General features: G+C 71.4%; 34 protein-coding genes and 1 pseudogene. 7 read left to right on the forward strand and 28 right to left on the reverse strand.

The features are described from left to right. The 4 genes and pseudogenes from ODJ79_RS43045 to ODJ79_RS43060 all read right to left on the reverse strand — a co-directional run. Positions 1-194: pseudogene (locus ODJ79_RS43045) on the reverse strand (hypothetical protein); the annotation flags it as partial. Further along, positions 191-1,171, reverse strand: coding sequence for a DNA polymerase III subunit delta (gene holA, locus ODJ79_RS43050; protein WP_263029510.1), 981 nt, complete (start codon positions 1,169-1,171; stop codon positions 191-193). The pseudogene ODJ79_RS43045 and the gene holA, both read right to left, overlap by 4 nt. A gap of 217 nt (positions 1,172-1,388) precedes the next feature. Beyond that, positions 1,389-3,701, reverse strand: a complete 2,313-nt coding sequence (locus ODJ79_RS43055; RefSeq protein ID WP_263029511.1) for a ComEC/Rec2 family competence protein — start codon at positions 3,699-3,701, stop codon at positions 1,389-1,391. Next, positions 3,698-4,549 (reverse strand): helix-hairpin-helix domain-containing protein, encoded by an 852-nt coding sequence (locus ODJ79_RS43060; RefSeq protein ID WP_411267434.1) that lies wholly within the window; start codon positions 4,547-4,549, stop codon positions 3,698-3,700. Before ODJ79_RS43060 ends, ODJ79_RS43055 begins: the two co-directional genes overlap by 4 nt. Before the next feature lie 699 nt (positions 4,550-5,248). Between ODJ79_RS43060 and ODJ79_RS43065 the strand changes: the two genes are divergently transcribed. Together ODJ79_RS43065 and ODJ79_RS43070 are read left to right on the forward strand one after the other, a co-directional pair. Beyond that, entirely contained in the window at positions 5,249-6,043 is a 795-nt protein-coding gene (locus ODJ79_RS43065; RefSeq protein ID WP_263029512.1) for a putative protein N(5)-glutamine methyltransferase, read from the forward strand. A 20-nt stretch (positions 6,044-6,063) separates the two neighbouring features. After that, positions 6,064-7,416, forward strand: coding sequence for a hypothetical protein (locus tag ODJ79_RS43070; protein ID WP_263029513.1), 1,353 nt, complete (start codon positions 6,064-6,066; stop codon positions 7,414-7,416). 262 nt (positions 7,417-7,678) lie between these two features. On the opposite strand, the gene ODJ79_RS43075 is transcribed toward ODJ79_RS43070, so the two are convergent. The 7 genes from ODJ79_RS43075 to pepN all read right to left on the reverse strand — a co-directional run bounded on the left by ODJ79_RS43075 (position 7,679) and on the right by pepN (position 14,897). Next, positions 7,679-8,527 carry a DegV family protein gene (locus tag ODJ79_RS43075; protein ID WP_263029514.1) on the reverse strand — a complete coding sequence of 283 codons (849 nt, stop codon included), beginning with the start codon at positions 8,525-8,527 and terminating at the stop codon, positions 7,679-7,681. A 48-nt stretch (positions 8,528-8,575) separates the two neighbouring features. Continuing rightward, positions 8,576-8,968: a hypothetical protein gene (locus tag ODJ79_RS43080; protein WP_263029515.1), complete on the reverse strand. Its 393-nt coding sequence runs from the start codon at positions 8,966-8,968 to the stop codon at positions 8,576-8,578. A gap of 87 nt (positions 8,969-9,055) precedes the next feature. Continuing rightward, positions 9,056-9,685, reverse strand: coding sequence for a histidine phosphatase family protein (locus ODJ79_RS43085; RefSeq protein WP_263029516.1), 630 nt, complete (start codon positions 9,683-9,685; stop codon positions 9,056-9,058). Between the two features lie 22 nt (positions 9,686-9,707). Beyond that, positions 9,708-10,097: a ribosome silencing factor gene (gene rsfS / locus ODJ79_RS43090; protein ID WP_263029517.1), complete on the reverse strand. Its 390-nt coding sequence runs from the start codon at positions 10,095-10,097 to the stop codon at positions 9,708-9,710. A gap of 39 nt (positions 10,098-10,136) precedes the next feature. Then, a complete protein-coding gene (nadD, locus tag ODJ79_RS43095; RefSeq protein ID WP_263029518.1) occupies positions 10,137-10,736 on the reverse strand; it encodes a nicotinate-nucleotide adenylyltransferase in 600 nt (199 codons plus the stop codon). 73 nt (positions 10,737-10,809) lie between these two features. After that, entirely contained in the window at positions 10,810-12,315 is a 1,506-nt protein-coding gene (locus tag ODJ79_RS43100) for an ATP-binding protein (RefSeq protein ID WP_263029519.1), read from the reverse strand. Positions 12,316-12,422: 107 nt separating this feature from the next. Next, positions 12,423-14,897 carry an aminopeptidase N gene (pepN, locus tag ODJ79_RS43105; protein WP_263029520.1) on the reverse strand — a complete coding sequence of 825 codons (2,475 nt, stop codon included), beginning with the start codon at positions 14,895-14,897 and terminating at the stop codon, positions 12,423-12,425. 217 nt (positions 14,898-15,114) lie between these two features. On the opposite strand from pepN, the gene trpS reads away from it, so the two are divergent. Next, entirely contained in the window at positions 15,115-16,083 is a 969-nt protein-coding gene (gene trpS / locus ODJ79_RS43110) for a tryptophan--tRNA ligase (protein ID WP_263029521.1), read from the forward strand. Positions 16,084-16,087: 4 nt separating this feature from the next. Here the strand turns inward: trpS and ODJ79_RS43115 are convergent, their stop codons facing one another. From ODJ79_RS43115 to ODJ79_RS43165, 11 genes are all read right to left on the reverse strand, one after another. Beyond that, the gene (locus ODJ79_RS43115; RefSeq protein ID WP_263029522.1) at positions 16,088-16,609 is read right to left on the reverse strand and encodes a GNAT family N-acetyltransferase; all 522 of its coding nucleotides are present in this window, start codon (positions 16,607-16,609) and stop codon (positions 16,088-16,090) included. Between the two features lie 57 nt (positions 16,610-16,666). Next, positions 16,667-18,178, reverse strand: a complete 1,512-nt coding sequence (gene obgE, locus ODJ79_RS43120; RefSeq protein WP_263029523.1) for a GTPase ObgE — start codon at positions 18,176-18,178, stop codon at positions 16,667-16,669. 73 nt (positions 18,179-18,251) lie between these two features. Continuing rightward, on the reverse strand, positions 18,252-18,509 hold the full coding sequence (gene rpmA / locus ODJ79_RS43125; RefSeq protein ID WP_263029524.1) for a 50S ribosomal protein L27: 258 nt from the start codon (positions 18,507-18,509) through the stop codon (positions 18,252-18,254). Positions 18,510-18,523: 14 nt separating this feature from the next. Beyond that, a complete protein-coding gene (gene rplU, locus ODJ79_RS43130) occupies positions 18,524-18,838 on the reverse strand; it encodes a 50S ribosomal protein L21 (RefSeq protein WP_263029525.1) in 315 nt (104 codons plus the stop codon). A 220-nt stretch (positions 18,839-19,058) separates the two neighbouring features. Continuing rightward, on the reverse strand, positions 19,059-19,556 hold the full coding sequence (locus tag ODJ79_RS43135; RefSeq protein WP_263029526.1) for a hypothetical protein: 498 nt from the start codon (positions 19,554-19,556) through the stop codon (positions 19,059-19,061). Positions 19,557-19,666: 110 nt separating this feature from the next. Beyond that, entirely contained in the window at positions 19,667-22,717 is a 3,051-nt protein-coding gene (locus ODJ79_RS43140) for an Rne/Rng family ribonuclease (protein ID WP_263029527.1), read from the reverse strand. Between the two features lie 134 nt (positions 22,718-22,851). Beyond that, positions 22,852-23,601, reverse strand: coding sequence for a TIGR03936 family radical SAM-associated protein (locus ODJ79_RS43145; protein WP_263029528.1), 750 nt, complete (start codon positions 23,599-23,601; stop codon positions 22,852-22,854). A 30-nt stretch (positions 23,602-23,631) separates the two neighbouring features. Continuing rightward, the gene (locus tag ODJ79_RS43150) at positions 23,632-25,575 is read right to left on the reverse strand and encodes a TIGR03960 family B12-binding radical SAM protein (protein WP_263029529.1); all 1,944 of its coding nucleotides are present in this window, start codon (positions 25,573-25,575) and stop codon (positions 23,632-23,634) included. Between the two features lie 20 nt (positions 25,576-25,595). Continuing rightward, positions 25,596-25,940 (reverse strand): STAS domain-containing protein, encoded by a 345-nt coding sequence (locus ODJ79_RS43155; RefSeq protein WP_263029530.1) that lies wholly within the window; start codon positions 25,938-25,940, stop codon positions 25,596-25,598. Next, the gene (locus tag ODJ79_RS43160; RefSeq protein WP_263029531.1) at positions 25,937-28,432 is read right to left on the reverse strand and encodes a SpoIIE family protein phosphatase; all 2,496 of its coding nucleotides are present in this window, start codon (positions 28,430-28,432) and stop codon (positions 25,937-25,939) included. Before ODJ79_RS43160 ends, ODJ79_RS43155 begins: the two co-directional genes overlap by 4 nt. Positions 28,433-28,440: 8 nt before the next feature. Beyond that, entirely contained in the window at positions 28,441-29,238 is a 798-nt protein-coding gene (locus ODJ79_RS43165) for an alpha/beta fold hydrolase (protein ID WP_263029532.1), read from the reverse strand. Between the two features lie 148 nt (positions 29,239-29,386). Here ODJ79_RS43165 and ODJ79_RS43170 point away from each other — a divergent pair, with 148 nt between their 5' ends. Beyond that, on the forward strand, positions 29,387-30,613 hold the full coding sequence (locus ODJ79_RS43170) for a hypothetical protein (protein ID WP_263029533.1): 1,227 nt from the start codon (positions 29,387-29,389) through the stop codon (positions 30,611-30,613). 27 nt (positions 30,614-30,640) lie between these two features. Here ODJ79_RS43170 and ODJ79_RS43175 read toward each other — a convergent pair whose 3' ends face one another. The 3 genes from ODJ79_RS43175 to ODJ79_RS43185 form a co-directional block, all read right to left on the reverse strand. Beyond that, positions 30,641-31,318 carry a lysophospholipid acyltransferase family protein gene (locus ODJ79_RS43175; protein ID WP_263029534.1) on the reverse strand — a complete coding sequence of 226 codons (678 nt, stop codon included), beginning with the start codon at positions 31,316-31,318 and terminating at the stop codon, positions 30,641-30,643. Between the two features lie 152 nt (positions 31,319-31,470). Next, complete coding sequence (ileS, locus tag ODJ79_RS43180) at positions 31,471-34,596, reverse strand: isoleucine--tRNA ligase (RefSeq protein WP_263029535.1); 3,126 nt, start codon at positions 34,594-34,596, stop codon at positions 31,471-31,473. 381 nt (positions 34,597-34,977) lie between these two features. Continuing rightward, positions 34,978-37,854, reverse strand: a complete 2,877-nt coding sequence (locus ODJ79_RS43185) for a VOC family protein (RefSeq protein WP_263029536.1) — start codon at positions 37,852-37,854, stop codon at positions 34,978-34,980. Between the two features lie 147 nt (positions 37,855-38,001). Between ODJ79_RS43185 and ndk the strand changes: the two genes are divergently transcribed. Beyond that, positions 38,002-38,418, forward strand: a complete 417-nt coding sequence (ndk, locus tag ODJ79_RS43190; protein WP_411267433.1) for a nucleoside-diphosphate kinase — start codon at positions 38,002-38,004, stop codon at positions 38,416-38,418. Between the two features lie 56 nt (positions 38,419-38,474). After that, complete coding sequence (locus ODJ79_RS43195; protein ID WP_263029537.1) at positions 38,475-40,007, forward strand: alkaline phosphatase D family protein; 1,533 nt, start codon at positions 38,475-38,477, stop codon at positions 40,005-40,007. Positions 40,008-40,136: 129 nt separating this feature from the next. Here ODJ79_RS43195 and ODJ79_RS43200 read toward each other — a convergent pair whose 3' ends face one another. Genes ODJ79_RS43200 through ODJ79_RS43210 form a run of 3 tightly spaced genes read right to left on the reverse strand, consistent with a single transcriptional unit; the run spans position 40,137 to position 44,478 of the window. Continuing rightward, positions 40,137-40,541 carry a DUF4233 domain-containing protein gene (locus ODJ79_RS43200; protein WP_263029538.1) on the reverse strand — a complete coding sequence of 135 codons (405 nt, stop codon included), beginning with the start codon at positions 40,539-40,541 and terminating at the stop codon, positions 40,137-40,139. Continuing rightward, entirely contained in the window at positions 40,538-41,851 is a 1,314-nt protein-coding gene (locus ODJ79_RS43205; RefSeq protein ID WP_263029539.1) for a bifunctional folylpolyglutamate synthase/dihydrofolate synthase, read from the reverse strand. Before ODJ79_RS43205 ends, ODJ79_RS43200 begins: the two co-directional genes overlap by 4 nt. Next, positions 41,848-44,478, reverse strand: coding sequence for a valine--tRNA ligase (locus ODJ79_RS43210; protein ID WP_263029540.1), 2,631 nt, complete (start codon positions 44,476-44,478; stop codon positions 41,848-41,850). The genes ODJ79_RS43205 and ODJ79_RS43210 overlap by 4 nt, the downstream gene beginning before the upstream one ends. Positions 44,479-44,556: 78 nt before the next feature. On the opposite strand from ODJ79_RS43210, the gene ODJ79_RS43215 reads away from it, so the two are divergent. Then, positions 44,557-45,225: a hypothetical protein gene (locus ODJ79_RS43215; RefSeq protein ID WP_263029541.1), complete on the forward strand. Its 669-nt coding sequence runs from the start codon at positions 44,557-44,559 to the stop codon at positions 45,223-45,225. Positions 45,226-45,287 lie beyond the last annotated feature (62 nt).

Raw genomic sequence — 45,287 nt, forward strand, 5'->3', positions numbered from 1 at the left:
ATCAGGGCCACCGTCGCCGGCAGCACGAGAACGCCCCACCAGCTCACCAACTCGGCCAGCGCGAGCAGCGCGCCCAGCACCACCGTGCCCTCAAGGAACAGGAAGCAGAGGAAGCCGCTCGGCGCGACATGGCGCAGCCGGAGCATCCGGGCATACAGCGGCGGGCGTGCCTCGCCGCGGCGGGGGCGGCTCATCGCGCCCCTCCCCGGCGAGCCGCGACCACCGCGAAGACGGCCTGCTCGAGCGCATACCCACGATCCTCGGCACCACCTTTGACCGCGGCATTGCAGTCGGCGGCGGCGCGCATCGCGTCGACCAGGCCCTCGGGGGTCCAGCCGCGGCTGCGCTCCTGGGCACGCTGAATCTTCCAGGCCGGCATGCCGAGCGTGCTGGCCAGTTGGTAAGGGTTGCCGCGACCGGCCGCGGCGACCCTCGCCACCGTGCGCACGCCGTCGGCGATGGCGTCGGCGATCGGCACCGGGTCGACCCCGACGTGCAGCGCCCAGCGCAGCGCCTCGAGCGCGCCGGGCACATCTCCGATCATCGCGGCGTCGGCCACCGTGAAGCCGCTCACCTCGGCGCGGCCCTTGTAGTAGCGCGCCACCACCCCTTCGGTGATCTTGCCGTCGGTGTCGGCGAGCAGTTGCGAGCACGCCGCCGCGATCTCCCGCAGGTCGTTGCCGACCGACGCGAGCAGGGCGGACGCGGCCGCCTCGTCGCACCGGCCCCCGTTGCGGCGGAACTCGTCGCGGACGAACGCGATCCGCTCCCGATCGCCCTTGAGCTTCGCCGCGGGCACCACGGTGGCCCCGGCCGCGCGCAGGCCGTCGGCGAGCGCCTTGCCCTTGGCGCCGCCGAGATGTGTGACGATCAGCGTCACCTCGGGGTCGGGACTCTTCGCATACGCCAGCAGGGCGGCGATCAGATCTTTCCGCGCGTCCTGCCCGCTGCGGATCACCAGGACCCGCCGGCCGCCGAACAGCGACGGGCTCAGCATCTCGGCGACCTCGCCGGCCGAGATCGCGCCGCCCTCGTACTCCCGGACGTCCGCGTCGGGCTCGGCGGCGCGCGCCGTATCCACCGCTGCCGTGACCGCGCGGGCGGCAAGCAACTCCTCGTCGCCGAGGATGAGCAGCAGCGGATCGGGAGGTGCGGTGTTCACGCCCAACATCGTCGCACGGGGGTCCGACGTTTCCGCGAGGCTCACTCCTACGCGCAGATTGCCGATCGCCGAATGCGAAAGCCGACATATCGGCGTCCCGCCATGCGTCTGACCCTGTACGGTCGCTCGATCAGGCTGAATGTCCACAGCGCGCCACGACTTGGTCACCATAGTCATCGGCCATCACCTATCCTCCCCGCATCGACCATCCGGGCGTGTCGACCGACTACCTGGCCGGCGGCGAGCCCCGGGCCACCACGGCGAGGCCGCGCCCCGTGGCGACCGCGGCAAGATCTCCCGATTCATCCGTACGCAGCACCCGCGCCCCGCCCCGCGCCAGCCGCGCGAGCAGCGACGCGTTCGGATGGCCGTAGACGTTGTCCTTGCCGACCGACACCAGCGCCACGGCCGGATCGATCGCGTCGAGGAACTCCGGCGCCTGGTAGCTCGATCCGTGGTGCGCGACCTTCAATACGTCGGCCCGCAGCGCGCCCGCCCCGAGGTGTCGCAGCAGTTCGTCCTGCTCCTCGGTCTCCGCGTCGCCGGGCAGCAGCAACGTCTCGCCCTTGACCTCGGCCCGCAGCACCAGGGAGTTGTTGTTCGGGTCGGAGTTGGTGCCGTGCAGCGGCTCGTACGGTCCGATCACGGTCAGCCGCAGGCCGCCGACCGCGTACGCCCAGCCTGGCCCGACCACGTGCAGCGGGAGCCGCCCGGCCGCGGCCACCACGGACGCCCGGCCCGCGGGCGGATCGGGCCAGCCGGGGCCGACGACGGCCAGCACCTGACGCCCGCGGAACACCCCGGCCACCCCGCCGACGTGGTCGACGTGGAAGTGGCTGACCACGAACAGCACGATCTGACGCACTCCGAGCCGGCGCAGGCAGTGGTCGACCGGGTCGGGCTCGGGTCCGGCATCGACCACTACCGCACGCGCCGGACCGGCGGGCAGCACGATCGCGTCGCCCTGGCCGACCGCGCACGCGACGATCACCCAGTTGCCCGGTGGCCAGCCGGAGGCGACCACCCGTACCGGCAGCGCACCCAGCATCCCGGCCAGGGCCGTCACCAGCACCAGCCGCCGCACGATCGCCCGGAGGGCCGCCACCAGCAGCGCCACCGTGATCGCCGCGAGCAGCAGCGCGCCCCACACCCCGGCCGGCCAGGGCAGCGCCCCGGACGGCACCCGGGCGCCGTAGGTCGCGACCAGCACCAGCCACCTCGCCGGCCAATGCGCCAGCCAGGCCGCAAACTCGGCCCCGCCGGGCCACACCGGCGAGAGCACGGCCGCGGCGACCCCGAGCAGGGTGGCGGGGGCGATCGCGGGGACGACCACGAGATTGGCCGGGACGGCCACGAGACTGACCGTGCCGGACAGGCCGGCGATGACCGGGCCGCACGCCACCTGCGCGGCCGCGGGAACGGCCAGCGCCTCGGCCGCGCCCGCCGGCCAGCCGCGTCGCCGCAGCGCGTCCCGCCATGGCGGCGCCAGCAGCAGCAGACCCGCCGTGGCCAGCGTCGACAGCGCGAACCCGGGATCGGCGGCCAGTTCCGGGTCGTACAGGATGAGGACCGCGACCGCGGCACCCAGGGCAGGCAACGCGGCCCTGGGCCGCCCGGAGGCGAGGCCGATCAGGCCGATCGCGCCCATGGCGGCCGCACGCACCACGCTCGGCGACGGCCTGGCCAGGATTACGAAACCCACCAGCACGACCGCACAGACCGCGGCGCGCGTCACCGGCCCGGCGCGGGTCCGTTGCATCGCGAAGAGCACGACGCCCAGCAGGATGGCGACGTTGGCGCCGCTGACGGCCATCAGATGCGTCATCCCGGTCGTCCGGAAATCGTCGCCCAGGGCCGGATCAAGGCGGCTGGTATCGCCCACGACAAGACCGGGCAGCAGCCCGCCGACATCGTCGGGGAGCGGCTCGCAGGCGCGCTGCAAGCCGGACCGCAGCACCCCCGCCGCGCGTTGCACCCACGGTGGCTGCCCGATCAGCCGGGGAGGCTCCTTGCTGGAAAGGACGGCCGCGCGCAGGTCACCGCCGCGCGGCGGGATCAGCTTGCCGCGGGCGGTCAGGCGCTGACCGGGCAGCAGGCCGCGCCAGCCCGGACCGCTACCGAGCACCAGCGCACGCGCCGACAACCGCAGCGGCGGCCCGTCCTCGGCGACGACCTCGCTCAGATCGACCGCGACCAGGTACGTCGGAGGCAGGCCCGGCGACCCGTGCACGGCACGCGGGTCGTCGCGGACCACGGCTTCCACCCGTACCGGATCTCCGGCCCGCATCAGCGCGATCAGCGGCCCGGATTCGCGGGTCGTGACCCGCGCGCCGGTCATGCCGGCGCCACAGCCCGCGCCGAGCAGGGCCGCCACCGCGATCCAGCGGGCCGGATGCGGCGGCAGGACCGCAACTGCCAGCGCCGCCCCGCCGAGGGCAGCCGCGCCGAGCAGGAGGCCGGAGCGGGCGGAGAGAAAGAGCGCCGCGAGCGAAGACAGCCAGACCGCTACCGCAAACCCCGCAAGCCGAAGATCCGTCATACCGTCACCAGGTCTTTCAGCTGCTCGTAGCGGGCGTCGCCGATGCCGTCGACCTTGCGCAGGTCGCTGACCGCCCGGAAGCCGCCCTGGGCGGTGCGCGCATCGAGGATCCGCTGGGCGAGCACCGGGCCGACGCCGGGCAGGGTGTCCAGGTCAGCGAGGGTGGCGGTGTTCAAATTGACCAGACCGCCCGGACGTACGGCAGCACCGGTCGCCGCCGGACCGGCGGGCATCGCCGCGCCCGGGGACGGGGTGACGCCGACCATGATGAGCTCGCCATCGACCACCTTGCGGGCCAGGTTGAGCATCGCCACGTCGACGCCGGGCTCGGGGCCGCCGGCCGCGTCCAGCGCGTCGGCCACGCGGGCGCCGGGCGGCAGCCGTACTAGGCCTGGCTTGCGGACCTTGCCGCCCACCGCGACCACCAGTTCGGTGGCGGCGGCGCTGGCGTCCACGGGGCCGGACGGCTCCATAACCGCGCCGGTCGCGCCGAACGACGGCGGCGCGACGGTCTCCACCTGCGGCCGGGCGTGCCAGGCCAGATAGGCGGCGATCGCGAGCACGGCGACGGCCACCGCGGCCAGCGCCTTGACGCCGCGCCGACCGGGGTCGAACGCGCCGAGTCCGAGGCGACGGCCGGCCTCGGGCACGCCGCCGCCGAACGCTCCCGCGCTGCTCAACGCGGGTTCTGGCTCGTCGAGATCGGGGTCGGGCGCAGCCGGCCAGGGCACGGCATCGTCCGGATCCTCCGGCAGGACCCACGCGGGCGGTGGCAGCGGACGGCGCGAAGGGTCGGCGGGGCGCACGGTCGGCGTCCGGGAGGAGCCGAACGGCTCGGCGTCGTGCATGAGATCTCCGAGGTCGGGCGGTGGATCGGGTGGGCTCTCGGCGGGTGGCATATCGGCGTGCGGGCGCTCGGCGTGCAGGCGCTCGGCGTGCAGGCGCTCGGCGTGCGGGCGCTCGGCGTGCGGGCGCTCGGCGTGCGAGCTCCCGGCGGGCGGGCTCTTGGGCAGCGCTGCCGTCGCGAGCGACGCCGGCGGCGAGGCCCACGGCGTTCCCGGCCGGTAGCCACAGGTCGCGTCCGATTCGGACACTTCCGGCACGTCGATCACGGGAGTAGCCGCCTCCGGCGCCGTACCCGGGTCGAAGTCGTCCGGCGCCATACCCGGGTTGAAGTCGTCCGGCGCCATACTCGGGTCGAAGTCGTCCGGCAGCGGATCCAGGTCGACGTCGTCCGGCCACGTGGAGATGACGTCCGACCAGTCCAGCGGCTCGCCTGCCTCGGCGAGATCGGTGAGCGCCGTCGTGTAGCGGGACGAGGGAAGCGGACCGCCGTAGAGGATGCGTCGCGGGGCCGCGGTGGCGGCCCGGTCGCGTACGTCATCGATCGTCGCGGCCAGGACCGACCGCAGCCTTGCCGCTACGACGTCGTCCTCACGCACGCCAGGCACGGTAGGGAATTCGCCGGGCGCCACGCTCGACCAATTTGGAGCCCTGTGGATTGTGGATAACTGCCACGGCCCACTGTTTTGTGCTAAGGACTGCGTGTGGAAACGGCGATTACCGCGGCTGCGATGGTCGAGTCGATCACGCGGCTGCGCGCTGCGGGCTGCGTATTCGCCGAGGATGAGGCCGAGGTGCTGCGCGCCGCGGCGACCGACGAGACCGCCCTGCGGGCGATGGTCGAGCGACGCGCGCTGGGCGAACCGCTCGAGCAGGTCGTCGGCTACGCCGACTTCTGCGGGGTCCGGGTCCGGCTGCTGCCGGGCGTCTTTGTTCCTCGCGTACGCAGTGAGCTTCTCGTCCGGATGGCGAGTGCGGCTGCCTCCGCGGGGTCGGTCGTGGTCGACCTGTGCTGCGGGTCGGGCGCCCTAGGGCTGGCGGTGCGCGCGCAACGGCCCGGGATCGAGCTGCACGCCGCCGACGTCGACCCGGTGGCGGTGGCCTGCGCCCGGGACAACCTGGGCGACAACGTCTACCAGGGCGACCTCTTCGACGCGTTGCCCACGGGTCTGCGCGGCCGGATCGACGTGCTGCTGGCCAATGTGCCCTATGTCGCGACGCGGCACATCGCGCTACTGCCCGCCGAGGCCCGCGATCACGAGCCACCCACCGCGCTGGACGGCGGCGACGACGGTCTCGACGTCTTCCGGGCGGTGGCCTGCCGGGCCGGCGAGTGGCTCGCGCCCCGCGGAATCGTGCTCTCCGAGATCACCGGGGCGCAGGTCGAGACGGCCCTGGCCGTGGCCGAGGACGCCGGGCTCGCGGTTGACCTGGGCTACGACGATGATCTTGAGGCCCGGGTCGTACGGGGGCAGAAAACTGTCGGTCCGGTGCGCTAGGGTCGGCGGCCTCAGGGGAGATGAGGCATCGGGTGGGCCTGCTGGAGAGGATTGCCCGAGCGCGACTCGGCGGTCAGGTGATCCGCCGGCTGCGCCGAGCAGGGTTCACCGATGCACGATACGACGCACGCGGTTTCCGGGTCCGCTTCACCGCGGACGGTGACGAGACATCGACGATCCTGGAGCTCGCCCCGCTGCTGGCGATGCGGGGCAGGCGACGGAGAGGCCAGGTGGATCGGTTCGTCGCCGGCCTGGTGACGGCGCCGGAACTGCCGCAGGGTTGGGCGGAGGTGCGGCCGCTGCTGCGCCCGGTGTTGCGGGGAGGCACGCCGGGGTCGCCGCTGCGGCGTCCAGTTCTGCCATTCCTGTACGAGTACGTGGTGGTAGATCAGCCGGAGACGATGACCTACGTCGGGCCGGATCAGCCGGCCGTCTGGGGGGTGAGCGCGGAGGAGGTATTCGCAGCGGCCCGGGCGAACCTGTCCGGAGCGGTGCTGCAGGGGGTAGCGACCGAGCCGGTGGTGGTGCGGTTCGTCGACGACGGGGACGCCTACTGGACGTCACACTTGCTGCTCGAGCGTTGGCTCGAGGGGTTGGCGGGACAGGTGGGCGGTGTGCCGGTGGCGTTCGCGCCGGAGCGCGGCACGTTGCTGGTCACGGCGGACGCGAGCGAGCACCTCCCAGGGCTCTTCGCCCAGGCGGAGGAGATCTACGCGGCCTCCGCACGGCCAATCACGCCGATGGCATATCGGTCCGACGAGCGCGGTTGCACGGTGCCCTACACGGTGGCGCCCGACCATCCGCTGCACCAGGCGGTGCGGCGGGCCGAGCGGGTGCTGGCCGTCCACGAGTACAGCCGCCAGGCCGCCCAACCGCCCGAGCACGCCGACCAACGCCGCGGGCCGCTCAGACCGAGCAAACCCGCTGCGCCCGGTGGGCCAGGTAAGCCAGGCGGGTCGAGCTGGCCTGGCGGGTCCGGTGAGCCCGGCGAGACCGGTGAGCCCGGCGGCACCGGCGGGACCGGTGCGCCCGGCGGGACCGATGAGCCCGGCGGGACCGATGAGCCCGGCGAGACCGATGAGCCCGGCGGGACCAGCGGGACCGATGGGTTGACGGACGGCGTGGCAATGGCGGAGCTCAGGCTCGTGGGCTCGGCGGCGGAGGGCTGGCGCACGCGGGCGGTCTGGGGTCGCGACGAGGCGGCGCTTCTGCCGGAGGCTGACGAGGTGCAGCTCGGCGATGATGTCCGCCCGTGGAGCGACGTGCTGACGCACCTGACCGTGGTGCCTGGCTACGAGCCCACGCGCTGGGCAGCCGTCGGCTGGCCGGGGCGGCTAGGACCAGTGGCGGGGTGCGGGAACTCGTCGCACTGACCCGCGGCGTGAACCGGTGCGGGCACTCGTCGCGCTGACCCGCGGCGTGGGTCGGTGCGGCACTCGTCGCGCTGACCTGCGGTGTGGGGCGGCCACTGGGCGGCCGAGTTCGCCGGCGGCCCGGGCCACCCGGATGGCGAGCCGGTGTCGTCGTTCGGGTGCGGTGGCGAAGTGCTGTGGCGATATGACTGGCGGGGGCCGAGTGAATAGCGGCACTTAGGGCGCGCACGACCCGAGGCGGTCGGGACGGGACGGGTGGGGTCTAGGAGCGGCGGTGGACGACGACGCCGGCCAAACCTGGGCCTACGTGGGCGGCTACTACCGCGCCTATCTCGGTGATGTAGCAGTCTCGGAGACGGTCGGGCAGGCGTGCGGCGATCGCGTCGGCCAGGGCTGTTGCTCGGTCGGGGGTCTGCAAGTGGTGGACCGCGATGTCCACGTCACGGTCGCCGGCTGCTTCTACCGCCAGGTCTACCAGCTTGGCCAAGGCCCGGCCGGCGGTGCGGACCTTGTCGCGGACCACTATCGCGCCGTCGACCACGTGGAGGATGGGCTTCACCGCCAAGGCCGTGCCCAGCAGGGCCTGGGCGGCGCCTATTCGGCCGCCCCGGCGTAGGAACTCCAAGGTGTCCACGTAGAAGAACGTGTTGACCCGGGACGCGTTGTCGGCTGCTGCCTCGCGTACGGAAGCCAGGTCTTTGCCCTTGTTTGCCGCGCTCGCGGCGGCCAGCGCGGCGAAGCCCAGGCCCATGCCGGTGGTCTTGCTGTCGACGACCTGGACGCGGTCGCCCAGGTCGGCCGCGGCCAGGCAGGCGGCCTCGTAGGTGCCGGACAGCTTGGCCGACAGGTGCACGGACACGATTCCGTCCGCGCCGGCCGCCAGTAGCTTGCCGTAGGCGTCGGCGAACTGGGACGGCGCGGGGCGAGACGTGCTGACCGCGAATCGGCGGGCGCTCAGCGCGCGGGCCACCTCGGCCGGCCCGACCTGTTCGCCCTCCACGCCCTCGGTGCCGTTGATCACCACGGTCAGGGGGACGACGGTCAGGTCATACGAGCCGGCCAGTTCGGCCGGCAGGTACGCGGTGGAGTCGGTGACAACCGCGACGGGCATGCGAGGCACGTTAACCGATACTTGGCCCTGGACGGTGGCAAGGCGCGATCAAGCGGGGCTGACTGCCGCGACGATGAACGGCGTGCCCTGCTGGCAGGTGGTCATCATGCCGGGCTCGGAGTGACCGGTGACCGTCACCTTCTTGCCCACGGGCGCCTCCGTCTTCAGCGACGGGTCTTCGAAAAACAGCACGTGGGAGCCGGCGTCGTCCTTGATCAGCCGGCAATTGGGCTCGACACCGGCCTCGACCGTGCCGGTCAGCGACTCGGTGGCGGCGCTGTCCGAGGGTTTCGGCGACGCGGCCGACGTCGCTGACGGGCCGGCTGACGTCGCTGCCGTCGCTGACGAGCCGGAATCGGCGGACGGCGAGGCATTGTTGCCGGCGCACCCGGCCAGGCAGGTCAGAAGCGTCAGCGCGACGGCGAATCGACGAGTCAGCATGATCCTTGGACGCTACCCGATGGCAGGGCGGTTCCGAAGATCGGCGGGCGGACCGGGGGCCGGTTCCAAAGACCGGCGATCGGATCCTCAGACCGGCGGGGGGACCGGCCGGTCGGCGAACGGCCCCACGTTGTACGCCGCCACCTGCCACCCACGCTCCCGGTCGTGGGTCAGCTCGACCCAATGACAGTTCTGCAGGGCCCGCAGCGTGCGCAACTGCTCGAGCGGCCAGCCGAGCAGGTGCCCGATGCCCTGCCGGGCCGCCGCGCCGTGCGTGCTCACCACGACCGTGCCGCCGGGCGGCGAGAGCTCGGCCGCCGCGTGCAGCGCCTCGGAGACGCGCCGGCCCAGGTCGGCCAGGGTCTCGACCTCGCCGCCGACCTCCTGGCCGTGCTGCCACCGGTCGTACTGGTCGGGGTGCAGGTCGGCCACCTCGGCCATGGTCAGACCCTGCCAGCTGCCGAAGTACCGCTCGCGCAGCCGCTTGTCGTAGCCGATCTTCAGCCCGGTGAGCGCGGCCAGCGCCGCCGCCGTGTCGGCCGCGCGGTGCAGATCGCTGGAGACGATCACGTCGGGCCGCATCTTGACCAGTAGCTCGGCCGCGTCGACGGCCTGCTGGCGGCCGACCGCGTTCAGCGGCACGTCGGTCTGCCCCTGGACGCGATGAGTGGCGTTCCAGTCGGTGTTCCCATGACGCCACACGATCAACCGGCTCACGGGACAAGCCTAGAGAATCGGCTCACGACGCGTCCGCGTCGACCATGTCCCGGTCGACGAACGGAATCGTCGGACAGTCTTTCCACAGCTTGTCGAGGGCGTAGAACTCGCGCTCCTCGGCGTGCTGGATGTGGACGACGATGTCGACGTAGTCGAGAAGCACCCAGCGACCCTGCCGCTCGCCCTCACGGCGCACGGGTTTCGCCTTTTCCGGCAGGTTGACCAGGGCTTCCTCGATGGCGTCGACGATGGCGATGACCTGCCGCTCGTTGGAGGCGGAGGCGATCACGAAGGCGTCGGTGATGTAGAGCTGCTCGGCGACGTCGATGACGACGATGTCCTGCGCCTTCTTGTCGGCGGCGGCCTGCGCGGCCGTCATCGCCAATTCAAGCGCGCGTTCGCTGACGGGCAAGAGCGTCCCCTCGTTCGGTGTCCTGGAGCTACAAGCGTCTCACACCGGTGTGACATTTCCCGAGCCCCGATAGAGCCCGCGCTTGTTGATGTACTGAACGACACCATCGGGCACCAGGTACCAGACCGGTTGGCCGGCGGCCACCCGGTCGCGGCAGGCGGACGAGGAGATCGCCATGGCCGGCACCTCGACCAGGGTCACCGTGTCGGCCGGCAGGTGGTCGTCGGTGAGGTCGAAGCCGGGCCGGGTGACGCCCACGAAATGCGCCATGGTCAGCATCTCGAGGGCATCCCGCCAGCTCAGGATGCGGGCCAGGGCGTCCGCGCCGGTGATGAAGTACAGCTCGGCGCCGACCCCGAAGATCGCGCGCATGTCCCGCAGCGTGTCGACGGTGTAGGTCGGCCCGTCCCGGTCGATGTCCGCCCGGCTGACGTGGAAACGCGGGTTCGAGGCCGTCGCGATGACGGTCATCAGGTAGCGGTCCTCGGCCGGGGAGACCCGGCCCTTCTCGTACGGCTGACCGGTCGGCACGAAGACGACCTCGTCGAGCTCGAAGCGGGCCTGCACCTCGCTGGCCGCCACCAGGTGCCCGTGGTGGATCGGATCGAAGGTGCCACCCATGATCCCGATCCGGCGCATCAATGAAATATATGCCCCTTCCGGATCAAGAACAGGCAGGGACCGATCAAGAACGGGCACGCCAGAAAAAGGGTCAGTCGTCCAATCGCCGGCGTACGGCGGCGAGCAGGTCCCCGGCCGTGAAGGGCTTCTCCAGCAGCGCCACCCCCGGGTCGAGCGTGCCCTGCGAGTGCAGCACCGGCTGGGCGTACCCGGACATGTAGAGCACCCGGGTGTCCGGCCGCATGCCGGTGAGCCGCTCGGCCAGCTCCTTGCCCAGCATCCCGGGCATCACGACGTCGGTCACCAGAAGGTCGATCGCGCCCTCGGTCCGGGCGGCCAGCTCCAGCGCGGTGACGCCGCACTCGGCCGAGAGCACGTGATAGCCGGCCCGGGAGAGGATCCGCCCGGCCACCTCCCGCAGCGCCGCCTCGTCCTCGACGACCAGCAACGTCTCCCCATGCCCCCCGGCGGGCGACATATCGGAGGCGGATGCGACATCGGAGGTGTTGGTGGACGAGGCGACGGGCAGCAGCACGTTGACGGTCGTGCCCACCCCCACCGTGGAGGTGAGCGACACTTCCCCGCCGGCCTGCGTCACGATCCCGTACACCGTGGCCAGGCCCAAACCCGTACCACCGCTGCCCTTCGTGGTGAAAAACGGCTCGAAGGCACGATCCAGCACGTCGGAGGACATCCCGGTCCCCGAGTCGCTGACCCGAAGGCGCACCTGGTCCCCGTGCCGCCCGGTGTCGATCACCAGATCACCGCCGCCCGGCATCGCGTCCCGGGCGTTCGACACCAGGTTCACCAGCATCTGCTCGATCTGCGCCGGATCGCACACGACGGCCGGCAGTTCGGGCTCCGCCCGGATGAGCAGGTTGATGTACTCGCCCAGCGACTGCCGCAGCATCTCCTCCACCGAATAGATCACGGCATTGAGATCGACCACCTGCGGCCGCACGACCTCCCGCCGGGCGAAGGAGAGCAGTTGATGGGTGAGATCGGTCCCCCGCTGACCGGCGCGGACGATCTGCTTGGCGTCCGCCGCGACCGCCTTGAGGTCGGGCGTCGGTGACTCGGCCTCCTCGATGACGAAGTTCGCATAGTTGACGATCACGCCGAGCATGTTGTTGAAGTCGTGCGCGATCCCGCCGGCCAGCTGACCGAGGCTCTCCAGCCGCTGGCTGCGGTGCTGGTGCGCCTCGGCCCGGAGCCGTGCCTTCTCCTGCTCGGCCCATTCGCGTTCGCTGAGGTCACGGATCACGCAGACGGCGAGCCGCCCCTGCGGTGTGTCCACGAGCGCGACCGACGACTCGACCGGGATCTCGTTCCCGTCCCGCCGGATCGTCGTGAGCACCGCCCCGAGCGGCCCGGGCCGGCCCTCTTCGATGCGGCGCCGGCGTTCCTCCGGCATGTTCCGGGCATCCTCGGTGACCAGGGCATTGACGCTCGTGCCGAGCAGCTCGTCCCGATCGGCGCCGAACAGCTGCTCGGCCCGGTCGTTGACCAGCACGATCCGGCCGTCCCCCGCGACCACCAGGATCGCGTCCGGGGCAGCCTGCAGCAGCCCGCCGGCAAGCTCCTCGGACCACTCCACGCACCCCCACCCCCTTGGGGCGAGGGTATCCGCTGAAAACGTCAGTCTCAGTTCCTTCGCAAAGCTCAGAAACTGGACAGCAAAGCCCAGGACCGAGCGGCGAAGGCTCAGAACCGCGCGGCGAGCGCCTTGCGCATGTCGTCGTCGATGTCCTGCACGACCCGGTGCAGGAGCGGATCGAGATCGTCGCGGGCCAGCAGCTCGGCGGCGAGCCGCCGGGTCTCCGGGTCCACCACCACTTCCGGGTACGCGAGACCGGCCGTGCGCTCGGCGCTCATCCCGCGGCGGACCCGCATCATCTCCGGCATGTCGGCGAAGTAGCGGGGCACGTACGGCGCCAGCAGGTCTAGCTGCTCGGGGTGCCAGAAGCCGGACGCGGTCATCTCGACCAGCCGGTTGGACAGCTTCACGTCCTCGATGATCGCGCTCCAGGCCGCGGCCTTCGACGAGGCGTCCGGCACCGCGGCCCGGCACCGCGCGGCCCACTGCTCGCCGGTGGCGCTGCGATCCCGCTCGAACTCGGCGTCGATCTCGGCGCGGCCGGCGGCGCCGAGCACCACCAGGCGGTAGAGGATCAGCCAGCGCAGATCGGCATCGACCGCCAGGCCATCCGGTACGCCGGAGCCGGCCAGCCAGCCGCGCAGCCGCGCCACGTCGACGGTCGCGCCGATGAAGCCCCGCGCCGCCGCGAGCTGCCGGGACCCGCCCGGCTCGGAGGCGGCCAGGAGCCGGTCGGCGGCCTGCGCCACCAGCTCGAGCGCGGCCGGCCGGGTCTCCGGGGTGGAGTACCGGTCGACCAGGCTGCGGGTGGCCCGCAGCACGTCCTCGACGATCACCACCTCGCTCTCCACCGGCAGCGCCGCGAGCACCAGCGTGACCAGTTCGGCGACCGCGCGCTCGCCGTCCACCACCGCGTCCAGGGTGGCGGCCCAGAGCACCGCCCGGGCCAGGGAATCGCCGATCAGGGGCAGCATGTTGGGTACCGCCGCGTTCGACGCCTCGTCCAGCCGGATCTTCGCGTAGGTGAGATCCCCGTCGTTCAGAAGCACCAGATCGGCCTTGCCGGAGATCTCGGGGATGTCGGTGGAAGGCGCCGCGGCCACCTCGACCTCGACGAACGAGCGCCGGGAGACCGTACCGCCGGCGCCGTTGTCGTACAGCCCGATCCCGATCTTGTGCGGTCGCAGGGTCGGATGGGCGGCGGGCGCGGTCTGCAGAATCGATACCGACCCGTCCGCGCCGATCGCGGTGCGCAGCGTGTTGACCTGCGGCTGCCGCAACCACACCTCGGCCCAGGCCGACAGATCACGACCGCTGGCCTTGGCCAGCCGCGCGAGCAGGTCGGCGAGCGTCGCATTCCCGTACGCGTGGGCCGCGAAGTGTGCGTTGAGTCCGGCCCGGAACGCCTCGTCCCCCACCCACGCGACCAGCTGCTTGAGGGTCGCTGCCCCCTTCGCGTACGAGATCCCGTCGAAGTTGAGCAGTGCCTCGTCGGTGTCCGCCACCGAGACGGGCGCGACCGGATGGGTCGACGGGTGCTGGTCGGCCCGCAGCCCCCAGGCCTTGCGCTGCATCGCAAACGTCGTCCAGGTGCCCTTGAACCGGGTCGCCTCGGCCGCCACCCGGGTGCCCAGGTACTCGGCGAACGACTCGTTGAGCCACAGGTCGTCCCACCACGCCATGGTCACCAGGTCGCCGAACCACATGTGCGCCATCTCGTGCGCGATCACGTTGGCCCGGCTCTCGCGCTGGCTCTCGGTCACCGCGGAGCGGTAGATCATCTCGTCCCGGAAGATCACCAGGCCCGGGTACTCCATCGCGCCGAAGTTGAACTCGGGCGCGAACGCCTGCTGGTAGTGCCCGAAGGGGTACCGGATGTCGAACATCTCGTGGTACCGGTCCAGGCACTGCTTGGTGATCGTGAAGATCTCCTCGGCCTGCGCGTCGAGGTGCTCGCCGAGCGCCGCCCGCACATACAGCGCCAGCGGGATGCCGTCGTGCGTATCGGTCACGGCGTGGAACGGCCCGGCGAACAATGTGGCCAAATAGGTGGAAATACGCTTTGTCGGCGCGAATTCCCACACATTGGCCGAGTGCGCGACCAACTGGCCGTTCGCGGCCACCGTCCACGACTCGGGCGCGGTGACCGACACCTTGAACGACGCCTTCAGGTCGGGCTGATCGAAGGCCGGCAGCACCCGCCCCGCGTTGTTGATGAACAGGTGCTGGTAGAGGTAGACGTTTCCGTCCGCCGGGTCGACGTACTTGTGCAGCCCTTCGCCGGTGTTCGAGTACCGCATCGTCGCGGTGACCGCGAGCTCGTTGGACGACGCCAGATCGGAGAGATGCAGCCGCCCGGCGGCAACGGCCGACGGCGGCAGCGGGACCCCGTTCAGCGTCATCGACTCGACCGCGACCGGCTCGAACTCCAGGAACGTGGCGGCGCCCGGCCGGGCGTCGAACCGCACCACGGCCCGCGAGCCGAAGGTGTCCCCCTCGCCGGTCACATCGAGGTGTACCTCGTACTCATGGACGTCGACGGTGGCGGCGCGGTCAGCGGCCTCGGCGCGGGTGAGCGGCATGACGACCATCATGCCTGTTTGGTGCGTCCGGACGCCGCCGCCCCGCGGTACTATGCCCCTGTGCGCACCCTGAACCTCAACTGGTGGCTGCCCTGACCGGGCGGCTCACCCACTCGCGCATGACCTCATCCGCGGCCGCCCCTCCGGGCGGCCGTTCTCGCATGTCACGGCCGTGATCCGGCGGGGTGCCCCCACCCCGTACCGGAAGGAACCGGCCATGACCAAGCGACTCACCGGCTTTCAGCCCACCGGCAACCTGCACCTCGGCAACCTGCTCGGCGCCATCCGCCCGCTGGTCGTGGGGCAGGAGCGCGCCACCGAGACGATCGCGATGATCGTCGACCTGCACGCGATGACCATGGAACATGATCCACGGACGCTCCGGGCCTGCACGCTGGAGGTGGCCACGCTGCTGCTGGCCGCCGGCGTCGATCCGAAACGCACCGCGCTGATCGCCCAGTCCCAGATCCCCGAGCACACCGAACTGCACTACCTGCTGGAATGCACGGCCGCGCACGGCGAGGCGGCCCGGATGATCCAGTTCAAGGAGAAGTCCGCCGCGGGTGGGCCGGTGCGGCTGAGCCTGCTCACCTATCCGGTGCTGATGGCGGCCGACATCCTGCTCTACGACGCCCAAGAGGTGCCGGTCGGCGACGATCAAAATCAACACCTCGAGCTCACCCGTACGCTCGCACTCAGGTTCAATGCCCGTTACGGCGAGACCTTCGTGGTGCCGGAGGGGGTCCGTCCCGAGTCGGCCGCGCGGATCATGGATCTCGCCGAGCCCACCCGCAAGATGAGCAAGAGCACGGCCGGCGAGGCGGGGCGGATCGGACTGCTCGACCCGCCCGAGACGATCCGCAAGAAGATCTCACGGGCGGTCACCGACACGGCCGGCGTCGTCCGGCACGATCCGGAGCACCAGCCGGGCATCAGCAACCTGCTGGCCATCCTGGCCGAGTGCACCGGCGAGCGGCCGGGCATCTACCCCAACTACGGCGCCCTCAAGCGCGACGTCACGGAGGCGGTGGACGCGCTGCTCGCGCCGATCCGCAAAGGCCACGCCGAGCTGTCCGAGGACCCCGGCTACGTCCGCGAGGTCCTGGCGGAGGGCAAGACCCGGGTGCGGCCTGCGGCGCTTGCCACCGTACGCCGAGCGCGTGCCGCACTGGGCCTGCTCGATTAGGGCACTACTGGACTAACGGCGCCTGAGCGACTGCACCGGAATGCAGCGAACTGAATGCAGGGCCAGGAGGGCAGGCTAAAGGCGGCTCAGTGAGGCGCTTCTCGAAGCAGACGCTGAAGGGATTGCCCACGTAGGGACCGTAGGCGGGGATCTCGCGATAGCCCGACGACTGGTAGAGCGCAATCGCCGCGGGCAGGTAGTCACCGGCCTCCAGCCGGATGACCGGCCGGCCCGCGGCGAGCGCCTCCTCCTCGATCGCGACGATCAGCTGGCGGGCGATGCCACGGCCACGGAACGCGGGGCGCACGTACATGCGCTTGAGCTCGGCGACCTCGTGCCCCAACGCCTGCCAGGCACCGCACGCCACCGCGCGCCCGTTGATCACCGCGACCAGATACGCAGCGTCATCACGGGGCACGAAGACGGCCCTGCTCGTCCCTTTGTCGAAATCCCGTATCTCCCGCAGCTGGGCCGTGACCAGGGCGGCAAGTTCCGGGTCCAGGGCGGGACGGGATTCGATCAGCACACCGGTGACACTAAGCGAGCACAGTTTCCGGATGGTTGCGCGAAGCTAGACGACGTCCTATTCGCCGGTGTCGTCCTCATCATCGTCGTCCTCGTCGGTGACCAGCACCGGCCGCTGGGAGTTCGCGACGCTGGTGACGGTGCCGTCGGCGGCCATGTGCAGCAGCTCGTCGTCGGAGCGCACCCGGCGCGCCTTGCGGGCGGCGAGCCGCTGGGCCGCGGACGGCCGGTGGTCGTCCTCCTCGAGGCGGGCGTCGGTGCCGCGCGGGCCGGCCACGTACTCCCCGATGTTGGGCTGCCAGTCGAACTCGCGCTCGGCGATCCGCACCGGGTCGCCGGGCTGCGCGCCCTTCTTAGCCAGCGCGGCCTCGACGCCGAGCCGCTCGAGCCGGTCGGCAAGGTAGCCCACCGCCTCGTCGTTGTCGAAGTTCGTCTGCCGGATCCAGCGCTCGACCTTGGTGCCGCGCACCACGAAGACGCCGTCCTCGTCCTGCTCGACGGTGAAGCCGCTCTCGTCGACCGCGCGCGGGCGCACCACGACCCGGGTGGGCTCGGCGGGCGGCGTGGCCAGGCGATGCTCCTCGACGACCGCGGCCAACGCGTACACGAGCTCCTTGAGGCCCTCGCGGGTGACCGCGCTGACCTCGAAGACCCGGTAGCCGCGCGCCTCCAGGTCGGGGCGGACCATCTCGGCGAGGTCCCGGCCGTCCGGGATGTCGATCTTGTTGAGCACCACGAGCCGGGGGCGGTCCTCGAGGCCGCCGTACGCGTCCAGCTCGGCCTCGATCGCGTCCAGGTCGGCCAGCGGGTCCCGCTCGATCTCCGGCGCGGCCGCGTCCAGCACGTGCACCAGCACCGAGGTGCGCTCGATGTGCCGCAGGAACTGCATGCCCAGGCCCTTGCCGGTGGCGGCGCCCGGGATCAGGCCCGGCACGTCGGCCACGGTGAAGGTCTGCTCGCCGGCCTGCACGACGCCCAGGTTGGGCACCAGCGTGGTGAACGGGTAGTCGGCGATCTTCGGCTTGGCCGCGGACATCACCGAGATCAGCGACGACTTGCCGGCCGACGGGAAGCCGACCAGGCCCACGTCGGCCACGCTCTTCAGCTCGAGGACCACCTCGAGCCGGTCGCCGGGCTCGCCGAGCTCGGCGAAGCCGGGCACCTTGCGCCGGGTGTTGGCCAGCGACGCGTTGCCCCGCCCGCCGCGGCCGCCACGGGCCACCTCGAAGCTGGTGCCGGCGCCGATCAGGTCGGCCAGCACCTCGCCGTCGACGGTCTGCACGACCGTGCCGTCGGGCACCTCGAGCACCAGGTCCTTGCCGTTGGCGCCGTCCCGGTTGGCGCCCGCGCCACCGCCGCCGTTGGGTGCCTTGATGTGCGGGTGAAAGTGGAAGTCGAGCAGCGTGTGCTGTTGCGGGTCGACGACCAGCGTGACGCTGCCGCCGTGCCCGCCGTTGCCGCCGTCGGGACCGCCGAGTGGCTTGAACTTCTCCCGGCGCACCGAGACACAGCCGTGCCCGCCGTCACCCGCCTGCAGGTGCAGCACGACCCGGTCGACGAACGTGGTCACTGCTCAACTCTCCTCGAACAAAAACAAAGCGGGCCGCGGACCCCGAGGGTCCGTGGCCCGCTTGTTAAGAAACTTACTCCGCGACCGGGACGATGCTCACGGTCTTGCGGCCGCGGCTCGTACCGAACTGCACGTTGCCGGTGGCCAGCGCGAACAGCGTGTCGTCGCCGCCACGGCCGACGAGGTCGCCCGGGTGGAACTTCGTGCCCCGCTGACGGATCAGGATCTCGCCGGCGTTGACCAGCTGGCCGCCGAACCGCTTGACGCCGAGCCGCTGGGCGGCGGAGTCACGGCCGTTGCGCGAGCTGGACGCACCCTTTTTGTGAGCCATGAGTGATCCGCCCCTTACTTCCCGCTCTTGATGCCGGTCACCTTGACGCGGGTCAGCGGCTGGCGGTGACCCTGGCGCTTGTGGTAGCCGGTCTTGTTCTTGAACTTGTGGATCCGGATCTTCGGACCCTTGGTGTGCTCGGCGATCTCGCCGGACACCGTAACGTTGGCAAGCTTGGCCGCGTCGGTCACCAGGTTGTCACCGTCGACGAGGAGGATCGCGGCGAGCGTCAGTGCATCGCCGGGCGCACCAGCGAGCTTCTCGACCTCGATCACGTCGCCCTCGGCAACCTTGTACTGCTTGCCGCCGGTCTTGACGATCGCGTACATCGGACGCGGACTCCCTGAGACTTACGCAGCGAAGACCGCTGCTTGGCGGATGGTGCTGGTCCCTTGGCCGCTCTCTCACGAGACTTGGCCTTGCCGGAAGGCACGGGAGCACGGCGCGTGAAAAAGCGCCGTCAGCAAGCGTACTTCATACGACGCGCCGATCCCAAACCGGGGCTGTGCTGCCACCGGCGCCCGGCCCTTCGGACGGCCCGGCTCCGGGTCAGCTTCGCCCGCACGCCTTGTCGAGGGTAGCCGTGAGGCCCGCCATCTTCTCGGCGTTGATCTTCGAGACGTCGCCCTTGAACGCCTTGACCTGCTTGCTCATCTGGGTGAGCGCGGATTTGAGCGCCTTGTTGTCGGCGAGGCTGCCCATCCCGGCGAGCGCGGACGAGAAGCTCGACACGTCCTGGTCGATCTTCTGCTGGGCCAGCGCCTCGGCCGCACCACCCTTGCCCCGAGCGTCGATCTGCATCTGCAGGTCGGCGAGGAAGGCCTGGCCGAAGCTCGTGGTGGTCCGCTCGGCCTGCGCGCAGATCGCCTTGGTGTTGCCGGACAGCGCCTTGTCGCCGGCGGCCGCCACGGACGGGTCCACCGACGCCCGCGCCGCGGCCGACCCGGCGGCATTCGGGGTGGGCCCGCCGGCCGTCGCATCGCCGTCGGCCGCGGAGCAGCCGGCAGTCAGCAGGGGAAGAATCAGCAGGGGCGCGAAGCGTCGCACGGGGAGCTCTCCTCGGGGGAAGGATCGATCCCCGCAGGGTAGCGGAGATCGACGCGGCGAGCGGCTTGGCAGTTAAGTTTCTTTACCAAACCGCTCCCGCCGTCGATGTCCTACGGCCGGGTCCGCCGCCGGGCGCCGCCCCGCCGGGAACGACGCCGGCCCGTGCCCGCGCCCACCGGCTCGTCCTCGTCCTCGTCGTCGTCCTCGTCGCCGGCCGCATCGGGGTCGTCCGACCCGGTGAGCCGCAGCGGCTCGGCCGGCTCGGCCGGCGCGACCGGCTCGGCGTGCGACTCGTACCGGGACAGGTCGTAGCCGCTGATGTCGTAGTCGTCGTCCGGGTCCGCGGTGGTCTGCGCCGGCGCACCGGCCGAGACGATCCCCGAGCCGTGCACGTGGACCGGCGGCAGGCCGGCGGTGACCGCCACCGGGTCCTCCACCTCGTGGGTGGTGCCGCTACCGGCGTCTGCGAACCCCGGCACCGCCTGGGCGGTGTCGGCACCGCTGACGGCCGGTGCTTCCGCGGCGGGCGTCGTGCTCTCCGCCCCGCCCCGGCGCCGGCGCGACCGGCTCGAGGCGGCCGGCTGTTGCGGCGCCGGCTGCTCGGTCCGGGTGGCCGCGGCGACCGCCTTCACCTGGCTACCCGCGCCGCCACCGCCGTTGGCCCGCTTCTCCGGCACCGGCTCGGTGTGGATCAGCACGCCCCGGCCCTTGCAGTGGTCACAGGTCTCACTGAACGCCTCGAGCAGGCCCGACCCGATCCGCTTGCGGGTCATCTGCACCAGGCCGAGCGAGGTGATCTCGGTGACCTGGTGCTTGGTCCGGTCCCGGCCCAGGCACTCGGTGAGCCGCCGCAGCACCAGCTCGCGGTTGCTCTCCAGCACCATGTCGATGAAGTCGATCACCACGATGCCGCCGAGGTCGCGCAGCCGCAGCTGGCGCACGATCTCCTCAGCCGCCTCGAGGTTGTTGCGGGTGACCGTCTCCTCGAGGTTGCCGCCGGCGCCGGTGTACTTGCCGGTGTTGACATCGACGACGGTCATCGCCTCGGTCCGGTCGATCACCAGGTGGCCGCCCGAGGGCAGGAACACCTTGCGGTCGAGGCCCTTGAGGATCTGCTCGTCGATCCGCTTGTCGGCGAACAGATCGCCGGCGCCGGTGTACCGGTGCAGACGCTCGACCAGGTCCGGCGACACCGAGTTGAGGTAGTTCTCCACCTCGGCGTACGCCTGGTCGCCCTGCACCACCAGCTCGCGGAAGTCCTCGTTGAAGAGGTCCCGGACCACCCGGATGACCAGGTCGGGCTCCTCGGAGAGCGCGACCGGCGCATGCCCCTCGGCGGACTTGCGCTGGATCTCCTCCCACTGCGCCTGCAGCCGCTTCACGTCCCGGGCCAGCTCGTCCTCGCTGGCGCCCTCGGCCGCGGTCCGCACGATCACGCCGGCGCCGTCCGGCACCAGCTTCTTCAGGACGTCCCGCAGGCGCTTGCGCTCGGTGTCCGGCAGCTTGCGGCTGATCCCGGACGCGTTGCCATTGGGCACGTAGACCAGGTGCCGGCCGGAGAGCGCGATGTGGCTGGACAGCCGGGCGCCCTTGTGCCCGATCGGGTCCTTGGTCACCTGCACCAGCACCGAGTCGCCGGACTTGAGCGCCTGCTCGATCGAGCGGGCGCGCCCCTCCAGCCCGGTGGCGTCCCAGTTGACCTCGCCGGCGTAGAGCACGGCGTTCCGGCCGCGGCCCACATCGACGAACGCCGCCTCCATGCTGGGCAGCACGTTCTGCACCTTGCCCAGGTAGACGTTGCCGACCATGGTGCCCGAGCTGATCCGGGACACGTAGTGCTCGACCAGGATGCCGTCCTCGAGCACGGCGATCTGAATGCGGTCCGGCTTCTGCCGGACGACCATCACCCGATCGACGGCCTCGCGGCGGGCCAGGAACTCCGACTCGCTCAGGATCGGCGGCCGGGTGCGACGCTGCTCACGGCCGTCCCGGCGGCGCTGGCGCTTGGCCTCGAGCCGGGTCGAGCCGGAGACGCCCTGCACCTCATCGGTGCGGCGCGGCTCGCGCACCCGCACGACGGTGTGCACGCCGTCCTCGATGCCGCCGGTCTCGCCGTCGCCACCGGCACCCTTGCGACGGCGGCGACGCCGGCGCCGGGTGACGCCGTCGCCCTCGTCGCCCTCGTCGTCGCCGTCCTCGGCGTCGCCCTCGGACTCGACGGAGGACTCGGCGCCGTCCTCGATCTCGGCCGCCTCGTCGTCGGCGGTGCCCTTGCCCCGGCCACGGCCGCGGCGGCCCCGGCGACGGCGGCGCCGGCTCGAGCCGTACTCGTCGTCCGACTCGTCGTCGAGGCCCTCCTCGACCTCGTCGGGCTCGTCCACCTCGTCGACGATCTCACCGGCCTCGGGGATCACGGTGATCTCGGCCGGCTCCTCGGCGGCCGCGCCCCGGCGACGGCGCCGGCTGCGGCGGGAGCCCTCGGCGGGCTCCTCGACCGGAATCTCGGCGACCGCCGCTTCGGTTTCCGTCACCTCGGGCTCGGCGGGAGCCTGGGCGGCGGGCGCGGCGGCGGAGCCCCGGCGCGAACGCCGGCCGGCGGGCGCGGGCTCGGCCTCGGTCGGGTCCGGCGGCATGAACAGCACGGCGGGGGGCAGCGCGGCGCGACGGGAACGCCGCCTCGGCTGCTCCTCGACGAAGTCGTCGTCGAGCGGGAGCACCCCGATGATCGGGGTCTCGACCGGCTCGTCCTCGGCCGGGGCCTCGGTCACCGGCTCCTCGGCCACGGGCTCCTCGACCGCCGGCTCCTCTCCGGTGATCAGCGGCTCGACCGCGACGACCGGCTCGGTGGCGGCCGGGGCGGCCTTTTTCCGGCGAGCCCGGGTCGCCTTGGCCGGGGGCGCGGCCTCGGCGGCCGACTCCTCGGCGGACGCCGGCTCCTCGGGCGCCGGCGCCGCGGCCTTTTTGCGGCTCCGGGTGGCTTTCACCGGTTTGACCGGCGGCGCACCGTCGGCCGGATCGGTCTCGGCAGCCGGCGAGGCCGCCTTGCGGGCCCGGGTGCGGCGCACAGGGGCAGTAGGGGTGGTAGGGGTGCTATCGGCGGTCTCGGCGGGCGGCGTGACCGCCTCGCTCGATTCACCGCCCGTTGGCTCGTTATCGAGCATGGGCGCTCTCCAGTTCTGGCGGCCCCGGGCGCGTGTGAGCGCTGCCACGCAGGGCTGCCGCAAGTGTTTCGGTCCCGGCCGGGTTAGCGGACGGGCGGCCGAAGTCTGCCGATCGGGCGCCGGCTGTGATCCAGCTAGCGCCCACCGATGGCGGCGCGATCCGCGTCCAACGGATCGACGATCTCCCCCTGCGCGGTGAGCGTGCCCTGGGCCAGCCGGGTCACCCGTGGGGGCACCGGCGGCTCCAAGTCGGCTACGACACGCAGGCCGGAAAGGACGTCATCGGGTCGCACGGCGGGCGTTACCTGTCGTACGACAAGGTCGATTATCGCACACGGCGCCGCGAACGCCCCGGAAGGGAGGTCGGACTGCTCGGCCACTGCGATGTGGGTCACCGCCGCCCTCGCGTCGAACGTCCGGCGGCCCTGCTTGGTGATCCGCTCGACCAGGACCTCATCGGCGTCCAGGAAGCGCTTCACCGCGGCCGCCGCCACCGCCGGGTCGACCGAGGGCAGCTCCACCCGCCATCGGGAGGCATCGATCCGGTCGGCGAGGCTGCCGTCCCCAGCCGGCACCGCTTCCAGCACGTCCAGCCCTGGTGAGAGCGCCGCGTCCAGCGCCAGCAGCAGCTGCGCCGGGTCGACCTCGGCCTGCAGGCCGATCTCCAGGTACTCCGCCTCGCTGCCGACGCCGGTGGGTGCGGCGCTGGCGTACGAAATCTTCGGGTGTGGGGTGAAGCCCTGCGAGAAGGCGATCGGCACCGCCGCCCGCCGCAGCGCCCGCTCGAAGGCGCGGGCGAAGTCCCGATGTGACGTGAAACGCAGTGGGCCGCGCTTGGCGTACCGGATCCGGATCCGCTGGACGACCGGTGCCTGGCCGCCCACCGGTTGGTTCTTGGGGGGAATCTTGAGCTCCTAAGCGGGAATCCGCAGGTTGTTTATGGGGGTCAGGGGCAGCAGCTTCCGGCCGGTCGGGCCGATCTGGATCTCGGTGTCCATCGAGGGGCAGACCCCGCAGTCGAAGCACGGCGTCCAGCGGCAGTCGTCCTGCTCGTACTCGCTCAGCGAGTCCTGCCAGTCCTGCCACAGCCAGTCCTTGTCGAGGCCCGAGTCGAGGTGGTCCCAGGGGAGCACCTCGGCCTGGTCGCGCTCGCGGGTGGTGAACCAGTCGAGGTCGACGCCGAAGCCGGGCAGCACCTCGGCGGCCGCGTCGATCCAGCGGGCGTACGAGAAATGCTCGCTCCACCCGTCGAAACGTCCGCCTTTTTCCCAGACGCGCCGGATGACTGCCCCGACGCGTCGATCGCCCCGGGACAGCAGGCCTTCGATCAGCGACGGCTCGCCGTCGTGGTAGCGGTACCCGATCGCCCGGCCGAGCGAGCGATCACTGTTGATCACGTCCTTGAGCATCTTGAGCCGGGCGTCGATCACCTCGGGCCGCGCCATCGGCGCCCACTGGAACGGGGTGTGCGGCTTGGGCACGAACCCGCCGATCGACACCGTGCAGCGGATGTCCTTGGTGCCGGCGGCCGCGCGGCCCGCCTTGATCACCTCGTGCGCCATCCGGCCGATCTGCGCCACGTCGTCGTCGGTCTCGGTGGGCAGGCCGCACATGAAGTACAGCTTCACCTGCCGCCAGCCGTTCGAGTACGCCGTGACGACCGTCCGGATCAGGTCTTCCTCGGTCACCATCTTGTTGATGACCTTGCGGATGCGCTCCGAGCCGCCCTCCGGCGCGAAGGTCAGGCCGGTCCGCCGGCCGTTCCGGGACAGCTCCTGGGCCAGGTCGATGTTGAACGCGTCCACCCGGGTCGACGGCAGCGACAGCGAGACGTTGGTGCCCTCGTACTGCTCGGCCAGGCCGGAGCACATGTCGCCGATCTCGGAGTGGTCGGCGCTGGACAGCGAGAGCAGGCCGACCTCGGAAAAGCCGGAGAACTCCAGCCCCTCCTTGACCATCTGCCCCACCGTGGTGATCGACCGCTCCCGGACCGGGCGGGTGATCATGCCGGCCTGGCAGAACCGGCAGCCTCGGGTGCAGCCCCGGAAGATCTCCACCGCGTACCGCTCGTGGACCGTCTCGGCGAGCGGCACCAGGGGCTTCTTCGGGTACGGCCAGGCGTCGAGATCCATCGTCGTGCGCTTGGCGACCCGGAACGGGACGTCCGGGCGGTTGGGCACGACCCGCTGGATGCGGCCGTCGGGCAGGTAGTCGACGTCGTAGAAGCGGGGGACGTAGACGCTCTCGGTGCGGGCCAGCCGCAGCAGCAGCTCGTCCCGCCCGCCGGGCCGGCCCTCGGCCTTCCACTCCCGGATGATCCCGGTGATCTCGAGAACCGCCTCCTCCCCGTCGCCGAGCACGGCGGCGTCCAGGAAGTCGGCGATCGGCTCGGGGTTGAAGCTGGCGTGCCCGCCGGCCAGGACGATCGGGTCCTCGTCGCCGCGGTCCTTGCTCTCCAGCGGAATGCCGGCGAGGTCGAGCGCGGTGAACAGGTTGGTGTAGCCGAGCTCGGTGGAGAAGGACACGCCGAGCACGTCGAAGTCGCGGACCGGGCGGTGCGCGTCGACCGTGAACTGCGGGACGCCGTGCTCGCGCATCAGCGCCTCGAGGTCGGGCCAGACCGCGTACGTCCGCTCGGCGAGCACGTCCGGCTGCTCGTTGAGCACCTCGTACAGGATCTGGACACCCTGGTTGGGCAGGCCGACCTCGTACGCGTCGGGATACATCAGCGCCCAGCGAACCGTGCTGGCGTCCCAGTCCTTGACGACCGCGCCGAGCTCGCCACCGACGTACTGGATGGGCTTGCTGATCAGCGGCAACAACTGCTCGAGCTGCGGGAAGACGGAACGTGCACTCATGGGAGTCCAGGGTACGCGGACTATCCCCGCAACTCCGCCGCGGCCCGGTCCAGGTCGGTTGCGAGAACATCCTCGCGAAACGCGCAAAGCTGGAGCGTCATCCGGGCCGGGCCGCGCTCGCCCACCACCAGCCGGGTGCTCTTGCCCCGCGCCGCGAGATCGCCGACGAGCGCGTCGAGCAGCCGCACCCCGGCGCTGTCCAGGAATGAGACCGTGGTGAGGTCGATCAGCACCTTCCCGGCCTCGCGGATCCGGCCGACGATCGCCTTGCCGATCTCGCCCGAGTTGGCCAGGTCGATCTCCCCGGTCAGGCTGACCAGCTCGGCGTCGCCGAAGGTGGAGAACTTAACCCATTGATCGGTCATAAGGCCTCCCGGGCACGGCGCATGGTGACGACGGTGCCGTCCCCGCGCTCGACGAGCACCTGGTCCATCGACTCGCGGATCAACTGCAGGCCGCGCCCGCGGGACTGGTCGGTCATCGGGCCGCGCCAGGTGCCGCGATCGGTGACCTTGACCTCCACCGCGTCGTCGGTCACCGTGGCGACCACGTCGATCATGCCGAACGGGTCGTCCCGGTAGCCGTGCTCGATCGAGTTGGCCACCGCCTCCGAGCAGGCCAGCAGCACCGCGTCCCGGGTGTCCGGCTCGACCCCCTGGGTGATCAGCCACGCCCGCAGGTCGGCGCGCAGCAGCGCGATCTGCATCCGGTCGGCGCCGATGGTCCGCTCGATCCGCTCCTCGGTGCCGAGCGACACGCAGAGCAGGCAGACGTCGTCGGCGTGGTCGCGGCCGACGAGGGTGTCGGCCAGCCCCGCGGTCAGGCCCTGCAGCGGCGCGCCCCGGCGCCGGCCGAACTCCCGGGCCAGCAGCTCGAAGCCCTTGTCGATCGACCGGCTGCGGCGCTCGATCAGGCCGTCGGTGTAGAGCAGCAGGCGGCTGCCGGCCGGGAGCCGGCGGGAATGCTGGGTGCGGCGCAGGTCACCGGCCCGCGAGCCGAGCGCCGCCGACCGGGCCTCGAACAGATATTCCGGCGAGCCGGCCGGCTCCTGCAGCAGCGGCGGGACGTGGCCCGCGGAGGCGTACGTGAGATCGCCGGTCACCAGGTCGATCTCGGCGTAGGCCACGGTCGCCATCCGGGCCGACTCGACCCGGTCGACGAACCGGTCCAGCCCCGCGAGCAGCCGGGCCGGCCCGACGTCGTCGCCGGAGAGCGCCCGGATCGCGCTGCGCAGCTGCCCCATCGTGGTGGCCGCGTCGATGCCCCGGCCGACCACGTCGCCGACCACCACGGCCATCCGGTCCCTGTTGATCAGGAACGAGTCGAACCAGTCGCCGCCGACCTCGAGGTCCTGCCCGGCGGCCTGGTAGTGGCTCTCCACCGTGAATCGCGCGTCACCGCCCGGCATGTCCGCGGCCAGCAGGCTGCGCTGCAGCGTACGGGCGATCTGCCGCTCCTGCTCGTAGAGCCGGGCGTTCTCCAGCGCCAGCCCGGACCGGTCGGCCAGCTCGATGAGGAAGGCCCGCTCGGCGTCGTCGCCGCGCTCGAGCGTCATGCGCAGCGACAGCGTGCCGAGCACCCGGCCGCGGGCGGTCAGCGGCAGCACCGCGCACCCCAGCTTCTCGTCCGGCATCGGGAAGATCGGCTCGCCGGACGCGATCACCCGGGCCAGCGCGTGCGCGAGCAGGTCGGCGTCCGGGGCCGCGGCGCCCTTCTCCTCCAGCACGCCGGTCGGGCCGATGGAAAGCCGCACCGACGCCCAGTCGGCGATCTCCGGCACCATCCGGTCGACCAGGCAGCGCGAGCGGGGCAGCAGGCGGGGCCGCTCGTCGAGCACCCGGGTGGTCTCGGCCAGGAAGGTGACCCGCTCCTCGCGGCGACGGGCCTCGTCGTACAGCCGGGCCCGGTCGAGGGCCTGGCCGGCCTGCTGGCCCAGCAGCCGCACCACGCGCAGCTCGGCGTCGCCGAGCTTGCGCTCGCCGGTGAAGCTGAACGCCAGCACGCCGAGCGTCTCGGCGCCGCCGGGCTCCTCGGCCGGGCCGGTGGTCAGCGGGAGCAGCACCACCGTGGTGCGACCCGAGCGGCGCATGCTGTCGACCATGTCGGGGAAGTGCTGCTTGGCCTCGGTGAGCGAGCCGACCACGTGCAGGTCGCCGCGCTCGGCCACCCGGGCCACCGCCCGCGGCGAGGTGACCGGCATGTCGTCCCAGTCGCCGGTGGTGGGATCGGTCGAGGCGACCGCGATGATCGTCTCGCGCTCCGGGTCGAGCAGGTAGATGCTGCTGCTCGCGGCGCCGAAGGCCAGCTCGGGGGCGCGGACCACCGCCTCGGCGACCTCGGCCTCGGTGGGCGCCGCGGACAGGTCGGCGACCACCTGCTGGAGCACCCGGATGCGGTGCTCCGAGTCCTCCGCGCGCCGGCAGGCCTCCAGCAGCTCCCTCTCGTACCCGCGTCGCGCGGTCGCGTCGAAGATCGTGGTGCGGATGGCCCGCGGCTGCCGTTCGGGGTCGCGGGCCAGCAGCGAGTTGACGAGGGTGGGCAGCGTCCGGCCGTCCGCGCAGACCACGTCGAAGGCGAGCTCGTGCACCTCGTCCTGCATCCGCAGCAGCGGCGCGTAGTGGGTCTCGTGGTAGATCTGCCCGCCGGAGGAGAGCAGGTCGCGGAAGCGCCGATGGCCGACCAGATCGGCGCGCTTGTATCCGGTCCAGGTCAGGAAGGTCTGGTTGACCTTCACGATGGTGCCGTCGGGAAGCGTCGTCAGATACCCGCACGGCGCATGCTCGTACAGGTCATCCGGGTCCTCGTCCCAGGGCAGCCGCAACTCCTGTGTCACGTCCGGGCCACCAGAGTCACTCACGATCCGCTCTACAACCAGGCCTTGATCGCGTCGATGGTTTCCTCCGGCGCACTGAGATTGGGACAGTGGCCGGTCGCGTTCATGCGCACCAGCGTGCTGCCTGCGGTGTGCTTGTGAACGTAGTCGCCGACCGAGGCCGGCGCGATCATGTCGTCGGAGCACTGCAGGATCAGCGCCGGCACCCGCAGCTCGAGCAGGTCGTCGCGGTTGTCCGAGAGGAACGTGACCCGCGCGAACTTCTTGGCGATCTCCGGGTCGGTGCGGCAGAAGCTGTTGGTGAGATCCTCGCCCAGCTCCGGCCGGTCGGCGTTACCCATGATCACCGGGGCCATCTCGCTGGACCAGCCCAGATAGTTGGCATCAAGGGAGTCCAGCAGCGACTCGATGTCGGCCCGGGCGAAGCCGCCGACGTAGCTGTCGCCGGGCTCGTCGATATACCGCGGGGAGGGGCCGACGAGGATCAGCTTGGCGAAGCGCTCGGGCTCCTTGACCGCGGCGAGCACGCCGATCATGGCGCTCACCGAGTGGCCGACGAAGACCACGTCCCACAGGTCGTGCTCGTGCAGGATCTCGAGGATGTCGTCGGCGTAGCCGTCGAGTGTGGAGTAACGGGCGTCGTCGTATGCGGACAAGTCGGACTTGCCATTGCCGACGTGGTCGAACAGGACGAGCCGATACGTGTCCGCGAACGCGGGAGTGATCAGGCGCCACATGTTCTGGTCACAGCCGTACCCATGAGCGAACATCATCGGCTGACCGAGATCGTTCCCGGTCAACGTGACGGCGTTTCTCCGTGTCGTTCTCATGTCTCGGCCACCATACGACTCCATTGTGTCCCGCACATCGCCCACTCTGTCCGGCATTTGCGCCCGGAGTCCGATCCGGCACTGGTCGTGGCCCCTGGCGCTACGGCTCTAACCTGGCGGAAGAGCAGGCAGCGAAGGAGATCCACCGATGGTCGACCCCAAGCCGGGCGACAAGCTTCCTGATCCGACCCGGGTCGAGGGCGGCGAGGAGCCCTCGACGGCGGACGCACCGTCGCGCTGGAGCGCGGCGGCCGCGGTGCCGCCGCCCGTGCCGAAGAAGTCGTGGTGGTCGCGGCTGCGGCCGGAGGTGGACGAGCGGACCGCGGTGCCGGCCGTCGATCCCTGGGCCGGTCAGGACACCCCGGTCGACCCGATCCCGGTCGCGGTTCCGATCGAGAAAACCAAGATCGACGCGCCGCACCGGACGGCGGTCGAGCCACCGGCCTCCGCGCCACCGCCGCCCCACGCCTCGCCGTCCCCCGCCTCCGCGCCACCGACCCGCGCCCCGCAGTCTCCGGCCTCCGCGCCACCGCCGCCGCACGGCCCGCAGCCGCCGGCCTCCGCGCCGCCGACCCGCGCGCCGCAGCCTCCGGCCCCGCAGCCTCCGGCCCCGCAGCCGGCGGCGCCTCAGCCCGCGGTTCCGCTGCCCACGGCACCCGCCAAGCTCAGCCGGCGCCAGCGAAGGGAACGGGCCAGAGCCGCCGCCGCCCGGCCGCAGGCGAACCGGCTGCCGGTGCAGACCCGCCCGGCGGCGCCGCCACCGCCACCCCCGTGGGCCACCCCGCAGCAGCCGCAGCGCCCGTTGCCGCCGCCGCGAAGGAAGCGCCGCGGCCGCCGCCTCTTCCTCTTCGCCACCCTGGGCGTGCTGTGCTGCTGCGGCCTGCCGTTCGCCTACTTCCAGTTCCCCGCGGCCCGGCAATATCCGGTGAGCGCGGTTCTCCCGACCGACTTCTCCGACCTGAGCCTGCGCGACGACAACGCGAGCAAGCGCGCCGCCGACCGCCTCGCCCAGGCCCTGAAGGCGGCCGACTCCAAGGACGGCAAGCCGTTCGCCGGCGTCTACGGCGACAGCCGCGGCAAGCGGGTCACGATCTTCGGCGTGACCGGCTGGAGATTCACCCCGAAGAGTGACGTGCGGGCCCAGCTGAATCGCCTCGCCGACGACTTCGGCCTCACCGGCGTCCAGTCGTTCGACCTCGGTGAGGCCGGGGCGTACGAAAGTTGCGGCGTCGGCCGGGCGAACGGGGCCGCGGTGGTGGTCTGCGCCTGGGCCGACCACGGCAGCATGGCCACCGTGCTGCTGACCCGCCGCCGGATCGACGAAAGCGCCGACCTGGTCGGCCGGCTGCGCTCGGCGGTGCTTACCCCGGGCTGACCGGCTGCGCCCGGGGCGAAGCGGCGTCTACTGCGGGTCGGCCTTCTTCGCCGGGGCGTAGCGGGGCACGTACTCCTGGCCGGTCAGCTTTTGAATCTCGGCCATCACCTCGTCGGTGAGGGCGCGCAGCGAGGTGCGGTCGTCGGCCCGCCCGGTCACGTCGATCGGCTTGCCAATCTTGACGATCGGCCTGCCGCGGAACGGCAGCGGGTACGGCTGGCCGATCGGCTGCACCTTCTCGGTGCCGAGCGTGCCGACCGGGATGATCGGGACACCGGCGGCGACGGCGAGCCGGGCCACGCCCGTCCGCCCGCGGTAGAGCCGGCCGTCGGGCGAGCGGGTGCCCTCGGGGTAGACCACCACCATGTCGCCGGCCTTCAGCACCGGGATGGCGCTGTCGAACGCGGCCAGCGCATCTCGCCCGCCGGCCCGTTGAACCCGGATGGCGCCCAATCCGTTCATAAGGTTGCGGTTGAACCAGCCGCTGAAGCCGGTCCCGTCGAAGTAGTCGGACTTGGCCCAGAAGGCCAGGTGCCGGGGCACGACCGCGCCGATGAAGAGCTCGTCGGCGACCGAAAGGTGGTTGCCCGCGAAGATCGCGCCGCCGGTCCTGGGTACGTACTCCAGGCCCTCGACGTGCGGCCGCCAGCCGACCTTCAGCAGGTTGCCGACAGTGAGTTTGCCGATCGAGTAGAGCAGCGGCAACGCGGGTTCCTCCGGGGATGGGTCGTGCGCAGAAAATTGGGGGTTGGCACGCTGAGATTATCGGACCGCAGGCCGGAAGTCCCCGTCGAGCTGGCAACCCGACCCGGACATTAGCCGCAGAGGTGGCAAATGCCCAGGCCGGGTTAACTGTTTCACAGGATGGCGCGAGACACCGTGACCGTGATCTGCTCGCCGTCGCCGACCTCGCCGGCGAAGCCGGTCGCGCCCGCCGGGGCGAAGCCGACCGAGGACGCCAGCGTCTCGCCGGCCACGAAGTCCCGGTGCGCCTCGACCGCCAGCCGCACCGCGTCGGTCGCCGAGACGGTCAGCTCGATCCGGTCCGAGACGTCCAGGCCGGCGTCGCGGCGGGCCTGCTGCACGACCCGGATCACGTCCCGGGCCAGGCCCTCGGCGAGCAACTCGGGCGTCACGACGGTGTCCAGCACGACCACGCCCGCACCGCCGGCCAGCGGCGCCGAGTTGGCCACGTCGGCGGCGACCAGCTTCAGCTCGTACTCGCCCTCCCGCAGGGTGACCCCGGCCGCCACCGGTGCGCCGTCGACCAGCTGCCAGTCGCCCTTCTTGACCGCCTGGATGACCTGCTGCACCTGCTTGCCGACGCGCGGGCCGAGCGCCCGCGGCACGACGGTGAGCACCTGCTCGCAGTACGCGGCCACGTCGCCGGTGAACATCACGTCCTTGACGTTGACCTCGTCGGCGAGCAGGTCGCCGAAGCCCGCCAGCGCGGCCGCACCGGGCGTCGCCACGGTGAGCTTGGCCAGCGGCAGCCGGACCCGCAGCGCGCGGGCCTTGCGCAGGGACAGCGCGGCCGAGGCCACGTCCCGGATCGCGTCCATTGAGGCGACCAGCTCGTGGTCGGCCGGGAAGTCCGCGGCCGACGGCCAGTCGGTCAGGTGCACCGAACGTTCGCCGGTGAGGCCGCGCCAGATCTCCTCGGTGGTCAGCGGCGCGAGCGGCGCGACGACCCGGCACACCGTCTCGAGCACGGTGGCCAGCGTGTCGAACGCGTCGTGGTCGCCGGCCCAGAATCGGTCCCGGGAGCGGCGCACGTACCAGTTCGTCAGCGCGTCCAGGTAGGACCGCACCGACGCCGCCGCGCCCGAGATGTCGTAGTCGTCCATCTGGCGCTGCACATCGCTGACCAGCTCACCCGTCTTGGCGAGGATGTACCGATCAAGCAGGTGCTCCGAGGACGTCCGATTGGTCGCGACATAGGCAGAGGCGTTTGCATAAAGGCTGAAGAAGTACCAGACGTTCCACAGCGGCAGCAGCACCTGGCGTACCGAATCCCGGATCGCCACCTCGGTGACCGCCATGTCCCCGCCCCGCAGCACCGGCGACGACATCAGCATCCAGCGCATCGCGTCCGAGCCGTACGTGTCGAACACCCGATACACATCCGGGTAGTTCCGCAGCGATTTGGACATCTTCCGCCCGTCCTCGCCGAGCAGGATGCCGTGGCTGAGGCAGTTGCGGAACGCCGGCCGGTCGAACAGCGCCGTGGCCAGCACGTGCATGGTGTAGAACCAGCCCCGGGTCTGCCCGATGTACTCGACGATGAAGTCGCCCGGGTAGTGGTGCTCGAACCACTCCTTGTTCTCGAACGGGTAGTGCACCTGGGCGAACGGCATCGACCCCGACTCGAACCAGCAGTCGAGCACCTCCGGCACCCGGCGCATGGTCGACCGTCCGGTCGGGTCGTCCGGGTTCGGCCGGGTCAGCTCGTCCACGTACGGCCGATGGAGGTCGTTGACCTTGACCCCGAAGTCCCGGGACAGGTCCTCGAACGAGCCGTACACGTCAACCCGCGGGTAGTTGGGGTCGTCCGACTTCCAGACCGGGATCGGCGAGCCCCAGAACCGGTTCCGCGAGATCGACCAGTCCCGGGCGTTCGCCAGCCACTTGCCGAACGAGCCGTCCTTGATGTGCGCCGGCGTCCAGGTGATCTCCTGGTTCAGCTCGACCATCCGGTCGCGGAACTTGGTGACCGCCACGAACCAGCTCGACACCGCCTTGTAGACCAGCGGGGTGTCGCAGCGCCAGCAGTGCGGGTACGAGTGCGTGTAGCCCTCGTGCCGCAGCACCGCGCCGCGCTCCTTCAGGTCGGCGATGACCCGCTTGTTGGCGTCGAAGACCTGCACGCCCTGCCACGGCGGGACCAGCGCGGTGAATCGGGTGTGCTCGTCCACCGTCACGATCGTCGGGATGCCGGCCGCGTTGCAGACGTTCTGGTCGTCCTCGCCGAATGCGGGCGCCTGGTGCACGACCCCGGTGCCGTCCTCGTCGCTGACGTAGTCGGCCGGGAGAACCTGGAACGCGTTCTCCCCGGCCTGCTCGACCAGGAAGTCGAAGAGCGGCTCATACTTGCGGCCCGCGAGCTCGCTGCCGAGCACCGTGCCGACCTGCTCGTAGCCCTCGAGCTCCTTGGCGTACGCGGCGACCCGGGACGCGCCCATGATGAGCCTGTGCCCCGACTTATCCGACAAAACCGCATATTGCAGGGTGGGCCCCACGGCCAGCGCCAGGTTCGACGGCAGTGTCCACGGCGTAGTCGTCCAGACCGCGATGTCCTCGCCGGTCTCCAGCCGGAATTTTACGGTTAAAGCGGGATCTGTCCGGTCGCGGTAGACGTCGTCCATCCGCGTCTCGGTGTTCGACAGCGGCGTCTCGCACCGGAAGCAGTAGGCGAGGACCCGGAACCCCTCGTACACCAGCCCCTTGTCGTGCAGCGTCTTGAACGCCCACATGACCGACTCCATGTAGCTGGGGTCGAGGGTCTTGTAGTCGTTCTCGAAGTCCACCCAGCGGGCCTGCCGGGTGACGTACCGCTCCCAGTCCTTGGTGTAGGCGAGCACCGACGACCGGCAGGCCTCGTTGAACTTGTCGATCCCGAGCTCGACGATCTGCGCCTTCGTGGTGATGCCGAGCTGCTTCTCGGCCTCCACCTCGGCCGGCAGCCCGTGCGTGTCCCACCCGAACCGGCGCTCGACCCGCTTGCCGCGCATCGTCTGATACCGCGGCACCAGGTCCTTCACGTACCCGGTGAAAAGGTGCCCGTAGTGCGGCAGCCCGTTCGCGAACGGCGGCCCGTCGTAGAAGACGTACTCGTTGCTGCCGCTTTCCCCGGCCGGCCGTTGCGCGACGGACGCCTCGAACGTCTCGTCGGCGGCCCAGTGCTCGAGAACGGCGCGCTCGACGGCGGGCAGATCCGGACTGGCCGGCACGCCATCGGCATCGGTGTGCTTCGGATAGCCCATCGGTGGGTTCTCTCCTCGTGCAGCTCACTCAACGTGGACTGCGAGGACGAGCGGTTGTCCGCCCGCGGTACCACCTCGCTTGGCAGGAGACCCTGCCCGCTCATTCGCCGGCTCCCGCACGTGCCGATCCGCCCGGTTCTACTGAGGCTCCTCTGCGAGGAATGCCCGTTCTTCCGGAGGCTCCCCGGTGATGGCCGGTTCAAAGCCTGCCCCTCAACGATACCGGCCGCCCGAGGCGGCTCTCACTCGCATTCCCGGCGAGGACCTCAGATCAAGATCATTTCCCGGTACGCCACGGCGGGGTCCCCGGCGAGCCGGCGATCCGGGTGGTGGGTTGCGCCCTTGCCGCCCGCTGCGGGCGGTGCTGCCCACCTGCGCTTACTACCGGATGGCCCGCCACTGGGTGATCGCGATGTTGTGTTCGTCCGGGTCATGGAAGGTGGCCGACCACAACTCCAGCCGGTCCCCGCGATTGACCGGCTGCGGCGGGTGCTCGAACGTAACGCCCTTCTCCAGCAGCTCGTGATAGACCGCCTCGACGTCCCCCACCTCGAGATTGAGGAAGATCAGCCGCCCGGCCCCACCGGCCAGCCCGGTCACGGTGCGCAGGACGACCCGGGTGTCCCCCGAGGCGAGCACCGCGCTCCCGTCCCCGCTGTCGATCTCATAGAACCCGAGCGTGTCCCGATAAAACCCGATAGACCGCCCCAAATCGGTGACGAGCACGGTGATCCCCACCCCGTAGATCGCCCCGGCCGGCCCCGGCCGAGCACTGGGATAGGCGGTAATCACCTCATCCGCCCGCTCATCCGGCTCCACCGTCACCGGAGGCACCGCCAGCCCCGGCGGCGCAGCCCAGGGGTTCTCATCTCCCCCGGCCGGCCCACTCCCGGTCCTCGCACTCCCGGCCGCCGCACTCCCGGGCGCCGCACTCCCGGGCGCAGCACTTCCGGGCGCAGCACTTCCGGGCGCCGCACTTCCGGGCGCCGCACTTCCGGGCGCCGCACTTCCGGGCGCCGCACTTCCGGGCGCAGCACTTCCGGGCGCCGCACTGTCGGCCGACGTACTCCCGGGCGCGTCATTCCCAGCCTGGTCGCGCCCGGCCGAGGCCGCCCGAGAGGCAGCGACCCCCGCCGCCGCCCCAGCGATCGCCGCCCCAGCAACCGCGGCACCGGCACCGGCATGCGCATCACCCACCGGCACACCGCCGGTCGCGGCGGCACCACTACCCGCAGGAGCCGCTCCACCCACAGGCGCAGTGCCACCGGCCGAAACGTCCTCGGCCGAAACCGGCGACGCCTCCGTTCCACCGGCAGACTGCCCACCGGTAGACGGCCCAGCGGCAGACGGCTCAGCGGCAGACCGCTCAGCGACAGACGGCCCTACAGCCGCGGACTCAGCCGGCGCAGGCCCGGCGGACGACGGCCTGGCAGGCGCCGACCGCCAAGGCGGCGTCGGCTCAGCGGACGAGCCCTCGGCAGCCGACCCGCCGGCAGCCCCGGCAGCGGCGGCGGCAGCCCCGGCGGGAGCGGCGGCGGCAGTGGATTCCGACCCGGCAGCGCGGGGACCGGCTTCCGATCCGGCAGGCGGGACCGGCGTCCTCGACCCGGCCGATTTGTCCCCGTGCTCGGCCTTGTCGGAATGCCCGAACTTCTTGAACGCCGCCGCCGCGGCAGCAGCCACCGCCCCGGCGGCCGCCGCGGCTCCCGCGATGACCCGGCCCGAGCCGTGCTTCTCCGCCACGGGCAGTGGCTCGGTCGCCGCCTCCGCCTCATGCGCCGCATTCGACACAAACTTCGTGGTAGCCCGCGATTCCGGCGCGGCCGACGCCGTGCCCGCCACCGGCGGCACCTCGACCGGCCCGGTCGGCGCCTCCTCGGCGACCGGCGGAGCGATCAGCCCCTCGTGCATCGCCGCGGCCGCCTCGGGCTCGGCCTCCTCCGGCGACGCGGCCGGCTCCCCGTCCAGCGGCAGGTCGATGTCGTCGTACCCGACCGGCGTCGGTGCGGTCGGCCGCGCCTGGGTCGGTGCCGGCGCGTGCGGCGGAGGCGTGACCGGCTCCGGCGCGGTCGGAAAACTGGTCGCCGGCGACGGCGCCGCCGTGGTCGCGGCCACCGTGGGCTCCGGCCGCCGATACGTGCCCGGCCCCGGCGCCCCCGGCCCCGGCGCCCCCGGCTCGTCCAACACCGGCTCATCCAACGCCGGCTCGTCCAACACAGGCTCGTCCAACACCGGCTCATCCAGCACCGGCTCATCCAGGACGGGCTCGTCCAGCGGCAGATCGATCGGCAGTTCCTCGTCCGGATGCGGCGCCCGCTGCGGCGGCGCGGCGGCCGTCGGCTCCTCGACGATCGGCCCGGCAGCGGCGGTCGCCTGCTCGACCAGCGGGTCCGCCGTGGCCGTGGCCGACCCGCCCCCGGGCCGCGCCCCGCCACCGTTCCGGGGTCGCGGGCTGGGCCTGCTCCCCGCCTGCCGACCCGCACCGGCGCCCGCTCCGGCAGCCACACCGGCGGCAGCACCGGCAGCGGCACCGGCCGCCGCCCGGCGCGGCAGCGGCTGCGTGACCTCGTTGTGGTCCACGAACTCGCCCTCGACCACCGGCCCGGCCGGGGTGTCCCGCACGACCACCGGCGATTCCCCCGGCCCCGGCGGCGGGGGCGGCTCCTCGTCCTCGGGCGCCGCCCACTGGCGGTTCCGGTTGACCCACGGCGGGTCCTCCACGTCGCCGAGGATGTCGTCGTCCTGTTCCTCGTCGATCACCTCGTCCGGCAGGTCGCCGTAGTCGGGCATCGGCGGGGGCGGCGGGTCCTGCCCGCGGTCGCGCGGCGACGCCTCGTCCCAGTTGATCCGCACCCGGCGCATGTCGTCGACGTCCACCGTGATCGGCAGCGTGTCCCCGATCATCGGCCACTTCACCACCGGGACCCGCGGCTCGCGCAGCGTCACCTCGGAGGTGGGCAGCCCGGGCGCCACGACCACCGCCTGAATCTCGGCGCGGCCGTAGACGGCGGACGACGTGGGCGCCGGCGAGATCGCCTTGACCTCTGCGGTGCCGCTGACCCAGGCGCGGGCGCCGCGCCGCACCACATTGACCACGCCCAGGCCGATCGACAGCACCAGCACGGCCAGCCCGAACAGGGCGACCCCCCAACTGGACATGCCGAGCCCCAGCGCCATCACGAAGACGGCGATCGTGCCCATGACGGCCGCCACCAGCTTGCGCGGGGTTGCGACAGGACGGCCGGTCTGGTTTGCCAATGTGGACCTCCCGCTCTTTCACGTCAGGTTATTGCCCGGCGCAACCCGAGGGAAAGTGTGGTGGTTCCGGCGTTGCTGCTCGCCGGAAACTCGGTACCGATAGGCTGAATCCCGCGTGTTTGCCCCACAGTTCGTTGGAGGATCTTCGTGACCAGCCCCGTCGAGCGTTCTCTCGTGCTCATCAAGCCCGATGCGGTCCGTCGTGGCCTGCTCGGTGAGATCCTCGCTCGGTTCGAGCGTAAAGGCCTGGTCATCGAGGCGCTGGAGTTGCGCACGATGGACGCGTCGCTCGCCGACCAGCACTACGCCGACCACGTGGAGAAGCCGTTCTACCCGCCGCTGAAGGAGTTCATGACCAGCGGCCCGCTCGCCGCCATGGTGCTCGCGGGCGACAACGTGATCGAGGTGGTCCGCGCCATGATCGGGGTGACCGACGGCCGCAAGGCCGCCGCCGGCACGATCCGCGGTGACTACTCGCTGTCGAACCGGGAGAACCTCGTGCACGCCTCCGACTCGCCGGAGAGCGCGGCCCGCGAGCTCGCCCTCTGGTTCCCGAAGATCTAAAGGAGTTTCAGGGCACGGCCACCCGAGGGCCACGTCCGATCGATAGGCATCAAGGCATGACCTCGATCTCGCGACGCAACCTTCTCCGGGCGGGCATGGCCGGCCTCGCCGGCTCGGCCCTGTTCGAGGCGCCGGCGTTCTCGTCGGCCGCCGTGCGCCCGATACTCACCCACGGCGTGCAGAGCGGCGACGCCACCGCCGGCTCGGCGATCATCTGGAGCCGCTCCGACCGGCCCGCCCGGCTCTGGGTCCAGGCGAGCCGCCGCCCCGACCTGCGCGGTTCCCGAGTGATCCGCGGCCCGATCGTCACCCCCGACACCGACTTCACCGGCAAGGTCCGGCTGCGCAACCTGCCGTCCGGATCGAAGATCTATTACCGGGTACGCGCGGAGAGTCTGGACCGCCCCGGCCTGTTCGGCAACGCGGTCGACGGCTCGCTGCGCACCTCGCCCGCCGGCCGCACCGACGTCCGGTTCGTCTGGACCGGCGACGTGGTCGGCCAGGGCTGGGGCATCGACCCCGCGTACGGCGGCCTCGCGCTCTTCGAGTCGATGCGCCGGCGCGGCCCCGACTTCCTGCTGCACAGCGGCGACACGGTGTACGCCGACGGCCCGCTGCCCGAGTCGGTGACCCTGCCCGACGGCCGCACCTGGCACAACCTGGTCACCGAGGAGAAGTCCAAGGTCGCCGAGACGCTGACCGAGTACCGCGGCCAGTACGCGTACAACCTGCTCGACGACAGCTACAAGCGCTTCGCCGCCGAGGTCGCCCAGATCAACCAGTGGGACGACCACGAGGTCCGCAACAACTGGTATCCCGGCCAGATCCTCGACGACGCCCGCTACACCGAGAAGTCGATCGACGTGCTGGCCGCCCGCGCCCACCAGGCCTACCACGAGTGGATGCCGATCCCGTCCGCCTCCGGCCCGGTTTACCGCCGGATCCAGCACGGTCCGCTGCTGGACCTGTTCATCCTGGACATGCGCACCTTCAAGGACCCGAACGACGGCAACGTCTACGCCGACCCGAAGCGCGGCATGCTCGGCGCCGAGCAGCGCGCGTGGCTGATCCGCGGCCTCCGGGAGTCCCGAGCCACCTGGAAGGTCATCGCCAATGATCTCCCGCTCGGCCTGGTGGTCCCGGACGCACCCGGCACCTTCGAGGGGGTGGCCCAGGGCGACAACGGCGCCCGGAAGGGCCGCGAGCTCGAGTTCGCGGAGGTGCTCCGGTCGGCCCACCGCCACGGCGTGACCGGCATCGTCTTCCTGACCGCCGACGTCCACTACACCGCGGCCCAGCACTACGACCCGTCCCGGGCGGCGATCCAGGACTTCACCCCGTTCTGGGAGTTCGTGTCGGGCCCGGCCCACGCCGGCGCCTTCGGCCCCAACGCCCTGGACGGCACCTTCGGCCCCGAGGTCGCCTTCGTGCACGCCCCGCCCGCCGCCAACACCTCACCCGCCGCCGGCTACCAGCACTTCGGCGAGGTCACCATCGACGCACACACCGGCACACTGACGGTGGACCTGCGAGACCGCGATGGCGTCTCGCTCTGGTCCACCAGGCTGGAGCCCGCCAAGCGCCGCTAGGTTCCGGTTTTCTGGTTTGCAGCGCAAGTAGGCAGCTCAGCCCGCAGCGGGCGGCACAGGCGCAACCCACCACCCAGGTCGCCGGCTCATCGGGGACCTGGGTGTGGCGTACGGGAGAATGGTTTTGATCTATCCGAGGATCGTTTTGCGGATATATGCGGCATAGGCCCACGCGCCCGCGAAGATGATGCCGATCACCGCGAGCGACCAGTGCAGCAGCCCGCACGTGATCAGCAGCGCTTGCAGGACGGCGCCGGCGACCCAGGCCCACGGGCGGGACATCAGGCCGGCCAGCACGATCGCCAGCACGGCGAGGGTGATCACCGCGGCCACGGCCCAGCCGCTGACGTGGCCGCTGAAGATGCGGATCGGCTGGATGGCCAGCAGCAGGACGATCGCTTCCAGGATCAGCGTGCCGGCGCCGAGGCCGCGCACCGCCGCCTGGGGATTGCGCAGCCCGGAACGCGGCGCCGGCACCTCCGCATCGTCGGGCTGTCGCAGATCGGCCGCCTCGTTTCGCTGGTGGTCGGTCATCGCTTCAGGAGTTTCCGTGCGTCGGCCACCGTGACGACCGAGCCGGTGATCAGCACGCCGACGCCGCTGAGCTCGCCGGATGCGTCCTCCTCGGCCAGCACGACGGCCTCCTCGATCGCGTCGGGCATGGTGTCGGCGACGGTGACCCGGTCTTCGCCGAAGATGTCGGTCGCCAGCTGGGCCAGCTCGGTCACCGGCATCGAGCGCGGCGAGCTGTTCTGGGTGACCACGATCCGCGCGGCGACCGGCTCGAGCAGGTCGAGCAGGCCGGACACGTCCTTGTCGCCCAGCACCGCGACCACCGCGACCAGGTGCCGGAAGCTGAACTCCTCCTCCAGCGCGCCGACCGTGGCGGCCATCCCGTGCGGGTTGTGCGCGCCGTCGAGCAGGATGGTCGGTGCGCTGCGGACCCGCTCGAGCCGGCCCGGCGAGTCGACCTGCGCGAAGCCCTCGACGACCAGCTCGGGTCGCACCTGATCGCCGAGGAACACCTCGACCGCGGCCAGCGCGAGCGCGGCGTTCTGCGCCTGGTGCGCGCCGAAGAGCGGCAGGAAGACCTCGTCGTAGACGGCGCTGAGCCCCTGCAGGCGCAGCACCTGGCCGCCGACCGCCTGGGTGCGCTCGATGACCCCGAACTCGCTGCCCTCCCGCGCGAGGGTCGCCCCCATCTCGGCGCTGCGCTCCAGGATCGGCCGCATCGCCTCCTCGGTCTGCAGCGCGGTGATCACGGTGGCGCCCTTGTGGATGATGCCGGCCTTGGCCCAGGCGATGTCCTCGATGGTGTCGCCGAGCCACTCGGTGTGGTCGAGCCCGATCGGGGTCAGCACGCAGATCCCGGCCGCGATCACGTTGGTGGCGTCGTCCTCGCCGCCGAGGCCGACCTCGACCACGGCGATGTCGACCGGCGCGTCGGCGAAGGCCGCGTACGCCATCGCCGTCGTCATGTCGAAGTAGGTCAGCGGCTCGCTGTTGCGCGCGTCGATCAGCTCGGCCAGCGGCGCGACCTCCTGGTAGGTGGCGACCAGGCGCTCCTCGGAGATCGGCTCGCCGTCGAGGCTGATCCGCTCGCGGACGGTCTCCAGGTGCGGGCTGGTGTACCGGCCGGTGTGCAGGCCGTGCGCCCGCAGCAGCGCATCGATCATCCGGGCCGTGCTGGTCTTGCCGTTGGTGCCGGTCAGGTGGATCGACGGGTAGGCCCGCTGAGGGCTGCCCAGCACGTCCATGAGATCGCGGATCTTGCCGAGGTCGAAGACCATGCGGGTGAAGCCGCGCTGCTCGAGCGCGGCCGCCACCTCGTCGTACTCGCTCATGCCGACGGCAATGCGGTGAGGGCCGCGGCGATCCGGGCGAGATCCGCCTCGGCCGCGGCCAGCCGGTCTTTGATCTTCGCGACCACCGCATCGGGGGCCTTGGCCAGGAACGCGTCGTTGTCGAGCTTGGCTCGGGCCTGGGCCGCTTCCTTCTCGGCGGCGGCGCGGTCCTTCTCGAGCCGGGCCCGCTCGGCCGCGACGTCGATCGTGCCCCGGGTGTCGAGGTCGACCGTGATGCCGCCGGTCACGGCCAGCGTCGCGGTGGTGGTGAAGCCGTCGGTCGGCGGGTCGAGCCGGGCCAGCGAGCGGATCAGCGGCTCGTGCGTGTCGATGCCGACGTTGCCGAGCCCGGTGAGCGCCGCGGTGACCCGCTGGGTGGGCTTGAGGCCCTGGTCGGAGCGGAACCGCCGGACCTCGGTCACGACCTTCTGCAGGGCGGCGAGCTCCTCCTCGGCGGCGTCGTCGATCAGCTCCTTGTCCGCCGCCGGCCAGGCCGCCTTGACGACCGTCTCGCCGCCGGTCAGCGCGATCCACAGCTCCTCGGTGACGAACGGGATGACCGGGTGCAGCAGGCGCAGCAGCTGGTCGAGCACGTGGCCGAGGACTCTTTGGGTCGTCGCACTTCCCTGGGCCAGCACCGGCTTGCTCAGCTCCAGGTACCAGTCGCAGACGTCGTCCCAGGCGAAGTGGTAAAGGGTGTCGCAGACCTTCGCGTACTCGTAGGTCGCGAACTCCTCGTCGACCTCGGCGATCACGTGCTGGAGCCGCGACAGGATCCACTTGTCGATGGCGCTCAGCTCCTCCGCCGGGGGAAGGTCGCCTTCGATGGTCGCGCCGTTCATCAGCGCGAACCGGGTCGCGTTCCACAGCTTGTTGCAGAAGTTGCGGGAGCCCTGGCACCACTCCTCGCTGATCGGCACGTCCGAGCCGGGGTTCGCGCCGCGGGCCAGCGTGAAACGGGTGGCGTCGGCGCCGTACCGGTCGATCCAGTCGAGCGGGTCGACCACGTTGCCGAACGACTTCGACATCTTCTTGCCTTGCCCGTCGCGGACCATGCCGTGCAGGTTGACCACGTCGAACGGCTGGACGTCGCCCATCGCGTACAGGCCGAACATCATCATCCGGGCGACCCAGAAGAACAGGATGTCGTAGCCGGTGACCAGCACGCTGGTCGGGTAGAACTTCGCGAGCTCGGCGGTCTGCTCCGGCCACCCCATCGTCGAGAAGGGCCAAAGAGCGGAGGAAAACCAGGTGTCGAGTACGTCTTCGTCCTGGCGCCAGCCTTCGCCGGTGGGCGGCTGCTCGTCGGGGCCGACGCAGACGACCTCGCCGCCCGGCCCGTACCAGACCGGGATGCGGTGACCCCACCACAGCTGCCGCGAGATGCACCAGTCGTGCATGTTGTCGACCCAGGCGAAGTACCGCTTCGACAGCTCCTCCGGCTCGATCTTCACCCGGCCGTCGCGTACCGCGTCGCCGGCCTTCTTCGAGAGCGGGGCGGTATTTACGAACCACTGCAGCGAGAGCCGGGGCTCGACGGTCGTCTTGCAACGCGAGCAATGGCCCACCGAGTGCAGGTATGGCCGCTTCTCGGCGACGATCCGGCCCTGCTCGCGCAGGGCGGCGACGATGGCCGGCCGGGCCTCGTAGCGGTCCAGGCCCTCGAACGGGCCGGGGACGGTGACCACCGCGCGCTCGTCCATGATGGTGATGCTCGGCAGGTCGTGCCGCTGGCCGATCTCGAAGTCGTTCGGGTCGTGCGCGGGGGTGACCTTGACCGCGCCGGTGCCGAACGACGGGTCGACGTGCTCGTCGGCCACGATCGGGATGCGCCGCCCGGTGAGCGGCAGCTCGACCTCGGTGCCGACCAGGTGCCGGTACCGCTCGTCGTCGGGGTGCACGGCCACCGCGGTGTCGCCCAGCATCGTCTCGACCCGGGTGGTGGCGACCACGATCGCGGTGTCACCGTCGCCGTACCGGATCGAGACCAGCTCGCCCTCGTCGTCGGTGTGCTCGACCTCGATGTCGCTGAGCGCGGTGAGGCAGCGTGGGCACCAGTTGATGATCCGGTTGGCCCGGTAGATCAGCTTGTCGTCGTACAGCCGCTTGAAGATGGTCTGCACGGCCCGGGACAGGCCCTCGTCCATCGTGAACCGCTCGCGGGTCCAGTCGACCGAGTCGCCGAGCCGGCGCATCTGGCCGAGGATCGCGCCGCCGGACTGCGCCTTCCACTCCCAGACCTTGGCCACGAACGCCTCGCGACCCAGGTCGTGCCGGGACTGCTGCTGGGCGGCCAGCTGGCGCTCCACCACGTTCTGCGTGGCGATGCCGGCGTGGTCCATGCCGGGCAGCCAGAGCACCTCGTAGCCCTGCATCCGCTTGAGGCGGGAAAGGGTGTCCTGGATGGTGTGGTCGAGGGCGTGGCCGACGTGCAGGGAACCGGTCACGTTCGGCGGGGGGATGACGATCGAGAAGGCCGGTTTTGCGCTGGCCGGGTCGGCCGTGAAGTAGCCCGCCGATACCCACGTCTCGTACCGCCGCTGCTCTACCTCGCCCGGCTGGTACTGGGCGGAGAGGCCGCCGGTGGGCCGGCTGTCGGGGGTGCGGGTCTGGGTCGTCTCGGTCACCCGACAAGTCTACGGAGCCGCTGACCAAACCCCGAATTCGCACCTCCTCCCGGGGACCGCGGTTGCTACTCTCGCGCAATGCCCGACGCCCCAGGCGACGCCTCCGCCAACGACACCCACATCGAGATCGGCGAGATCGGTCTCACCGCGGACGAAGCCGGCGGCGAAGATCAGAAGCAGCCCGTACGCCGCTCCCCGCTCCGCCGCACGCTCCTGCTCGGCCTCCTCGGGGTCGCGGTGGTCGGCGCCGGCCTCCTCGGGTACGAGGCGTATCAGATCGTCACGCAAAAAGACGCCAAGCTGGCCACACCCGCCCAGATCGGCACGCTGACCCTGAACACGTCGGAGGATGCCAAGTCCACCGCCGACTACCTGCAGACCGCGATAGCCGCCGAAATCACCATGGACAAAACCATCGGAGCGGTCTACACCGACGGCGGCAACACCGGCAAGGACGTTCTTCTGTTCGGCGGCACCACCCTGTTCTGGACCCCCGAGAACGACCTGGACGCCGCCTTCGACCTGATCGGCGACAACGAAGGCGCCGTCACGGACCTCCACGAGGTCAGCGCCGGCCCGCTGGGCGGCACCATGAAGTGCGGCACCACCAAGACGGACTCGGGCCCGCTGACCGTCTGCGGGTGGTCCGACCACGGCTCCCTGGCGATGGCGATGTTCAACAACCGCACCGAGCCGGAAGCCTCGAAGACGATGCTCGAGATCAGAAAAGCAACCGAAACGCGCTGAGCCGAAAGAAGCGCGCCCTGATTCCTCGGGGCGGGCTTTTCATGTTCCTTCTCTGCGCCTGG

This window comes from Actinoplanes sp. KI2 (genome assembly GCF_025630775.1).
Lineage (GTDB): Bacteria > Actinomycetota > Actinomycetes > Mycobacteriales > Micromonosporaceae > Actinoplanes.

Bases quoted from the DNA above. Each gene is read 5' to 3' on its own strand.
- rplU (WP_263029525.1), bottom strand. From the start codon at position 18,838: ATGTACGCGATCGTCAAGACCGGCGGCAAGCAGTACAAGGTTGCCGAG.
- ODJ79_RS43055 (WP_263029511.1), bottom strand. From the start codon at position 3,701: ATGACGGATCTTCGGCTTGCGGGGTTTGCGGTAGCGGTCTGGCTGTCT.
- ODJ79_RS43200 (WP_263029538.1), bottom strand. From the start codon at position 40,541: ATGACCGACCACCAGCGAAACGAGGCGGCCGATCTGCGACAGCCCGAC.
- ODJ79_RS43060 (WP_411267434.1), bottom strand. From the start codon at position 4,549: ATGCACGACGCCGAGCCGTTCGGCTCCTCCCGGACGCCGACCGTGCGC.
- ODJ79_RS43080 (WP_263029515.1), bottom strand. From the start codon at position 8,968: ATGCTGACTCGTCGATTCGCCGTCGCGCTGACGCTTCTGACCTGCCTG.
- ODJ79_RS43170 (WP_263029533.1), top strand. From the start codon at position 29,387: ATGGTCGACCCCAAGCCGGGCGACAAGCTTCCTGATCCGACCCGGGTC.
- rpmA (WP_263029524.1), bottom strand. From the start codon at position 18,509: ATGGCTCACAAAAAGGGTGCGTCCAGCTCGCGCAACGGCCGTGACTCC.
- ODJ79_RS43205 (WP_263029539.1), bottom strand. From the start codon at position 41,851: ATGAGCGAGTACGACGAGGTGGCGGCCGCGCTCGAGCAGCGCGGCTTC.
- ODJ79_RS43215 (WP_263029541.1), top strand. From the start codon at position 44,557: ATGCCCGACGCCCCAGGCGACGCCTCCGCCAACGACACCCACATCGAG.
- ODJ79_RS43075 (WP_263029514.1), bottom strand. From the start codon at position 8,527: ATGCCCGTCGCGGTTGTCACCGACTCCACCGCGTACCTGCCGGCCGAA.
- ODJ79_RS43165 (WP_263029532.1), bottom strand. From the start codon at position 29,238: ATGAGAACGACACGGAGAAACGCCGTCACGTTGACCGGGAACGATCTC.
- holA (WP_263029510.1), bottom strand. From the start codon at position 1,171: ATGTTGGGCGTGAACACCGCACCTCCCGATCCGCTGCTGCTCATCCTC.
- trpS (WP_263029521.1), top strand. From the start codon at position 15,115: ATGACCAAGCGACTCACCGGCTTTCAGCCCACCGGCAACCTGCACCTC.
- ODJ79_RS43070 (WP_263029513.1), top strand. From the start codon at position 6,064: ATGAGGCATCGGGTGGGCCTGCTGGAGAGGATTGCCCGAGCGCGACTC.
- ODJ79_RS43155 (WP_263029530.1), bottom strand. From the start codon at position 25,940: ATGACCGATCAATGGGTTAAGTTCTCCACCTTCGGCGACGCCGAGCTG.
- ODJ79_RS43195 (WP_263029537.1), top strand. From the start codon at position 38,475: ATGACCTCGATCTCGCGACGCAACCTTCTCCGGGCGGGCATGGCCGGC.
- ODJ79_RS43150 (WP_263029529.1), bottom strand. From the start codon at position 25,575: ATGAGTGCACGTTCCGTCTTCCCGCAGCTCGAGCAGTTGTTGCCGCTG.
- pepN (WP_263029520.1), bottom strand. From the start codon at position 14,897: ATGCCGCTCACCCGCGCCGAGGCCGCTGACCGCGCCGCCACCGTCGAC.
- ODJ79_RS43140 (WP_263029527.1), bottom strand. From the start codon at position 22,717: ATGCTCGATAACGAGCCAACGGGCGGTGAATCGAGCGAGGCGGTCACG.
- nadD (WP_263029518.1), bottom strand. From the start codon at position 10,736: ATGCGCCGGATCGGGATCATGGGTGGCACCTTCGATCCGATCCACCAC.
- ileS (WP_263029535.1), bottom strand. From the start codon at position 34,596: ATGGGCTATCCGAAGCACACCGATGCCGATGGCGTGCCGGCCAGTCCG.